This is a genomic window from Polynucleobacter sp. UK-Mo-2m-Kol15 (genome assembly GCF_018881505.1).
GTDB lineage: Bacteria > Pseudomonadota > Gammaproteobacteria > Burkholderiales > Burkholderiaceae > Polynucleobacter.
In genome coordinates this window covers 1-56,606 of the sequence record NZ_JACVQC010000001.1, presented here as the reverse complement: position 1 = coordinate 56,606, position 56,606 = coordinate 1, and the positions used below count along the sequence as shown (strand labels likewise).

General features: G+C 45.5%; 57 protein-coding genes, 1 tRNA gene and 1 other RNA gene (1 of these 59 running past the window's edge). 30 read left to right on the top strand and 29 right to left on the bottom strand.

The window, feature by feature from the left end:
• The 3 genes from ICN43_RS00295 to rnpB all read left to right on the top strand — a co-directional run.
• Positions 1-1,254 carry the 3' portion of a glycerate kinase gene (locus tag ICN43_RS00295; RefSeq protein ID WP_216196695.1) on the top strand. The gene continues 69 nt to the left of window position 1, outside the view, so the window shows 1,254 of its 1,323 coding nt (coding positions 70-1,323); its start codon lies off the left edge, out of view; its stop codon occupies positions 1,252-1,254.
• A complete protein-coding gene (gene pyrC / locus ICN43_RS00290) occupies positions 1,251-2,315 on the top strand; it encodes a dihydroorotase (protein ID WP_216199774.1) in 1,065 nt (354 codons plus the stop codon). Before ICN43_RS00295 ends, pyrC begins: the two co-directional genes overlap by 4 nt.
• Before the next feature lie 66 nt (positions 2,316-2,381).
• Positions 2,382-2,688, top strand: an RNA gene (gene rnpB / locus ICN43_RS00285) — RNase P RNA component class A.
• Positions 2,689-2,699: 11 nt separating this feature from the next.
• Here rnpB and ICN43_RS00280 read toward each other — a convergent pair.
• Positions 2,700-3,125, bottom strand: coding sequence for an OsmC family protein (locus ICN43_RS00280; protein WP_216196694.1), 426 nt, complete (start codon positions 3,123-3,125; stop codon positions 2,700-2,702).
• 415 nt (positions 3,126-3,540) lie between these two features.
• On the opposite strand from ICN43_RS00280, the gene rplM reads away from it, so the two are divergent.
• The 4 genes from rplM (at position 3,541) to erpA (ending at position 6,012) form a co-directional block, all read left to right on the top strand.
• Positions 3,541-3,969, top strand: a complete 429-nt coding sequence (gene rplM, locus ICN43_RS00275; protein ID WP_015422034.1) for a 50S ribosomal protein L13 — start codon at positions 3,541-3,543, stop codon at positions 3,967-3,969.
• Between the two features lie 9 nt (positions 3,970-3,978).
• On the top strand, positions 3,979-4,380 hold the full coding sequence (rpsI, locus tag ICN43_RS00270; protein ID WP_076023685.1) for a 30S ribosomal protein S9: 402 nt from the start codon (positions 3,979-3,981) through the stop codon (positions 4,378-4,380).
• A 112-nt stretch (positions 4,381-4,492) separates the two neighbouring features.
• Positions 4,493-5,551, top strand: coding sequence for an N-acetyl-gamma-glutamyl-phosphate reductase (gene argC, locus ICN43_RS00265; protein WP_216196693.1), 1,059 nt, complete (start codon positions 4,493-4,495; stop codon positions 5,549-5,551).
• A gap of 83 nt (positions 5,552-5,634) precedes the next feature.
• A complete protein-coding gene (gene erpA, locus ICN43_RS00260; RefSeq protein WP_216196692.1) occupies positions 5,635-6,012 on the top strand; it encodes an iron-sulfur cluster insertion protein ErpA in 378 nt (125 codons plus the stop codon).
• Here the strand turns inward: erpA and ICN43_RS00255 are convergent.
• A complete protein-coding gene (locus ICN43_RS00255) occupies positions 6,009-7,139 on the bottom strand; it encodes an anhydro-N-acetylmuramic acid kinase (RefSeq protein WP_216196691.1) in 1,131 nt (376 codons plus the stop codon). The genes erpA and ICN43_RS00255 overlap by 4 nt on opposite strands.
• 89 nt (positions 7,140-7,228) lie before the next feature.
• Here ICN43_RS00255 and tyrS point away from each other — a divergent pair, with 89 nt between their 5' ends.
• The gene (gene tyrS, locus ICN43_RS00250) at positions 7,229-8,461 is read left to right on the top strand and encodes a tyrosine--tRNA ligase (RefSeq protein WP_216196690.1); all 1,233 of its coding nucleotides are present in this window, start codon (positions 7,229-7,231) and stop codon (positions 8,459-8,461) included.
• Between the two features lie 42 nt (positions 8,462-8,503).
• Positions 8,504-8,851, top strand: coding sequence for a DUF1622 domain-containing protein (locus ICN43_RS00245; protein WP_216196689.1), 348 nt, complete (start codon positions 8,504-8,506; stop codon positions 8,849-8,851).
• Positions 8,852-8,875: 24 nt separating this feature from the next.
• On the opposite strand, the gene ruvB is transcribed toward ICN43_RS00245, so the two are convergent.
• The 10 genes from ruvB to ICN43_RS00195 all read right to left on the bottom strand — a co-directional run bounded on the left by ruvB (position 8,876) and on the right by ICN43_RS00195 (position 18,448).
• Positions 8,876-9,952: a Holliday junction branch migration DNA helicase RuvB gene (gene ruvB / locus ICN43_RS00240; RefSeq protein ID WP_216196688.1), complete on the bottom strand. Its 1,077-nt coding sequence runs from the start codon at positions 9,950-9,952 to the stop codon at positions 8,876-8,878.
• Positions 9,953-9,983: 31 nt separating this feature from the next.
• A complete protein-coding gene (gene ruvA / locus ICN43_RS00235; RefSeq protein WP_216196687.1) occupies positions 9,984-10,568 on the bottom strand; it encodes a Holliday junction branch migration protein RuvA in 585 nt (194 codons plus the stop codon).
• Positions 10,569-10,594: 26 nt separating this feature from the next.
• Complete coding sequence (gene ruvC, locus ICN43_RS00230) at positions 10,595-11,116, bottom strand: crossover junction endodeoxyribonuclease RuvC (RefSeq protein WP_216196686.1); 522 nt, start codon at positions 11,114-11,116, stop codon at positions 10,595-10,597.
• A 6-nt stretch (positions 11,117-11,122) separates the two neighbouring features.
• Entirely contained in the window at positions 11,123-12,703 is a 1,581-nt protein-coding gene (purH, locus tag ICN43_RS00225) for a bifunctional phosphoribosylaminoimidazolecarboxamide formyltransferase/IMP cyclohydrolase (RefSeq protein WP_216196685.1), read from the bottom strand.
• Positions 12,704-12,751: 48 nt separating this feature from the next.
• Positions 12,752-12,991, bottom strand: coding sequence for a helix-turn-helix domain-containing protein (locus ICN43_RS00220; RefSeq protein WP_216196684.1), 240 nt, complete (start codon positions 12,989-12,991; stop codon positions 12,752-12,754).
• Between the two features lie 28 nt (positions 12,992-13,019).
• Entirely contained in the window at positions 13,020-14,036 is a 1,017-nt protein-coding gene (dusB, locus tag ICN43_RS00215; protein ID WP_216196683.1) for a tRNA dihydrouridine synthase DusB, read from the bottom strand.
• Positions 14,037-14,186: 150 nt separating this feature from the next.
• Positions 14,187-15,344, bottom strand: a complete 1,158-nt coding sequence (locus tag ICN43_RS00210; protein ID WP_216196682.1) for an FAD-dependent monooxygenase — start codon at positions 15,342-15,344, stop codon at positions 14,187-14,189.
• Between the two features lie 10 nt (positions 15,345-15,354).
• Positions 15,355-16,725 (bottom strand): aminopeptidase P N-terminal domain-containing protein, encoded by a 1,371-nt coding sequence (locus tag ICN43_RS00205; protein WP_370623133.1) that lies wholly within the window; start codon positions 16,723-16,725, stop codon positions 15,355-15,357.
• Entirely contained in the window at positions 16,718-17,434 is a 717-nt protein-coding gene (gene murU / locus ICN43_RS00200; protein WP_216196680.1) for an N-acetylmuramate alpha-1-phosphate uridylyltransferase MurU, read from the bottom strand. Before murU ends, ICN43_RS00205 begins: the two co-directional genes overlap by 8 nt.
• A gap of 12 nt (positions 17,435-17,446) precedes the next feature.
• Entirely contained in the window at positions 17,447-18,448 is a 1,002-nt protein-coding gene (locus ICN43_RS00195; protein ID WP_216196679.1) for an aminoglycoside phosphotransferase family protein, read from the bottom strand.
• A gap of 33 nt (positions 18,449-18,481) precedes the next feature.
• On the opposite strand from ICN43_RS00195, the gene ICN43_RS00190 reads away from it, so the two are divergent.
• From ICN43_RS00190 to rsmA, 4 genes are read left to right on the top strand one after another with little or no spacing between them, the layout of a single operon-like run.
• A complete protein-coding gene (locus ICN43_RS00190) occupies positions 18,482-21,022 on the top strand; it encodes an LPS-assembly protein LptD (protein WP_216196678.1) in 2,541 nt (846 codons plus the stop codon).
• Positions 21,022-22,467: a peptidylprolyl isomerase gene (locus tag ICN43_RS00185; RefSeq protein ID WP_216196677.1), complete on the top strand. Its 1,446-nt coding sequence runs from the start codon at positions 21,022-21,024 to the stop codon at positions 22,465-22,467. The genes ICN43_RS00190 and ICN43_RS00185 overlap by 1 nt, the downstream gene beginning before the upstream one ends.
• On the top strand, positions 22,436-23,470 hold the full coding sequence (gene pdxA / locus ICN43_RS00180; protein WP_255533364.1) for a 4-hydroxythreonine-4-phosphate dehydrogenase PdxA: 1,035 nt from the start codon (positions 22,436-22,438) through the stop codon (positions 23,468-23,470). The genes ICN43_RS00185 and pdxA overlap by 32 nt, the downstream gene beginning before the upstream one ends.
• Positions 23,470-24,246 (top strand): 16S rRNA (adenine(1518)-N(6)/adenine(1519)-N(6))-dimethyltransferase RsmA, encoded by a 777-nt coding sequence (rsmA, locus tag ICN43_RS00175; RefSeq protein WP_216199772.1) that lies wholly within the window; start codon positions 23,470-23,472, stop codon positions 24,244-24,246. Before pdxA ends, rsmA begins: the two co-directional genes overlap by 1 nt.
• Before the next feature lie 10 nt (positions 24,247-24,256).
• Here the strand turns inward: rsmA and ICN43_RS00170 are convergent, their stop codons facing one another.
• Genes ICN43_RS00170 through ICN43_RS00130 form a run of 9 tightly spaced genes read right to left on the bottom strand, consistent with a single transcriptional unit; the run spans position 24,257 to position 34,252 of the window.
• A complete protein-coding gene (locus ICN43_RS00170; protein ID WP_216196676.1) occupies positions 24,257-24,991 on the bottom strand; it encodes a 1-acyl-sn-glycerol-3-phosphate acyltransferase in 735 nt (244 codons plus the stop codon).
• A 7-nt stretch (positions 24,992-24,998) separates the two neighbouring features.
• Positions 24,999-25,571, bottom strand: coding sequence for a D-glycero-beta-D-manno-heptose 1,7-bisphosphate 7-phosphatase (gene gmhB / locus ICN43_RS00165; protein ID WP_216196675.1), 573 nt, complete (start codon positions 25,569-25,571; stop codon positions 24,999-25,001).
• Positions 25,568-27,706, bottom strand: coding sequence for a glycine--tRNA ligase subunit beta (glyS, locus tag ICN43_RS00160; protein WP_216196674.1), 2,139 nt, complete (start codon positions 27,704-27,706; stop codon positions 25,568-25,570). Before glyS ends, gmhB begins: the two co-directional genes overlap by 4 nt.
• A gap of 16 nt (positions 27,707-27,722) precedes the next feature.
• Positions 27,723-28,607 (bottom strand): glycine--tRNA ligase subunit alpha, encoded by an 885-nt coding sequence (gene glyQ / locus ICN43_RS00155; protein WP_216135140.1) that lies wholly within the window; start codon positions 28,605-28,607, stop codon positions 27,723-27,725.
• Between the two features lie 60 nt (positions 28,608-28,667).
• The gene (gene lnt / locus ICN43_RS00150; protein ID WP_216196673.1) at positions 28,668-30,191 is read right to left on the bottom strand and encodes an apolipoprotein N-acyltransferase; all 1,524 of its coding nucleotides are present in this window, start codon (positions 30,189-30,191) and stop codon (positions 28,668-28,670) included.
• An 8-nt stretch (positions 30,192-30,199) separates the two neighbouring features.
• Positions 30,200-31,039, bottom strand: coding sequence for an HlyC/CorC family transporter (locus ICN43_RS00145; protein ID WP_216196672.1), 840 nt, complete (start codon positions 31,037-31,039; stop codon positions 30,200-30,202).
• Between the two features lie 56 nt (positions 31,040-31,095).
• Positions 31,096-31,572: an rRNA maturation RNase YbeY gene (gene ybeY, locus ICN43_RS00140; protein WP_216196671.1), complete on the bottom strand. Its 477-nt coding sequence runs from the start codon at positions 31,570-31,572 to the stop codon at positions 31,096-31,098.
• Position 31,573: 1 nt separating this feature from the next.
• Positions 31,574-32,932 carry a tRNA (N6-isopentenyl adenosine(37)-C2)-methylthiotransferase MiaB gene (gene miaB / locus ICN43_RS00135; protein ID WP_216196670.1) on the bottom strand — a complete coding sequence of 453 codons (1,359 nt, stop codon included), beginning with the start codon at positions 32,930-32,932 and terminating at the stop codon, positions 31,574-31,576.
• 57 nt (positions 32,933-32,989) lie between these two features.
• Entirely contained in the window at positions 32,990-34,252 is a 1,263-nt protein-coding gene (locus ICN43_RS00130; RefSeq protein WP_216196669.1) for a putative Na+/H+ antiporter, read from the bottom strand.
• 81 nt (positions 34,253-34,333) lie between these two features.
• Between ICN43_RS00130 and ICN43_RS00125 the strand changes: the two genes are divergently transcribed.
• Both ICN43_RS00125 and htpG read left to right on the top strand, forming a co-directional pair.
• A complete protein-coding gene (locus ICN43_RS00125; RefSeq protein ID WP_216196668.1) occupies positions 34,334-34,744 on the top strand; it encodes a rhodanese-like domain-containing protein in 411 nt (136 codons plus the stop codon).
• Between the two features lie 83 nt (positions 34,745-34,827).
• Positions 34,828-36,729, top strand: a complete 1,902-nt coding sequence (htpG, locus tag ICN43_RS00120) for a molecular chaperone HtpG (protein ID WP_216196667.1) — start codon at positions 34,828-34,830, stop codon at positions 36,727-36,729.
• 83 nt (positions 36,730-36,812) lie between these two features.
• Here htpG and ICN43_RS00115 read toward each other — a convergent pair whose 3' ends face one another.
• Positions 36,813-37,100 carry a glycine zipper domain-containing protein gene (locus ICN43_RS00115; RefSeq protein WP_216196666.1) on the bottom strand — a complete coding sequence of 96 codons (288 nt, stop codon included), beginning with the start codon at positions 37,098-37,100 and terminating at the stop codon, positions 36,813-36,815.
• Between the two features lie 47 nt (positions 37,101-37,147).
• Positions 37,148-37,510, bottom strand: coding sequence for a Rap1a/Tai family immunity protein (locus ICN43_RS00110; protein WP_216196665.1), 363 nt, complete (start codon positions 37,508-37,510; stop codon positions 37,148-37,150).
• 121 nt (positions 37,511-37,631) lie between these two features.
• On the opposite strand from ICN43_RS00110, the gene ICN43_RS00105 reads away from it, so the two are divergent.
• Genes ICN43_RS00105 through ICN43_RS00095 form a run of 3 tightly spaced genes read left to right on the top strand, consistent with a single transcriptional unit; the run spans position 37,632 to position 40,359 of the window.
• Positions 37,632-38,849, top strand: a complete 1,218-nt coding sequence (locus ICN43_RS00105) for an ammonium transporter (protein WP_216859714.1) — start codon at positions 37,632-37,634, stop codon at positions 38,847-38,849.
• Between the two features lie 35 nt (positions 38,850-38,884).
• Entirely contained in the window at positions 38,885-39,409 is a 525-nt protein-coding gene (locus tag ICN43_RS00100; protein WP_216196663.1) for a gamma carbonic anhydrase family protein, read from the top strand.
• 20 nt (positions 39,410-39,429) lie between these two features.
• Positions 39,430-40,359 carry an AEC family transporter gene (locus tag ICN43_RS00095; RefSeq protein ID WP_216196662.1) on the top strand — a complete coding sequence of 310 codons (930 nt, stop codon included), beginning with the start codon at positions 39,430-39,432 and terminating at the stop codon, positions 40,357-40,359.
• Here the strand turns inward: ICN43_RS00095 and maiA are convergent.
• Complete coding sequence (maiA, locus tag ICN43_RS00090) at positions 40,330-41,010, bottom strand: maleylacetoacetate isomerase (protein ID WP_216196661.1); 681 nt, start codon at positions 41,008-41,010, stop codon at positions 40,330-40,332. The genes ICN43_RS00095 and maiA overlap by 30 nt on opposite strands.
• An 81-nt stretch (positions 41,011-41,091) precedes the next feature.
• Between maiA and ICN43_RS00085 the strand changes: the two genes are divergently transcribed.
• The gene (locus tag ICN43_RS00085; RefSeq protein ID WP_216196660.1) at positions 41,092-41,721 is read left to right on the top strand and encodes a trimeric intracellular cation channel family protein; all 630 of its coding nucleotides are present in this window, start codon (positions 41,092-41,094) and stop codon (positions 41,719-41,721) included.
• On the opposite strand, the gene ggt is transcribed toward ICN43_RS00085, so the two are convergent.
• From ggt to ICN43_RS00065, 4 genes are read right to left on the bottom strand one after another with little or no spacing between them, the layout of a single operon-like run.
• Positions 41,708-43,306 (bottom strand): gamma-glutamyltransferase, encoded by a 1,599-nt coding sequence (gene ggt / locus ICN43_RS00080; protein ID WP_216196659.1) that lies wholly within the window; start codon positions 43,304-43,306, stop codon positions 41,708-41,710. The genes ICN43_RS00085 and ggt overlap by 14 nt on opposite strands.
• A gap of 34 nt (positions 43,307-43,340) precedes the next feature.
• The gene (locus ICN43_RS00075; protein WP_216196658.1) at positions 43,341-44,786 is read right to left on the bottom strand and encodes a TRAP transporter large permease subunit; all 1,446 of its coding nucleotides are present in this window, start codon (positions 44,784-44,786) and stop codon (positions 43,341-43,343) included.
• Entirely contained in the window at positions 44,783-45,325 is a 543-nt protein-coding gene (locus ICN43_RS00070) for a TRAP transporter small permease subunit (protein ID WP_216196657.1), read from the bottom strand. Before ICN43_RS00070 ends, ICN43_RS00075 begins: the two co-directional genes overlap by 4 nt.
• 18 nt (positions 45,326-45,343) lie before the next feature.
• The gene (locus tag ICN43_RS00065) at positions 45,344-46,429 is read right to left on the bottom strand and encodes a TRAP transporter substrate-binding protein (RefSeq protein WP_216196656.1); all 1,086 of its coding nucleotides are present in this window, start codon (positions 46,427-46,429) and stop codon (positions 45,344-45,346) included.
• A 302-nt stretch (positions 46,430-46,731) separates the two neighbouring features.
• Between ICN43_RS00065 and ICN43_RS00060 the strand changes: the two genes are divergently transcribed.
• Complete coding sequence (locus tag ICN43_RS00060; RefSeq protein WP_216196655.1) at positions 46,732-48,402, top strand: MFS transporter; 1,671 nt, start codon at positions 46,732-46,734, stop codon at positions 48,400-48,402.
• 88 nt (positions 48,403-48,490) lie between these two features.
• Here ICN43_RS00060 and ICN43_RS00055 read toward each other — a convergent pair whose 3' ends face one another.
• Positions 48,491-49,102, bottom strand: coding sequence for an MOSC domain-containing protein (locus tag ICN43_RS00055; protein WP_216196654.1), 612 nt, complete (start codon positions 49,100-49,102; stop codon positions 48,491-48,493).
• Between the two features lie 46 nt (positions 49,103-49,148).
• Between ICN43_RS00055 and ICN43_RS00050 the strand changes: the two genes are divergently transcribed.
• The 10 genes from ICN43_RS00050 to ICN43_RS00005 all read left to right on the top strand — a co-directional run bounded on the left by ICN43_RS00050 (position 49,149) and on the right by ICN43_RS00005 (position 56,415).
• On the top strand, positions 49,149-49,559 hold the full coding sequence (locus tag ICN43_RS00050; RefSeq protein ID WP_216196653.1) for a hypothetical protein: 411 nt from the start codon (positions 49,149-49,151) through the stop codon (positions 49,557-49,559).
• Positions 49,560-49,647: 88 nt separating this feature from the next.
• On the top strand, positions 49,648-50,301 hold the full coding sequence (locus tag ICN43_RS00045; RefSeq protein WP_216196652.1) for a VTT domain-containing protein: 654 nt from the start codon (positions 49,648-49,650) through the stop codon (positions 50,299-50,301).
• A gap of 17 nt (positions 50,302-50,318) precedes the next feature.
• Positions 50,319-50,395 (top strand) — tRNA-Met (locus tag ICN43_RS00040).
• Positions 50,396-50,459: 64 nt separating this feature from the next.
• Positions 50,460-50,993, top strand: a complete 534-nt coding sequence (locus ICN43_RS00035) for a DUF2878 domain-containing protein (protein ID WP_216196651.1) — start codon at positions 50,460-50,462, stop codon at positions 50,991-50,993.
• Positions 50,994-51,117: 124 nt separating this feature from the next.
• Complete coding sequence (gene recA / locus ICN43_RS00030; RefSeq protein ID WP_370623183.1) at positions 51,118-52,200, top strand: recombinase RecA; 1,083 nt, start codon at positions 51,118-51,120, stop codon at positions 52,198-52,200.
• Positions 52,201-52,207: 7 nt separating this feature from the next.
• Complete coding sequence (gene recX, locus ICN43_RS00025; protein ID WP_216196649.1) at positions 52,208-52,744, top strand: recombination regulator RecX; 537 nt, start codon at positions 52,208-52,210, stop codon at positions 52,742-52,744.
• A 189-nt stretch (positions 52,745-52,933) separates the two neighbouring features.
• Positions 52,934-54,103, top strand: a complete 1,170-nt coding sequence (gene sucC, locus ICN43_RS00020; RefSeq protein WP_216196648.1) for an ADP-forming succinate--CoA ligase subunit beta — start codon at positions 52,934-52,936, stop codon at positions 54,101-54,103.
• Between the two features lie 15 nt (positions 54,104-54,118).
• Positions 54,119-55,012, top strand: a complete 894-nt coding sequence (sucD, locus tag ICN43_RS00015) for a succinate--CoA ligase subunit alpha (protein ID WP_216196647.1) — start codon at positions 54,119-54,121, stop codon at positions 55,010-55,012.
• Positions 55,013-55,093: 81 nt separating this feature from the next.
• Positions 55,094-55,792 carry a TerC family protein gene (locus ICN43_RS00010; protein WP_216196646.1) on the top strand — a complete coding sequence of 233 codons (699 nt, stop codon included), beginning with the start codon at positions 55,094-55,096 and terminating at the stop codon, positions 55,790-55,792.
• Between the two features lie 125 nt (positions 55,793-55,917).
• Positions 55,918-56,415 carry a pilin gene (locus ICN43_RS00005; RefSeq protein ID WP_304609136.1) on the top strand — a complete coding sequence of 166 codons (498 nt, stop codon included), beginning with the start codon at positions 55,918-55,920 and terminating at the stop codon, positions 56,413-56,415.
• The last annotated feature ends 191 nt before the right edge of the window (positions 56,416-56,606 follow it).

Sequence of the window (56,606 nt, the reverse complement as noted above, 5' to 3'; positions counted from 1 at the left end):
ATTGTCCCTGAATATCTCAGTAAGATTTTCCCTCTAGGCTCAGAGCCCAAGGGGAAGTGTTTAGTAGTGGGTGCTGGCAAGGCTAGTGCCTCAATGGCAACGGCTCTAGAGTCTCATGCAAAGACCCATTGGCCTAATGCAACTCTAGAGGGCTTGGTATTGACTCGCTATGGTCACCACTCCCCAACAAGTGATATTCAAATTATTGAGGCGGGTCATCCTGTGCCCGATCAAGCCGGCATGGATGGAGCGAAAGAAATCCATCGTTTAGTTGGTGAACTGCAGGCTGGGGATATTTTGATTGCCTTAATCTCCGGTGGCGGGTCTAGCTTGCTCACCTTACCCCAAGCTGGCATCAGCATTGAAGATATGCGTAAGACCACCGAGGCGCTATTGCGTTCTGGTGCGCCAATTGAAGAGATGAATGTCGTTCGCAAACATTTGTCGGCGATTCAGGGTGGAAATTTAGCAAGACTAGCAATTGCACGTGGTGCTCGAATTGAAGCTTTATTGATTTCCGATGTAACAGGAGATTCCCCTGCAGATATTGCGAGCGGTCCTTGCGCTCCAGATTATTCGACCTATCAAGATGCTCTAGATATTTTGGCCAAACATCACCTAGGCACTAATTCCATTCCGAAGTCTGTTCTATCGCATTTAGAGCGCGGTGCTGCTGGTGAAATTCCTGAAACATTAAAGGTGGGTGACTTGGATAATACCCAAGTAAAAAATCACGTCATTGCGACAGCCTACAAGAGCCTTGAGGCTGCAGCAGACTATGTCCGCACTCAAGGTTACGAACCAGTGATTTTAGGTGATACCATCACCGGGGAGGCTCAAGATGTTGGTGTTGACCAAGCCGACTTAGCACGTCAGTATTTAATGAAAACGATTGGCGCACCAATTGCTATTATTTCGGGTGGTGAGTGCACTGTAACTATTCCCGATGAGGTGAAAGGTCGTGGTGGTCGCTGCAGCGAATATTTGCTATCACTTTTAGCAGCCTCTACGGACCTCCCCAAGATTGCGGCTTTGGCTGCAGATACCGATGGTATTGATGGTAGTGAAAAGAATGCTGGTGCGTGGTTTACGCCCGCGATTCGCCAGGCTGCCCACGAGCAAAACCTCATTCCTTCAAAGTATTTGTCTGAGCATGATTGCTATGGTTTTTTTGCGCAATTAGATGCTTTGGTGGAAACTGGCCCTACACTGACGAATGTGAATGATTTCCGTATCATTTTGCTTGATAGATAACTATGTCCAATAGCCCAATACAAATCCAGTTAATTCAGCCAGACGACTGGCATTTGCACATTCGTGATGGCAAAGTCATGAAAGACGTGCTGGCCGATACTGCGCGCCAATTTGCGCGTGCCATCATCATGCCAAATTTGAAGCCCCCAGTTACTACAGTTGATTTAGCAAATGCATATCAAGGTCGCATTGAAGTCAATCTTCAATCTTTGGGTGTGACTGGCTTTACGCCATTAATGACTTTATATCTCACGGACAACACTTCCGTGGACGAAGTGCGCAAAGCAAAGGATGCTGGCATTGTTGGATTTAAGCTTTATCCTGCGGGAGCAACTACCAATAGTGATGCGGGTGTGAGTGACATCAAGCGCTGCCATGCTGTACTTGAGGCCATGCAGGCTGTTGGTATGCCCTTGTTAGTGCATGGTGAGGTGACTAGTGCTGAGATTGATATTTTTGATCGTGAGGCGGTGTTTATTGACCAAGTGCTTGAGCCTTTACGTAAAAATTTTCCTGAGCTCAAGATCGTGTTTGAGCACATCACTACCAAACAAGCTGCGCACTATGTACGTGATGCGCATACTGCTACAAAGAACAATATAGCTGCTACGATTACTCCGCAACATTTATTAATGAACCGTAATGCAATTTTTGCTGGCGGTATTCGTCCGCATAACTATTGCTTGCCTGTGCTTAAGCGTGAAGAGCACCGTGTTGCTTTGCTGGAGGCGGCAACGAGTGGTGGCCCCAGGTTTTTCTTGGGTACTGATAGTGCGCCTCACGCCAAAGGTGCCAAAGAGGCGGCTTGTGGTTGCGCTGGTTGCTACAGTGCTTTTAATGCCCTGGGTTTATATGCTGAGGCATTTGACGGTATTGGCAAGTTAGACAAACTTGAGGGTTTTGCTAGTTTCTTCGGACCAGATTTTTATTCATTACCACGCAATACCAAGAAAATTACCTTGGTGAAGCAAGCTCAAAGCATTCCTGCAGAACTTCCTTTGGGCGACGATACGATTGTGCCCCTTCGTGCTGGTGAGGCGATTGCTTGGACCTTGGCTTAGGCTACTTCTCAGCCTGTCAATTCATTTTTAAACTAAATTTCTGCGACTGCGTTAGACTGCAGTCGCAGAGTCAATTGGGCAATCGCCGCCTCTTTATTGAGGGGGAGGAAAGTCCGGACTCCATAGGGAAGGGTGATGGCTAACGGCCATCCACGGTGACGTGAGGAATAGGGCCACAGAGACGAGCGTATTTAGTTACGGTGAAACGCGGTAACCTCCACCTGGAGCAATCCCAAGTAAGCAGGCGATGAGGCGTCCCGCTGAGTCTGCGGGTAGGGAGCTTGAGCCGTCAGGTAACTGCCGGCCTAGAGGAATGATTGCCCCTAGATGTAAATCTAGGCGACAGAATCCGGCTTATCGATTGACTCTGCACTTTCTAAAAGCTTATTCGTCATTCACTACATCAATGGAATAAGTGAGTTCTGCTGTTTTAGCCAGCATGGTTGTGGCAGAGCAGTATTTGTCGTGAGAAAGCTTCACTGCGCGCTCTACTTTGGCTAAATCGAGGTTTTTGCCTTTCACGGTGAAATGCAGGTTAATTTTTGTAAAGACTTTGGGTTCAGTTTCTGCCCTCTCAGCACTTAGCTGGACGTCACAGGCGCTAATCTCCTGCCGAGCCTTTTGTAGGATCAAAACCACATCAAAGGCTGAGCACCCACCAGTTCCCGCTAAAAGGAGTTCCATGGGTCTTGGGGCACTATTTTGCCCCCCTGCATCGGGTGGGCCATCCATCTTGACTTGGTGGCCACTGCCAGTTTCTGCCGAAAAGGCCATGCCGCTATTACCCAACCAACTTACTCGACATTCCATGTTAGTGACCCTTAATTTACTAAATTAATCAATATTATCAATAGTTTACCAATAATTATGGATATTAGCCCCTATCCTTTTTTGGCTAAAAAGCATCAAAAATTGATTTTGGTCAATATTCTTGCATTGCACCATAATTATCGATACAATAACCATATTGGTAGTCAGTCTTATATAAGAGAATGATTTGCCTCCCAGTGTCTCCTCCACTTAAACATAGGTGGATTCCAACCCAGGACTCGTTCCTGGGTTTTTTTTAGGTTACAATTCAAGGCTTTACTGAATTACCGAACCAGTCATCGGTAATTGTTTTACCAAATGAATTAAAGAATCTGCGAGCTTGCAAACATAAGCAGGGCCAAGGTGGACGTAATTTAATTGGAGTAATTTTTTGACTATAACAATTTGAGAAATCATGAAAACTTTTTCTGCAAAATCCCATGAGGTAGTGCATGAATGGTTCGTGATTGACGCTACGGACAAAGTCCTCGGTCGTGTCGCCAGTGAAGTGGCACTCCGTCTACGCGGCAAGCACAAGCCTGAATACACCCCACACGTTGATACTGGCGACTTCATTGTTGTCATCAACTCTTCTAAGCTACGTGTTACAGGCACAAAAGGCTTGAACAAAATTTATTACCGTCACAGCGGATACCCAGGCGGTATTAGCTCGACCAACTTCGACAAGATGCAAGACCGTTTCCCAGGCCGTGCTTTAGAGAAGGCTGTGAAGGGTATGTTGCCAAAAGGCCCACTAGGTTATGCCATGATTAAGAAATTAAAAGTCTATGGCGACGCCAGTCATCCGCATGCGGCTCAACAGCCAAAAGCGTTAGAGATTTAAGGAAACCAAATGGCTATTAATTACGGAAATTGGAATTACGGTACAGGTCGTCGCAAGAGCTCTGTAGCACGTGTATTCATTAAATCTGGCAAAGGTGAGATTACTGTTAACGGTAAACCTATCGATGCTTACTTTGCTCGCGAAACATCACGCATGATTGCTCGTCAGCCTTTGGCTCTCACAGCTCACCTAACAACCTTTGATATCAAAGTAAACGTTAGCGGTGGCGGTGAAACTGGCCAAGCTGGTGCAGTACGTCACGGCGTTACTCGCGCATTGATTGACTACGACAACGCATTGAAACCAGCCCTCTCTAAAGCAGGTTTGGTAACTCGCGATGCTCGTGAAGTTGAGCGTAAAAAAGTTGGTCTGCATGGCGCACGTCGTCGTAAGCAGTTCAGCAAGCGCTAATTTTTTTCAGTCGCTAAGTTTTATCGAAAGGGTCGCGCAAGCGGCCCTTTTTGTTTCTACAATTGAGTTACTGAAGGAATAAAATTCATCTATCAGCATTTTGGAGAATGGCATGATCAAAGTTGGAATCGTAGGTGGTACTGGATATACCGGAGTGGAGTTGTTGCGTTTGTTGTCGCAACACCCTGAAGTGAATATTCAAGCAATTACTTCTCGCACGGAAGCTGGTATGCCAGTGGCTGAGATGTTCCCCTCTTTACGTGGTCGCATTGATCTCAAATTCACGACACCAGATGAGGCCAAGTTAAATGAGTGCGACGTAGTGTTCTTTGCTACGCCCCACGGCGTAGCAATGGCTCAAGCAAAAGAATTACTTGCTAACAACGTGAAGATTTTGGATCTGGCTGCAGATTTCCGTTTAAAGGACGTCAAAGAATTTGCGAAATGGTATGGCATGGAGCACGGCTGCCCAGAAATTTTGGCTGAAGCAGTTTATGGTTTGGCAGAAATCAATCGTGAAGCAATTAAAAAAGCACGTGTAGTTGGTTTGGCTGGCTGTTACCCAACTTCTGTGCAGCTCGGACTGGCTCCATTACTCTCGCCACAGTCTACCGGCGGCAAGCAACTGATTGATGGTACCCATATTATTTCTGATTCGAAGTCGGGAACTTCTGGTGCTGGGCGGAAAGCAGAGATCGGAACTTTATTATCGGAGTCTAGTGATAACTTCAAAGCCTATGGCGTTAAAGGTCATCGCCACCTTCCTGAAATCGTTCAAGGCTTAAAGGCGATCGCTGGCCACGATCAGATAGGCCTAACATTTGTACCGCATTTGACGCCAATGATTAGAGGTATCCATTCAACCTTATATGTGCGTTTAACAGAGGTTGGCATGAAGGTAGATTTCCAAAAGCTATACGAAGATTTCTTCCAAGATGAGCCTTTTGTTGATGTCATGCCTGCAGGCAGTCATCCAGAAACACGCTCTGTACGGGGTAGCAATGGCTTGCGTATTGCTATTCACCGTCCTGGCGATGGCGATACTTTAGTCATTTTGGTGGTTGAAGATAACCTAGTAAAGGGCGCTTCAGGTCAAGGCGTTCAATGCATGAACCTCATGTTTGGACTGCCTGAGACCACTGGATTGACACAAATTGCTATTTCACCATAATAGAGCGAGTAGGAAAGACCCTTCAGCAAGCTTGGCATTAAAAGCCTAAAATAAACCATTGCCCTTTGAATTAGGAGTAAACCATGAACCAATTAGCTACACAAGAAACTGCACAAGATTTAGCCGAGCCACCAACCCCGTTGGTGTTCACGGATAGCGCTGCTGCAAAAGTGGCTGACTTGATTGCTGAAGAAGGCAATCCTGAATTAAAACTACGCGTGTTTGTTCAGGGCGGCGGTTGCTCAGGATTTCAGTATGGCTTCACATTTGATGATGCTGTAAATGAGGATGACACACTCTTTGAGAAGAATGGTGTAACTTTATTGGTCGATTCAATGAGCTTCCAATATTTAGTTGGTGCTGAGATTGATTACAAAGAGGACATTAATGGTTCACAGTTTGTAATTAAGAATCCAAATGCACAAACCACTTGTGGTTGCGGCTCTTCTTTCTCTGCTTAAGCAGGATAGCAAGCACCTAGAATTCTAGGCCCCCTTGCTCCTGTAACGGCTGGCAAATTTGCTGGCCGTTTTTCTTTATGGGCCCATGCAAGCCATGCGAACGCGAGGCCTTCTACGAGTTGTGGATCAATGCCAAGCGCATCACTGGTCACAATCTCCAGTGAGTTTTTAAATAAGACCTCAGCCCTTGTTTTCAATAAATTCAATAAGGCGGTATTGCGTGCACCACCACCACAGATAACCAGTATTTGGGTTTGCGGCGCATAGCACTCTAAAGCTTGCAAGGCTGAGTCCACAGTCAGCTGTAATAGTGTGGCTTGAACATCTTCAGCATTGATGTTATCTAAACCAATTTGCTTTTGTAGCCACTCCAGATGAAAGTCATCACGACCTGTGCTCTTTGGAGGAGCTTTTGCAAAAAATGAATCCGTCATCATGCTGGACAGCAGCACTTGATTAACTTTGCCTTGTGATGCCCAAGTACCGTTCTCATCAAAGGCATGACCTTGCTGTTCTGCAATCCAGGCATCCATCAACATATTGCCAGGGCCGCAATCAAAGCCCCTCACTTCACTATCTTTGGTTAATAGCGTTAGGTTGGCAATACCGCCAAGATTGAGTACGGCGATATTATTATCTGAAGCAAACTGCTGCGCATGAAAGGCTGGCACTAGAGGGGCGCCATGACCACCAGCAGCAAGGTCACGACTTCTAAAATCCGCAATGACATCAATTCCGGTCAACTCTGTAAGAAGTGCAGGATTGAGGGTTTGATGTGTATAGGCCAAGTGATGAGCAAGATCGGCTTGGTGACGAATAGTCTGACCATGGGCGCCGATCGCGCTGATATCTGCAGCGGAAAGCTTAGCCTGAGTAAGTAATTGCTTGACTGCATCCGCATAGGCTACTGCCAAGGCATTGGCCGCCTGTTTTTCGCGGTGGAGCTCATTTGGGCCAGGGGTTTGGAGATCTAGCAGGGCTTTGCGTAATTCAGGGCTAAAGGGAAGGCTGCAGGAGTCCATAAGACATGTCTCCCCTGAAGCTTCAATCTTTGCCAGCACGGCGTCTATCCCATCTAGGCTGGTGCCAGACATCAGGCCAATATAGAGGGATGGAGACTTATTCATGCAGTATCAGGTCTTTGTTCTCAGGAATGCGACAATTATGCTTTAGCAATGTAAATACTAATTTAACCGAATCAGTTACCCAATTTCGCATGACGGCTAAACCAGAACAAAAATACCCACTTACCCCCGAAGTTTTTGCAGCCCTTGAAGTAACCAAAAGGGGCTGTGATGAGTTATTAGTCGAGGCGGACTGGACTCAAAAGTTGGCCAAGAGCCAAGCCACCTGCACTCCCTTGCGTATTAAGCTGGGTTTAGACCCAACAGCGCCCGATATTCATTTGGGCCATACAGTTGTTCTGAACAAATTACGTCAACTACAAGATTTAGGTCACACCGTGATTTTCTTGATTGGTGACTTCACCAGCATGATCGGTGATCCCTCTGGACGTAATGCAACCCGACCACCGCTGACCGCTGAAGAAATCGCCGTTAATGCGCAGACTTACTATCGTCAAGCTAGTATGGTCCTTGATCCAGCTAAAACTGAAGTCCGCTATAACAGCGAGTGGTGTGATCCACTGGGTGCACGTGGCATGATTCAGTTGGCAGCGCGATATACCGTTGCCCAAATGTTAGAGCGGGATGACTTTACCAAGCGCTACCGTAGTGGCGTACCCATCTCTGTACATGAGTTCTTGTACCCATTGATGCAGGGCTACGACTCTGTTGCCCTGAAGAGTGATTTAGAGCTCGGTGGTACTGATCAGAAATTTAATCTCTTGGTAGGGCGCGAACTCCAGCGTGAGTATGGCCAAGAGCCCCAATGTATTTTGACAATGCCACTGCTGGTTGGTTTAGATGGCGTGGATAAGATGAGTAAGTCCAAAGGTAATTACATTGGCATCAGCGAACCTGCTGGCGAGATGTTCGGTAAGCTCTTGAGCATCTCCGATGAGTTAATGTGGGACTACTTCACATTGTTGTCATTTCGTCCTATGGCTGAAATTGATTTAATGAAGCAAGAAGTTGCTGCTGGGAGAAACCCTAAAGATTGCAAAGTGCTACTCGCACAAGAAATTGTTGCGCGCTTTCATTCTCAAGCGGCAGCAGAAAAAGCATTAGAAGACTTTAATCACCGCGCTAAAGGTGGCGTGCCTGACGATATTCCAGAGGTAAATCTTTCTGGTGCCCCAATGCAGATTGCCAATCTTTTGAAGGCTGCTGGCTTAGCCCCATCTACATCGGAAGCGAATCGCAACATTGAACAAAACGGTGTGAAGATTGATGGCGCAACTGTTACTGACAAACAATTGAAAGTTGAAGCCGGTACTTATGTGGTGCAGGTGGGTAAGCGTAAATTTGCTAAAGTTATTTTGGTATAAATTTTTAATGACCTACTTACTTTTTTCATATAACAATTCTTTATGAATCTGATCGAAACTATTCGAGGTGTAAGTGATGTGATGGATGCCTTAGGGGTGGCAGTTGTTTCTCTAGGGGTACTTTGGGGTTTATGTACCTTTGCTAAAGAGTTGATTACTCAAACAGCGGACATTGCTTACAAAGGTTTTCGCATTCAAATTGTGCGTTCATTGATTTTGGGCCTTGAAGTACTAGTTGCTGGTGATGTAATTCGTACCGTTGCAATTAGCCCGACCTTGACTAGTGTTGCAGTGCTCGGAGCCATTGTGCTCATTCGATGCTTCTTAAGCTGGTCCTTAACATTAGAAATTGATGGCCGCTGGCCATGGCAATCCCCAAGAAAAGATTGATGCCTGCGCTTGAGTGGGTCTAAGCTATTCGAGTAGGTCTGAGTTCGATAAACTACTTGGCGCTTTTAAGCCAAAATGCTCGTAAGCCTGCCTAGTGGCAATCCTTCCACGCGAGGTTCTTTGTAGATAACCCTGCTGAATTAGGTAAGGCTCTAGAACGTCCTCAATGGTGTCGCGTTCTTCACCAATAGCCGCAGCCAAGTTATCAATCCCTACGGGGCCACCATCAAATTTATGTAAGATGGCTTCTAGTAATTTTCTATCCATTACATCAAAGCCACTTGGATCAACATCGAGCATCCTCAATGCGGCATCAGCCATTTCTTTAGTGATGGTTCCAGTACCCTTGACTTCGGCATAGTCACGCACCCGACGCAATAGACGATTAGCAATACGTGGAGTACCTCTAGCACGCTTAGCTATCTCAATGGATCCCTCGGGGTCAATATCGGCTTGAAGTAAGCTAGCGGAGCGCGTAATAATTTTAGTGAGCTCTTCAGTGGTGTAGAACTCCAGTCTTGCCACAATGCCAAAGCGATCACGCAAAGGATTGGTGAGCATTCCGGCACGAGTGGTCGCGCCGATCAAAGTAAATGGTTTGAGATCAATCTTGACACTTCGGGCAGCAGGACCTTCACCAATCATGATGTCTAAGCTGTAATCCTCTAGGGCTGGGTAGAGAATTTCTTCAACAACAGGAGAGAGGCGATGAATCTCATCAATAAAGAGCACATCGTTTTCTTCTAAATTTGTCAGTAAAGCAGCAAGATCACCAGGTCGATCTAGGACGGGACCGCTAGTTTGGCGCAAATTGACACCAAGCTCTCTGGCGATGATATGAGCCAAAGTAGTTTTGCCAAGACCAGGAGGTCCAAATAAAAGAACGTGATCTAAGGCTTCTTGACGGGCGCGAGTTGCCGTAATAAAAATTTCTAGCTGTTCACGAGCTTTAGTTTGACCTACATACTCATCAAGCTGCTTTGGACGCAGAGCTCTTTCAAAGACGGCTTCCGAGTTTCCAGCTGCGCCGCTAACGATGCGGTCATTGCCTTCCGGCAAGTCTTCGGGAATTGAGTTAAGGTCTTCTGTGTGGATTGCCATACTGCAAGTGTAGTGGTGTTTAGGAGACTAATTATGAAGACTTCGACAGGTACTTTAGGCCCATACGAATGCCATCAGATACTGTGGCATCTGGCGGGATTTGTTTGAGGGCCAAATGAGCCTCTTTTTCTGAATAACCTAGTGCCAAAAGGGCTTGTAAAACTTCGCTATTCGCTTCAATAGCGTGAGGTTTGTCACCAAAAATTCCTAAATCTGGAGCCAGCTTGCCTTTGAGTTCGAGGCAAAGGCGCTCAGCAGTCTTTTTGCCAATGCCGGGTACCTGGGTCAGGCGTCCCGCTTCTTGCATAGCAATTGCCTGCGCCAGTTCATTGACGCTCATGCCGGAAAGGACGGCAAGGGCAGTGCGTGAGCCAACACCGCTAATCTTAATCAGCTGTCTAAATGCTTCACGCTCGGTTTCAGTGGCAAATCCAAAGAGTTGTTGTGCATCTTCACGGACCTGGAAGTGTGTGAGAAGTGTAATTTTTTGATTAGTCTCTGGTAGTTGATACAGCGTACTCATGGGCACATCAATCTCATAGCCAACGCCTTGGCAATCTACCAAGAGACGGGGTGGATGAACTGAAACGAGAATTCCTTGAATACGACCAATCATGTGAAGATCTTAACCTGTTTGTATTGTTATTTCTTACTACTCTTTTTGGGTGTAAGGGTGGCGGTAATTGCTTTCGGTATTTGATCGTGATGTGCCGCACAAATAGCCACCCCCAAGGCATCTGCCGCGTCTGCGCCGGGCGTTCTACTTAAGCGCAGTAGACGTTTCACCATTTCTTGAACTTGGGGCTTACTTGCCCGACCGGTCCCAACAATGGACTGCTTCACTCGGAGTGCGCTGTATTCAGCAACAGGGAGTTGGTCGGAGACTAAAGCCGCAATCACTGCTCCTCGAGCCTGCCCTAGCATCAGAGTAGAGCGAGGATTGACGTTGAGGAATACTTCTTCGATAGCCGCTTGCTGTGGGTGATAGGTCTCCAAAACCTCTTTAATTCCGGCATATAAGATGCCCAATCTCGTAGGTAGACCTTGGTCTGGATCACCACTTTCAATCGTCCCAGACGCTACGTAGCTGAGCCTTTGACCATCAACGTCAATGACACCAAAACCTGTTGTTCGTAGACCAGGGTCTATTCCTATCCAGCGCATGGATGTTTAGTGACGGAAGTGACGTGTGCCGGTAAAGATCATGGCAATGCCATGTTCATCAGCTGCCGCAATGATTTCATCATCACGCATGCTGCCACCAGGTTGAATAGCGCAGCTTGCACCACCATTCACTACAACATCTAAACCATCACGGAATGGGAAGAAGGCATCACTTGCAACTGCAGAGCCTTGAAGGCTGAGGCCTGCGTTTTCAGCTTTGATACTGGCCATGCGAGCAGAGTCTACACGGCTCATTTGTCCAGCACCGATACCGAGAGTCATGCCGTTAGCGCAATACACAATCGCATTGGATTTGACAAACTTTGCAACACGCCATGCAAACATCATGTCGCGCATTTCGCTTGGGGTTGGAAGGCGCTTGCTGACAACACGCATTTCGTTCTCAAGGACGTTCTTGGCATCAGGCGATTGAACTAGCAGGCCACCACCAACGCGTTTGAAGTCAAAAGCATTAAATACAGCCCCCAAAGGAATCTCTAATAAGCGAACATTTTGTTTGGCAGCAAAGATGGCCTTAGCTTCATCGCTAAAACTTGGGGCAATCAATACTTCCACAAACTGCTTAGAAATCGCTTCAGCTGCGGCACCATCACATGACACGTTTAAGGCAATGATTCCGCCAAACGCTGAGCTTGGGTCAGTTTTGAATGCTTTTTGATAAGCCTCAAGTGCATTAGCGCCGACAGCTACACCACAAGGATTGGCATGCTTGATGATCACGCAAGCGGCAGACCCACCAGCATTGCCCGTAAAGCTTTTTACGCATTCCCATGCAGAATCAGCGTCGGCGATGTTGTTATAAGAAAGTTCTTTACCCTGCAATTGTTTATAGTTGGCAAGCGCACCATCGATTGGATGGATGTCTTTATAGAAGGCAGCCGATTGGTGCGGGTTCTCACCGTATCGCATCTCCTGTACCTTTTCGAAGGCAAGGTGCAAGGTTTCTGGATAAGCAGAACGTTTTTGATGATCGAGATCATCGCCTAATGCGGATAAGTAATTCGCAATTGCACCGTCATATTGCGCAGTATGAGCAAATACTTTTTTAGCTAGACCTAAATTGGTCTTATAAGAAACTACATTCTTATTGGCCTTCATTTCTTCGAGTACTGACGTGTAATCTTCTGGGGCAATAAGTACGGTCACATCTTGGTGATTCTTGGCAGCAGCACGTAACATTGCTGGGCCACCAATATCAATATTCTCAACCGCATCTTCAAATGAACAATCTGCTTTAGCAACGGTCTCATTGAATGGATAGAGGTTGATGACCAGCATGTCGATTGTATCGATGCCATGCGTTTTCAAGGCGGCCATATGCTCAGGAAAATCTCTGCGAGCCAATAAGCCGCCATGTACCATCGGGTGTAAGGTTTTTACACGACCATCCAGCATCTCTGGAAACTTGGTGAGGGAAGATACTTCTAATACCGGTAGGTTATTTTCAGCCAAGAGTTTTGCAGTGCCGCCAGTAGAGATCAGCTTGATGCCTTGCTCATGAAGGGCTTTAGCAAAAGGCACAATACCATTTTTATCGGAAACAGAGAGAAGGGCTGTACGAATCATATTTTTCAGAATTTTTAATTTATTAATAATTTGTGAGTACGGCCTGGCTTATTTCAGGAGTTGGTGCTCAACCAATTTCTTATGTAGCGTATTGCGGTTGATGCCTAGGTACTGCGCGGCCAAAGACTGATTCTGCTTTGTATACTGCATCACTAATTCCAGCATTGGCTTTTCAACTATAGCTAGAACCATTTGGTACAGGTCAGATGGAGGTGTTCCTTTGAGATCATCCAAATAACGCTGGAGCTGTGTCTCAATACATTCGGTGATGGGGTGCTTATTGGTCATGGATAAATTAAATAATTAAAAACTAAATTTAGGCTGCTTCTAAAAATAACAAATGATCAGAGTGTGATTTCATTTCATTGAAAAAATCATTCACCATTTGTAATTGGGTTTTGCAATCATCGGCAGTATTCATTCTTTGGCGGAAGGCATGGGAGTCACGTAAGCCTTTGCAGTACCAGCCGATATGCTTGCGCGCTGTGCGCAAGCCAACGTATTCGCCATAGAAATCGTAGTGATCAATGAGATGGGCATTCATAATCTCTTGAATCTCATTAATTTGCGGTGTTGGTAATTTATCGCCCGTTTCCAGAAAATGATTGATCTCCCGAAAAATCCAAGGACGTCCTTGAGCGGCTCGACCAATCATGATGGCATCAGCCCCAGTTTCTTTTAAAACAAATTTTGCTTTTTCTGGGGTGGTGATGTCACCGTTAGCAACTACCGGAATGGCAACCCGATTCTTTACTGCAGTAATAGTTTCATACTCCGCCTCACCATGATAAAGATCGGCGCGCGTCCGACCATGAACAGTCAGCATGGAGATACCAGATTTCTCGGCGAGACGTGCAACATCTGTTGCATTTTTATGCTCCCGATCCCATCCTGTCCGAATCTTTAAAGTTACAGGAACAGCATCAGGGCCAATGCCTACAGCCTGAACTACAGCTTCCAAAATTTGCTGCACTAAAGGCTCATCTCTCAGTAGAGCCGAGCCGGCTGCAACATTACATACTTTTTTAGCTGGGCAACCCATATTGATATCAATGATCTGGGCGCCATGATCAACATTGAGCTTTGCGGCTGCTGCCATCATCTTTGGGTCTGCGCCGGCTATTTGGACTGCGATCGGCTTAAATTCTCCTTGGTGATTAGCTCGACGTTGGGTTTTTTCGCTCTTCCACAGCAAGGCATTAGACGCGATCATTTCAGATACGGCATAGCCAGCACCCAGCTTTTTGCATAGCTGACGAAATGGACGATCAGTTACCCCAGCCATTGGGGCAACGAATAACCTATTTGCTAGAAGGTGTGAGCCAATCTTCATTAAGTTTGAGTGGATTTTTAGAGAACTTCGGCTACTGAGGAAAGGGTCTTACTTTAGCACAAGTCGACTTAAATCTGCCTAAAAAATAGGCATATTGCATGAATCCTATCAAACCAAGTGTGCTTATATTTTGGGGGCTATTTCAGCCCCTTAGCGCCTTCCAAACATCATCTGCCGGGCTAAGGCTGTTTTGACTGGTGGGAGCCATTGGAGGGCTGATAAAGCTAGTCCACGAGCGATCACAATGGGAAGTAGATTTGAGGTGAAGATTCTGGCCATGAAGTCGGTTAAGCCAATCGTGGCAGATCGATCTGCCTTGCGGCTTTGGGCATAGTCCTGCAAAGCCATTTCAATAGCTAAAGGGGTTTTTTGATCTTGAGGCCTAGAAAATAGGCCGCTTAATTTTTCTGCTAATAAATAGGCATCCCTCAATCCCAGGTTAAGGCCTTGTCCTGCAACGGGATGCAATGTTTGTGCAGCATTGCCAATCCAAACAGCATTGCCCTGGGTAATTTCTTTTCGGTAATTGAGCCCGAGCTCGTAAAGGCGGCGATCTTGGATTTTGAGAAACTGCCCGATGCGCGATCCAAACTCTGCCTGTAGCCTCTTTAGAAAATCAGCATCACTTAAGACTAGGCGTGCTTGTGAAGAACTGGGAGTTCCACACCAAATTAGATTCAGAATATGAGGTCCGTAGTGACTTGGCAAAACTGCTAGAGGACCTTCAGAGGTGAAGCGCTCCCATGCTTGATGAGGTGCTGCATGCTCAACCTCGACTAAGCCTACTAAAGCCGATTGTTCATAGTCTCGGCCAGATTCCACCCAATCCTGGGTTTTAAATAAACCGCCTTCTGCATGAACTACACACTTGGCTTGCATATTTTCAACTTCAGCGCTGGGATCGGTATGTTTCCAAACGAAGTGAGGACTGTTTGCTTGAATGACCCTTAAGGCTTTACGAAGTGTGAGATGAATATCGCGATAGCGAATGATATGGCCTAAGGCATCTTGACCAAGCTCCTCACGAGTCATGAGGGCGCGACCAAAACGACCTGCTTGTGAGACATGGACTCGATGAATATCTGCACATTCAGTAGGCCATGCATTAATAGTGTCGAGCAATAGCTTACTGCCATGGGATAAGGCAATACCTCTGCTATCAGCTGCAGCTAGGTCGGCATCATCTACAGGGTTACGATCTAGTAATGCAATCTTGGCTTCTGGAAATTTTTGTAGGCACCATGCTGCACAGGCAAGACCGACAGGTCCGCCACCCTGAATCAAAATATCGAAGTTAGTTGCTGACATATTTGGTAATTTAATTATTCTTCATCAGCGCTTCAATCTCATCGGGTTTGACTGGCACGCCGCGAGAAATCAATTCACATCCAGAGGTGTTCACTACAGCATCATCTTCAATACGAATGCCAATATTCCAAAAGCGCTCGTCTACATCATCGGCCGGACGAACATATAAGCCGGGCTCGATAGTGAGTACCATGCCAGGCTTGAGAAGGCGCCATGGTTTTTCAGAAGAATCTACTGCTGTACTAAGTGGTTCGCGGTATGAGCCAACGTCATGTACGTCCATGCCTAACCAGTGTGAGGTACGGTGCATATAGAAGCGACGATAAGCGCCAGACTCGATCGCGTTATCCAATGAACCTAGTTCCGCAATCTTGAGAAGTTTTTCATCGAGCAAGCCTTGGGTAAGTACCTTGAGTGCTGCCTCATGTGGCTGCATAAAGGTATTGCCTGGCTTAGTTGCTGCAATCGCAGCTTCCTGAGAGGCAAGCGTAATGTCATAGAGTGCACGTTGCGGCCCGCTAAATTTTCCATTCACTGGAAAAGTACGAGTGATATCTGACGCGTAGCCATCAAGCTCACATCCAGCATCTATTAAACATAGTTCGCCGTTACGCAATTCAGTATCACTAGCACGGTAATGGAGAATGCAGGAGTTGGCGCCACTGGCAACAATACTGTTATATGCAACACTTTGAGAGCCGCTGTAGCGGAACTCATGAAGTAGCTCTGCTTCAAGATGGTATTCACGCATACCAGGTTTGCAGGCTTGCATAGCGCGAATATGAGCACGAGCAGAAATTTGGGCAGCATGACGCATGATGTCAATTTCATATGCATCTTTAAATAGACGCATTTCATGAATCAAACTCTCTACATCATGAAACTCTGATGGTGGGTTTACACCAGCACGCGCTTGAGCCCGCACTTTTTTCATCCAATGGCGTAAACGCCGATCTGTCTCAGCACTTTCTGAGAGACGAATATAGGCAGCCTCTTGATCTGCTAATAACTCACCCAGTTTTTTATCTAGCTCATGATTGCTATGGGCATATTCCACCCCTAAGACTTCAGGTGCTGCGTCTGGCCCCAAACGAATACCATCCCAAATTTCACGCTCTGCATCTTTGGGTCTGCAAAAGAGATGTGATTCGAGTTGAGGCTCTGATACTGCCCCGGTAATTTTTAATACCAAGGTTGCCCCAGGCTCTTCAAAACCTGTGAGATAGAAAAAATCACTATCGTGACGATAAGGATACTCACTATCTCGATTACGAGCAGTCTCAGGCGCTGTGGTGAGGATGGCAATGCCACCACCAGTTTTGGCGCAGATCAGTTTTGCAAGTTCAACTCGACGTTGTTGGTATATGGCCGATTTATTCATTTGCCGCATTAAGTTCTTGTAATCGTTGGGGTGTACCTACATCGTGCCACGGACCGGCATATTTTTCACCGGATACTCTATTTTTAGCCATCGCCTCTCTGAGTAGTGGAGCTAGCTTGGAGGCTACATCTAGCTCTAAATCTTTGAAAAGATCTCGGTGATACAGACCAATACCGGAAAAGGTTAACTTTTCAGCGCCGTCTAGGGACTCATTAAATACTTGGGAGTCCTTCAGATAAAAGTCTCCCTCAGGATGCTGGGCTGGATTTGGAACCATCAAAAGATGTGCCAAAGGTTGGTCTGGCATGCCGCGCATGCAAGTAGCCCGCTCTAAAAGCTGATCAATTGGTAGATTTGGGCTAAAAACATCCCCATTAATGACTAGGAAATAATCGCTGGGATTCAGTAAGGAGAGTGCCTTACGAATGCCTCCCGCTGTTTCTAGGGCGCTAACTTCTGGGGAGTAGCTAATGTTTAAGTCAAATTGACTGCCATCCCCCAAAGCCTCCTCAATCTTGTTACCAAGCCAGGCATGATTAATGACAAGCTCTTTGATACCTGCAGCACTCAATGCCTCCAAATGCCAAGCCAGTAAAGATTTTTTTCTGATGGTGAGGAGTGGCTTAGGGAGCTCATCCGTTAACGGACGCATGCGCTCACCTCGACCTGCGGCCAGTAAAAAGCACGGAATGAGGTTGGGCTTATTCATGATGGATTGCAATCAATCACCAGTTGGGCGCGTTGATTCCAGAATACGTGCCAAAGGCTTTAATTCGATATAGCGATTTGCTGTTGTAATCGCATATTCCAAGACCAATGGAATGTCTTTGAGATAACCATCTTTGCCATCGCGATGAAATAGCCTTGCAAAAATTCCCAAAATTTTGAGATGCCGCTGTAAGCCCATCCATTCAAAGTCACGATAGAACTGACCAAAATCATTTGGCATAGGCAGTCCGACTTTACGACCTTCTTCCCAAAATTTAATAACCCAATCAATCACGCGTTCCTCAGGCCATGCAATGTAAGCATCGCGCCAAAGCGAAGATGCATCGTAAGTGATGGGGCCGTAGACTGCATCTTGAAAGTCGATCACGCCAGGATTATTTCTTGAAGTTACCATGAGGTTGCGTGAATGGTAGTCACGATGCACGTAGACTTTTTCCTGAGCTAAGTTATTTTCAATGATGAGTTCAAACGCTTGCTTAAGTTGAAAATTTTGTAGTTCTGTTAATTCGATGTGTAAGTGTTTTTGCAAGTACCACTCTGGAAATAAGTCTAATTCACGTTGTAAGAGTGCCTCATCATACTTTGGCAATATATTTGGTTTGCTTGCTAATTGCATTTGCACCAAAGCATGAGTTGCATCCCGATAGAGATGATCGGCACTGCCATCATTGAGTTCAGCCAGATACGTTTTATTGCCCAAATCATTAAGCAAAAGAAAGCCTTCTTCAATGCTCGTTTCTAAAATTTTAGGAACATTTAAACCGGCATCTTGGAGTAATAAATCTACCTTGATGAAGCTATCCAGGGGCTCATGTTGGGGTGGGGCATCCATGACGATTAAAGTCGGAAAATCCGGGTTTTTGGATTCAATCCTAAAATACCGGCGAAAGCTGGCATCTGCCGAGGCGGGGGCCAAAGTGGGGAGATCTAATTGCCAGCTAGGGTTAAGGCCTTTTAGCCAGGTGCGGAGGGTATCTAAGCGAGCGTCAGTCATGGTCGATTCGTATAATAAGGCGGGTCTGGATCTATGAGTCATTATCGCCCTCGCGCCGGCCTTTGCGCCCCTCTTTTTTTAGCTGCCGCCCTACGAATAATGACTGGGGTTGGATTGTTGCAATTTGCCCTCTTAGCTACCGCCCAAGCACCTGCGCCTTTGCCCCCAATTAGTGACCCTAATAGAGCGCAGAATACGGTTTTAATTCCCGATCGTGGTGATGTCACGGTGCTGAAGCTCGATGATCAGCTACGTGTTGGAAAACCCATTAATGATGGTCAAGCCTTAACTTTTACCTCTAGTGATTCAATTGATGGAATCGTCGATCGAGAGATGGGCTTAAAAGGGCGCGCACAAATTCGTCGAAATGGCGCAGTGATTAAGGCGGATGAAATTAAATACGATCCTGATTCAGATGTGGCGAATTTATTGGGCAATACTGAATTTTCAAAAGGCAACGCATCTTTCAAGGGGCCAAAGGCACGTTTTAGAGTGGATGCCCGTGAAGGGGAGATGGAGACTCCTCGATACGAGTTACGTGATAACCGTGCAAGCGGTAATGCTAAAAAACTGACGATTGAAACTGCCGATATTTTTGTCTTTGATAAGGCAACTTATACAACCTGTACCCCTGAAAATTTAGATTGGTATTTCACGGCTAGTACCCTAGAGATTGATAATGAGCAAAAAGAAATGGTTGGTACGCATGGCGTCATGCGGTTCTTTGATATTCCAATTGCGTACGTGCCCTACTTCACTGCACCGACTTCTAATCAACGTCGCTCTGGAATATTAGCCCCTGTAGTAGGCTACAACTCCAATAATGGTATTGATGTAACCCAACCGTATTACGTCAATATCGCACCTAATCGTGATTTGTTGCTGGTGCCGCGCGTGATGGGGCAACGTGGAGTGCAGTTGGGCGCAAAATACCAATTCTTAGATCCTTTATATGCCGGCACCCTTGGAGGTGACTACCTGCCGTATGACCGCAAGACCGGTACGGATCGCTGGAGATATGACTGGCAACAGCGCCAAGCTTTTACTGGCGGCCTTGGACCGGGCGGTATTCCTTTGCCCGGGTCGTGGACTGGTTACGCAAACGTTGCCCGTGTTTCAGATAGTTTGTACCCCACGGACTTTTCTCAAAGTATTGCGGGAGCGGTGACGAGTCAGTTTCGTCAGGAGGTCGGTACTGTCAAGAATTTGACGGGGAGCTTGAGCAATTGGAACGTGGCAACGAAGGCGGTTACTTTTCAGACTTTACAGCCCGACCCAACAGTAACAGTGCAGTCCCCATACAATATTTTGCCTAATGTTTCGGCTACATACAACAGTCGCCTGAGTCCCACGGTCGCTGATGCCAGTGGAAAATATTTAACTATTCCTACTGGGCCGGTAACGACATTTTCTACTGATTTCACACGCTTTGCCTACAACGTGAATAGTAATTTGGCAGCAGCACCAGCTGGCTACCTATATAGCCAGGCAGATAGAACTGTGATTAAGGGTGCGATGTCTTTACCGCAGATTACCCCAGCTTATTACATTACCCCCAAGGTAAGCTTTCAGTCTAATACCTATGCTGCAACTGCTGCAGTTACAAGCAATAGCCTACAGGGTGCTGCGCCACCAGCGCAAGGCTTTACGATTCCAACATTTAGCTTAGACTCGGGTTTAGCGTTTGAGAGGGAGGCGGCAGAATTGAAGGGCTTCTTTGGGCGCGACATGCTGCTCACCATGGAGCCAAGGGCTTTTTATGTATACACCCCATATCAAAGTCAGGCTTTAACCCCGTTATTTGATACAACAGATGCTGGTTTTGGTGTTACTCAGATTTTTAGTGAAAATACTTTTATTGGCAATGACCGTATTGCAGATAACAATAAGTTAACTGGCGGTATTACTAGTCGCATGATTGAGGCAAGTACTGGTGCAGAGCGAGCAAATCTTACTCTTGCTCAAAGACAGGATTTTACTGGTCAACGGGTGGGGTTAAATGGCAATATCGCCAATCCCACAACCTACTCAGATACTTTAGGTTCTGCCTCGGTTCGCTTCCTTGGAAACTTAAGTGCAGATATGTTTGGTCAATACAACACGCAGTTAAATAAATTTGTGCAGACCACAGTTGGTGGAAGTTGGCGTCCCACAACAGGAAGAAGTGTAAATTTCGGGTATCGGAACGTTTGGACCCCGCCAACGCAGGCGTTTGGACCTACCCCTGCTACGCTGGCACAGACTACCACTGACCAATACAATATTTCAGGTCAGTGGCCAATAAGTCGTGAAGTTTCTGTATTGGGGCGTTGGGGCTATGACGCCTTAACAACTAAAACACTCAATACACTTGTGGCTTTAGAGTGGATGCGCGATTGCTGGACTCTGCGCGGAGCTTATTCTCAGTTAGTTAATACCTCTCAAATTACTACTACTCAGGTTTTATTCCAAATAGAATTTAGGGGCTTTGGCAGTGCGGGTAGCAATCCAGTTGATATCATGAGACTTAACGTTCCTGGATATATGCCTACTTCCAAGCCCATACCACCTTCAATATATGAGAACTATCAATAATGCGTAGGAATCGAATTAACCAAGTGCTTGAAGCCGCGATTTTGGCTTGCGCTGCTTTGTTTGCTCAAGTCTCATTTGCGCAGGATGGCTCTAAGACTTCGGCTGATAGCAAAATTCGCAATATTGATGGTGTCGCTGCAGTGGTCAATACAGGATATGTGACCCGTAAAGAGATTGATGAGCGGCTTGCTGCCCTTCAGAAGCAGGGCGGCAAGCTTCCTGACGGGGCCACCTTGCGCATGACAGTGCTTGAGCGCCTCATCATGGAAAAAATACAATTGCAAAATGCCGAGCAAGAAGGGGTGGGTGTTACCAGCAAGGAGCTCGATAAAATTATTGGCGATATTGCAGCTAAAAATAAATTAACAGTGGCAGAGCTGAAGACAAAAATTATTGACTCAGGAAGTACTTATGAGCGCTATCGTCAAATGTTGCGTGATGATGTGGTTATTAGTCGCTATCGTGAGCGCGAGGTAGAGGGTAAGCTAAAGATTTCTGATGCTGAAGTTGATAATTTTATTACCGAGCGAAATCGCGCTAGTGCGATTGGTGGGGCTACACGCTCTACTCCAGCTGCAAAAGGTGCCCCAGAAGAGATTGATGTAGCCCAAATTTTTATTCCGGTCGATGCTAATGCCGGTGCTGGTACCCAAGCTGAGGCTAAGAAAAAGGCGGAGTCTTTATTGCGTGAAGCGCGCGGAGAGGTTGATTTCTTGCAATTGGGTGCAATGGCCGCAAAAGATAACCCTAAAATTAAATTTCAGGACTTGGGTTATCGCACTCCAGATCGTTTGCCCCAGCTGTTTTATGAAGCTGTAAGAAATACTGGTAGCGGCCAAGTTGCTAGTGCAGTTGTTAAGAGTCCAGCTGGATATCACGTCCTCAAAGTTTTAGATCGTCGCGCGCTAGCGGTTGGCGGTCCTGAGCAGCAACAGGCTGCGCCTCAGGAAAGTGCATCATCAACCCCGCAAAATATTACGGTTACTCAGACTTTGTCTCGCCATATCTTGCTGCGTAGTCGTGCGGGCTTGACAGATCAAGATGCTGAAAGACGTCTAACGGGTTTTCGTGATCAGGTTCGCGCAAAGACGGCTGATTTTGGTGAGTTGGCAAAAAAATATTCTGAAGATGGATCAGCTGCCAACGGTGGCAATCTAGGTTGGATGGGTCCTGGTGATTTAGTCCCTGAATTTGATCAGGCAATGAATCGTCTGCAAATTGGCGAGGTCAGTGATCCAGTAAAGACCGAGTTTGGTTGGCACTTAATTCAGGTGCTCGAACGTCGTGAAGCGCAATTAACCCTAGAGAAGCAACGTCAATTTGCTCGCGCAGCAATTCGTGAGCGTAAGTTTGAGCAGGCCTATCAAGATTGGTTGCGTGAATTACGTGACACTGCTACGGTTAAGATCATTAATGCAGATGATCCAGCAGCCAGCCCTCGTTAATTTAGTTATTAGCTCTGGAGAGCCGGCAGGGGTTGGCCCAGAGATCTCTATTGCTGCTGCAATAGCCTTCTTGCAAGAGCAGCCTGCCAGCACGATCACCATACTTGGCGATTACAGTTTATTTACAGCAATCGATATTCCTCAGAAGTTGTCGAATCGTTTGCAGATTGAATCTGTCGCACTAAGTTCCCCGGTAGTAGTAGGTCAACTAAATCCTGCCAATGCCCAGTATGTTCTTAATATCTTGGATGAGGCAGTCCAGGCATGTCTTGGAGGAAGATTTGATGCCATGGTGACGGCACCAATACAAAAGAGCGTGATTAATCAGGGGATTGCTTCAAGTGATAGCGTATTTACTGGACATACTGAATATTTAGCTAAGCTTTGTCATCAAGAGCATGTTGTCATGATGTTATGTGCAACGTTGCCCACAGGCTTTTTGGATCTCCAGACAAGTCGAGATTTACGAGTGGCCTTGGTAACAACCCATTTGCCATTAAAAGAGGTTGCTAATACTCTCTCTCAAAAGCATATTCTGGAAACTATTCAGATCGTTGATCAGGATTTACGGAAAAAATTTGGTATTGCAAAGCCTGTAATTCGGGTGTCAGGCGTTAATCCTCATGCGGGCGAATCAGGTTATCTGGGGCGCGAAGAAATTGAAATGATTGCTCCAGCTATACAAGTTGCTAAAGATCTAGGCATTCAAGTAAGTGGACCTTATCCAGGTGACACCATGTTTGATGCTAAAGCCTTAGGTGGTATAGATGCATTCATTGCGATGTATCACGATCAAGGTTTAGCACCATTTAAGTTTGTTAGTTTTGGTGGTGGCGTGAATGTGACATTAGGTTTACCAATTATTCGTACCTCCGTGGATCATGGTACTGCCATAGATATTGCTGGCAAAGGTCTCGCAGATTCAGGTAGCATGTTAGAGGCTTTACGCCTAGCCTATCAGTTGGCAGTAAATGTAAAGAACGCAAAGAATCTAAAGACATGATGCATCGAGCCCGTAAGCGATTTGGTCAAAACTTTTTACAGGACTCCGGGGTAATTTATTCCATTATTGCTGTCATCAATCCCAGTGAAAATATGCACGTGATTGAGATTGGTCCAGGTCTTGGCGCGCTAACAAGACCCTTATTAAGCAATCTGGATCACTTAGACCTTTTGGAGATTGATCGAGATTTGGTGGCTTATTGGAACCAAGAGAATCTTGCTGGCTTGAACGTGATTGAGGGAGATGCTCTCAAGTTTGATTTCTTGAGGTGGGCCAATACACGGCCGTCAAATGGCGGTCTGTGCAAGGTAGTTGGTAACTTGCCTTACAACATTTCTTCCCCGCTACTCTTTCATCTTGTTTCTGCTGCGCATGCAATTGATGAGCAGGTATTTATGCTGCAGGCTGAAGTTGTAGAGCGTATGGTTTCTGAGGCAGGGGGTTCTGAATTCAGTAGGCTTTCTGTCATGCTGCAGGCTCGCTACGATATGGAGCAGGTTTTAGATGTTCCGCCTGAAGCCTTTGATCCGCAACCCAAAGTGAATTCAGCTGTAGTGCGAATGATTCCACGCAGGGATTTCAGTTTAAGTAGTGCGCAGTGGCATGCTTTGGAAAAAGTGGTGGCAGCTGCATTTTCTCAAAGAAGAAAAATGCTACGAACTAACTTATCAGCTTTTGCTGATCGACTATCTTTGTCTGAGTCTGAATTAAAAGCGCGTGCGCAAGACATCCCAGTAGCGCGCTATATTGAGTGGGCTAAAACTTTAGCGCACTAACTCTCTGGTTTTACTGATAAGCCTGAGGATCAATTACCCGCATTTCAGCTTCAATCCATTTCTCTACTTCTTGATGAAGCTGCCCACCTGTTTTCCCACTAGAGCTAATTGCGGGGCCAATAGAGAATATGACGGTGCCTGGTTGCTTTAGAAAACTGTTCTTCGGCCAGCAATGACCCGCATTATGAGCAATCGGAATAACCAATGCTTCAGTGGCGCTCGCCAACCTAGCGCCACCTTTGCTATAAGGTTTGTGAGATCCAGTAGGCGTTCGAGTCCCTTCGGGAAACAGCAAAATCCATTTACCTTCACTTAAACGCTTTTTCCCTTGGCTTACTACCGAGAGAGCAGCAGTTTCTTTGCTATTGCGATTGATATGAATCATCTTGAGCAAAGCCAAGGCCCAGCCAAAGAAGGGAATCCAAAGCAGCTCTCTTTTGAAAACAAAGCAGACTTGCTTTGGGAGTAAGGCGATATAAAAAATAGTTTCGTAAGCGGATTGATGTTTACTCAGGACGACAACAGGCTTATCCAAAACTGCCATCATGTTTTCCATGCCGCGAATTTCATAGCGAATGCCGCAAAGTGGTTGCAGAATCCAGATAACCACCTTGTTCCAAAGACCAATAAAGCGATAGCGATTCTCAGGATTGAGAAAAGGGAAGACTAGGATACAAAGCACCGACCAGATCGGGGTGAATATCAGCAAAAAGAGGGCAAACAGAACTGAGCGAATAAAAGTCATGTTTGCATTAAACCTTATCTTTTAAAAATGCATGAGCGAATGCCAGCAAATCTGCATGAATCTGCGTACCTTCGGGGAGAATGCCTTTTTCTAAGGTTTTGCTGCCTTTACCAGTTAAGACTAGATGTGGGCTAGCGCCGAGGGAAACGCCCGCTTGAAGATCGCGCAAAGAATCACCAACAATCGGTACGCCCAATAAAGGTGTAACAGATTGATTTTTTTTATAGCGAAGGGCAATTTCTTTCATCATCCCTGGTAGTGGCTTGCGGCATTCGCATGCATTGGCATCGGTATGTGGGCAAAAGAAAATGCTATCGATATGACCACCCAAGGGCTTGAGGAGTTTATCCATCTTGCCATGCATTGCATGGAGATCGTTGATATTGAAATAACCGCGTGCTAAACCTGATTGGTTAGTTGCCACAGTAATTTGGTAGCCCGCTTGATTAAGCAGTGCAATGGCCTCAAGACTGCCTGGTAGCGGAATCCACTCATCGATCGACTTTACGTAATCATCTCGATCTTCATTGATTACGCCATCGCGATCAAGAATGATCAGTTTGGAGGAGCTGATGCTCATGCTAATTTGCCGAGATCGGCAATGAGATTCATTTTCTGGTGCAGTTGTTGCAAGAGAGCTAGGCGATTATCACGTAACTCTGGATTGGGATCCATCACCATCACATCGGCAAAGAATTGATCGATTGGAGCACTTAAGGCTACTAGCGCTTGTAAAAAATTCACGAACTGACGTTGTTCATAAGCCGCAGTCAGAGTTGGAGTGAGTTTCTCAAGCGACTCATGTAGTGCAATTTCAGCAGGAACTTGTAAGAGCTTTTTTGAGCAAGTCACTGGAATAGTAGTAGCATTCTTTTTCAGAATATTGCTAATTCGCTTGTTGGCAGCGGCTAATTGTGCAGCCTCTTGCAAAGCATTAAATTCACGCAATGCGCTTAAGCGATCAATTAAATCATTTAGTTGTGGGGGTGACTGGCTTAGTACGGCTTCAATCTCTTCGGTAGTGAATGGCTTGCCGGATACAGCTTGGTCACGCAAGTAGGCGCGGAGACGATCAATGATGAAGGCATAAATATCTTCAGTCTTAGCTTTTTCTTGTACCTCTTTTAGCGGAAATTGTTTTCGCCCCAGCTCAATCAAGTCAGGCAGGCACAGGCTGAGATTTTTCTCAAGCAAGAGTCGGCAAATTCCGAGAGCATGGCGACGTAAGGCATAAGGGTCTTTGTCGCCAGTAGGGGCAAGACCAACACCCCAAATACCTACAAGTGTTTCTAGTTTGTCGGCAATTGCTAGGATAGTGCCGGTTTGTGTCTTAGGTAGTGCATCACCAGCAAAACGGGGCATGTAATGTTCACTACAGGCGGTGGCTACATCAGCGTTTTCGCCATCATGTGTAGCATAGTAGCGACCCATGATGCCTTGGAGTTCTGGAAACTCTCCAACCATATCAGTCAATAAATCAGTTTTAGCAATCTCAGCGGCACGACTAGCTAGAGTCTCATCGGCTGACAAAGCTTTTGCAATGCCTACAGCGATTCCTTGAACGCGCTTGGTGCGATCCAACTGGTTGCCGAGCTGATTGTGATAAACCACTTTTCCAAGATCTGCTACGCGAGATGCTAATGGACGCTTTTGATCTTGCTCAAAGAAGAAGCGTGCATCGGAAAGTCGTGGACGCACTACGCGCTCGTTGCCGGAAATAATTGCTTCTGGTTTATCAGTCTCAATATTAGAAACAATTAAAAAACGATTACGCAACTTACCTTGCTTATCAGTGAGGGCAAAATATTTCTGATTAGTCTGCATAGTTAGAATCAAACATTCTTGTGGAACTTCCAAGAACTCTTGATCAAAATGACACTCATAAATTGCTGGCCACTCAACTAGGGCAGTCACTTCATCGAGCAAGGTCTCAGGCATCAAGACTAAATCAGTTCCAGCCGCTCTGAGTAATGCAGATTCGATAAATTCACGACGCTTTTTAAAGCTTGGTAATACCTTTGCTTTAGCAGTGAGGTCAGATTCATATTGATCTGCAGAGGCAATCGTAATGATACCTGGAGCCAGAAAGCGATGGCCTTCTGTTTGATTTGCAGCGTCAATACCCAGTGCACTGATATGCAGCGATTGTTTTCCATGTAATGCAATGATGCGGTGCGCCGGACGTGCAAATTCAACATCTGCCAATGCGCCATTTTGCTGTAGTACTTGATAGTGCATCATTTTAGCAATTGGTAGTTTGTTCAGTGTTTGCTCGAGTGCCTGTTGAGCGGTTTGTTCTAGTGCTGCACCTTTGGCGATGACATTAAGGTACAGTGCCTCATTTTTTCCTTCACCCGCTTTTTCTAAAGTAGAGAGGTCGATTTCCGCATAACCTAGAGAAGCCAATTTCTTTTGTAGTGGTGCAGTAGGCTTGCCATCAGCATCAAAGGCAATGCTAGTTGGCAGTAATTTTTCACGAACTGGATAGTCTGGCGCTTGGCTCAAGACATTCGTAATTTGAACAGCCAGACGACGGGGTGTAGCGAAGCCAGTAGTAATGGAATTTTCACTTAAGAGGCCAGCGACCTTCAGGGCTGAATAAATACCATCACTAAAAGCATCGCCTAAGCGGCGCAATGATTTTGGTGGGAGCTCTTCGGTAAATACTTCAATCAGAAGCGTATCTGATTGAGGGGGGGAATTCGGTGTACTCATAATTAGATCGAGCTATTTAGGCTTTGGGTTGACGTTGGCACATCGGGAAACCCAACTTCTCGCGAGACTCAAAGTAAGCTTGCGCTACTGCACGAGAAAGATTGCGGATGCGTCCGATATAAGCTGCGCGCTCCGTAACAGAGATAGCCCCACGGGCATCCAGTAAGTTGAAGGTATGTCCAGCCTTGAGTACCATTTCATATGCAGGTAAGGCTAATGGCACTTCCATCAAACGCTTGGCTTCACTTTCATAGTTGGTGAAGTTTGCAAACAATAGGTCGGTGTTGGAGTGCTCAAAGTTGTAGCAAGACTGCTCCACTTCATTCTGGTGATAGACATCGCCATAAGAGATGCCATCTGCCCAAACGAGGTCGTAAACGTTAGAGCAATTTTGGATATACATTGCCAAGCGCTCGATGCCGTAGGTGATTTCACCTAAAACAGGCTTGCAGTCAATGCCACCAACTTGCTGGAAATAAGTGAACTGCGTCACTTCCATACCGTTAAGCCAGACTTCCCAGCCTAGACCCCAGGCGCCTAAGGTTGGATTTTCCCAGTCGTCTTCAACAAAGCGCACATCGTTCTTTTGGAGATCAAGACCTAAAGCGGCAAGCGAACCTAAGTAGAGTTCAAGAATATTTTCTGGCGCAGGTTTTAGTACTACTTGGTACTGGTAGTAGTGCTGTAAGCGGTTTGGGTTTTCTCCATAGCGACCATCTTTTGGTCTGCGCGAGGGTTGGACGTAAGCCGCTTTCCATGGTTCGGGACCAATGGCCCTCAAGAAAGTGGCTGTATGAGATGTGCCGGCACCGACCTCAAGGTCAATAGGTTGCAAGAGGGCGCAACCTTGTTGGTCCCAGTAATCTTGGAGTTTGAGAATGATTTGCTGAAAAGTAAGCATGATTAACCTAGCTAAGCCTTTGATTTTACATGGCTAAGCTTGTCACCTATGAAATAGCGATTAGATTCGTCTTTGGCGAATGAGGCCTAGGACGAGTAAGAGGCAAGAAAGACTCAAAATAGGTGCATTTCCCCAAATTACATAGGGGGTTGTACCTGAGTAAGCCTGAATCTTCAGACTGAGCACTCCCTGCTTAAATTCTGCTAGTTGCGACAATACTTTGCCATTCGGTCCAAGCGCTGCAGTAATCCCCGTATTTGTGGCGCGTAGTGCTGGTAGACCCGTTTCCAGGGAGCGTAACTGCGATAGTCTCAATTGCTGAGCTGGTGCTTGAGAATCTCCAAACCAGGCCAAATTAGTCATATTAATCAATAAGTTAACCGGTTTACTACTGTGATGAATGCGGGATGCTAATTCGCCACCAAAGACATCTTCATAGCAAATAGTAATAGCAGCATGAATATCATCTTTACCCGCACGAACAATGCTGAAAGGAGCTTGATCAAGCTTGCCGCGTGCAAAGTCACTCATGGGTACATGGAAGGCATTTACAAACCAATGAAAGCCAGGTGGAATAAATTCTCCAAAGGGCACCAAGTGAGATTTATCGTATTGATAAGCTGGTAAATGAGGAGAAAGTCCAAGTGCGCGATTAGTGTATTTGATCTCGTCAGATTTCCCCGCCTCTCCAATTACGCCAAGCAAGATATTGCTAGAGGTCTTGTTCGAGAATTGCTGTAGGGAGTTTATTAGGCCACTAGGCAAGTTGCTTTGCGGCCAAGGATATGCAGTTTCAGGAGTAATGATGAGATCGGCTGGCTCATGTTCAATTGCGCTCGTATAAAAATTAAACTGATCTTCAATTGCCTTCGGATTGAGTTTGAGGCTTTGCTCAAAATTGCCCTGAATTAAGCGAACGCTGATTGGCTCGCCAATCGGTTTTGTAAAAGTCCAAAAGCTAGCTAGTTGCATTAGGGCGATAGTAAAAATAATGCAGGTGCCACTAAAGCGGATATCTTTCTTTAACCGAGTAATTTCCCACGAAATCCACACCACTAAAAATGTGCAAGCTAGACCGCCAAATAATGGTGCGACCGGTGCAAAGGGACCATTGAGTTGTGTTTCAGCAAATCCCATCCAAGGAAATCCAGTAAATATCTCACCACGAAAATATTCAAAGCCGACCCAGCTTGCCGCAAGCAATAAACCAGTCAGGCGTGAAGTTTTAAAAAATACAAGCGATAGGCTGGCCAAGGAAAAATACGCAGCTACGTAAGCAGATAGCAAGAAGACCGCAGTGCCAGCAAGCACTGGGTTCATGCCCCCTACGTCATGCAGGCTAATATAAATCCACCATAAACCCAGAATGAAATAGCCAAGGGCAAATGACATTCCAGAAATAAATTGATTTTTAATTGAGGGAATTGATTGCTGACTCATTCGCCACCAAATCAAGCTCAAGATAGGTAGTTGTATCCACCCACCATAAGGCAGTTCTGCCGCAGCAGCTAATATGGCACCTAGGAATAATAGCAACAATATATTGACGCTATTACTCAGTCTTACCGATTGCCGATCACTCAAAGTAATTCTCAGGAAGGCTTTTTAGGAAGATGGCGCGCGAGCAAAATATGAATTTGTCTTGGGTCTGCACGCTGCACTTCAAACTCAATTTTATCAATCTCAATCAGCTCGCCCATCTTGGGTACTCGACCTAGGTGCTGAATGACTAGACCTGCAACTGTTTCGATATCTTCATCATGAAATTGGGTGCCCAGCATTGTATTAAATTGATCTAACTCAGTAATGCCTTTAACGCGAATATCACCATTGTCTAGGGAGATCAGATTGTCAGCTTCTTCATCAATATCGTGCTCATCTTCAATGTCGCCAACAATTTGCTCAAGTACATCTTCAATAGTGATGAGCCCAGCAACGCCACTGTATTCGTCTACCACCATAGCTAGGTGATTGCGATTGTCCTTGAAGTCACGTAGCAATACGCTGAGGCGCTTTGATTCAGGAATGAATACAGCTGGGCGTAGCCAGTCACGCACTTGAAAATCTTTTTCAGTGGAGTGGCGTAATAAATCTTTAGCAAGCAGTGTGCCGATGACGTTATCGCGGGTGCCTTCAAATACCGGAAAGCGTGAGTGAGCTGCCGTAATAACGCTCTTGATAATTTCAGATAAAGGTAAGTTAATGTCAATCCAGTCAATCTGAGCCCGAGGAATCAAAATATCGCGAGCACATAACTGCCCCACCTGGAATACACCTTCAATCATGGAGAGGGCATCTGCATCGATTAAGCCCTCGGTCTGAGCCTCCCTGAGGGTATCGATGAGCTCTTGACGACGTTCTACCGGGCTAGTTGGCTGTGGCGTTAAAAAATCAGCCAAGCGCTCTAAAAGAGATTTATTGGGGTCAGGCATACGGTAAGAATATCGCAGAAATAAGTAAATTCAGTGAAGAAAGCATTAAAGATGATTTAAATGGGTGCGTATGGATTGTCAAAACCCAAGGATTTCATGAGGGCGATTTCCTTGCCCTCCATTTTCTTCGCCTCTTTCTCACCCTCGTGGTCAAGGCCCTGGGCATGTAAACAGCCATGAATAATCAGATGTGCTAAGTGAGCCTTAACTGTCTTGCCTTGTCCTAATGACTCTTTATGAATCACGGGGAGACAAAAAATAATATCGGCAGTTAATGTCTTTTTAGTCAACTCATAGGGAAAAGTAAGCACATTAGTCGCATAGTCTTTATTACGAAAGGCAAAATTTAACTTCTTACCTTCAGCTGAATTTACAAAGCGTAAGGTAATAAGACCACTCAATTGAATTGTCTCTTTCACCCACCTCTTCATTGTTATTTTGGAGGCAATTGCAAGAACCTTTTCTTCTATAGAAGTGTTTGCAAATTGAATATCAATCTCCAATTTAGAGGGGAGTGCTTCCTTGGCCGTCATCTTAATGGGTATGGGCTGAAATCATTTTGCTCATGAGATCACCTCGGAGAGTGTAGTTGAGCACTTCGGTAATGCGGATATCTACCATTTGTCCAATCAGTGGTTCAATATCCTTATCTGGGGCGTCAAAGTGAATCACACGATTGTTGGCTGCGCGGCCCTGCAAGTTCACACCATCCTTTGCTAGACCTTCGACAAGTACTCTTTCCGTATTGCCCAACATATTTTTGCTGATCTGATTTGCTTGTGACTCAACTAGAGCAAGTAATGTTTGTAGTCGCTTCAGTTTGATCTCATATGGAGTGTCATCGATTAAGTTGGCTGCCGGCGTTCCGGGTCGTGCGCTGAAGATGAAGCAAAAGCTATTATCAAAATTAAGTTCCTCAACCATCTTGAGCAGTTTTACAAAGTCTTCATCCGTCTCGCCAGGAAAGCCCACAATAAAGTCGCTAGATAGCGTAAGGTCAGGCCGTACAGCACGCATCTTACGAATAATGCTTTTGTATTCCAGTGCCGTATAGCCACGTTTCATAGCAGATAAAACAGAATCTGATGCATGTTGTACTGGTAGATGCAAATGACTTACTAACTTGGGAACTTTTGCATAGACATCAATTAAGCGCTGTGTAAATTCTTTAGGGTGGCTAGTGGTAAAGCGAATTCTTTCCACCCCTGGAATTTCTGCAATGTATTCAATCAGTAGTGCAAAGTCTGCAATCTCTTCGGTATTTCCCATCTTGCCAAGATAAGCGTTTACATTTTGACCGAGCAAGACAATTTCTTTTACGCCTTGAGTTGCAAGACCAGCCACTTCAGTCAATACATCATCAAAAGGGCGCGATACCTCTTCGCCACGAGTGTAGGGAACTACGCAGTAGCTACAATACTTCGAGCAGCCTTCCATGATAGATACGTAAGCTGAGCCTCGAGTTTGACGGGAGGCAGGAAGGTGATCAAACTTTTCTATTTCTGGAAATGAAATGTCCACCTGGGGTCTGCCGGTTTGGCGACGTTGCGTAATCAGATCAGATAGGCGATGTAAGGTTTGCGGACCGAAGACCACATCGACATATGGTGCCCTGCTAATAATTTGTTGACCTTCTTGGCTGGCAACGCAACCGCCAACACCAATCAATAAATTGGGCTTAGTTTTCTTGAGCTCGCGCAGGCGCCCTAAGTCTGAAAATACCTTGTCTTCTGCTTTTTCGCGGATTGAACAGGTGTTCAATAGAACGACATCTGCATCTTCAGGTGTATCGGTCATGACCATGCCTTCATTGGCATGTAAGAGGTCGGCCATCTTGCCCGAGTCGTACTCGTTCATTTGACAGCCAAAGGTTTTGATATAGAGCTTTTTCATATGCCGTTCTCAGGTTTATAGCTGGGGGCGAAGCTCAGATTTTACGGGATAAGTCGTTTAGAGCAGACGAAGGGCTAGAATCGCAACAATGGTTGGTGGAATGGCGGCCACAAACAGTAATCCAGCTGAAACTGCTGCATTGGGGAAGTAACTACGCAAAATAGCCAGCCCAGCAGGGTTGGGGGCATTAGCAATTACGGTTAAGCCGCCACCAGCAACCGCACCGCCAACTAAAGCTAACTTGAATTCTGGAGAAGTGCCTTGTACTAGAGAGCCTAAATAAGTGAGCGCAGCATTATCCGTAATTGCTGTTAATGCAACACTGCCATAGAACACGGCGGTGGGACTCATGGTTTCTAGTAAGGGCTGCAACCACCAGCCTTGAAGTGCGCCTAGTACAACCAATCCACCTAAAAAGAACGCTACCAGCAAAGCTTCACGCAAGATCAGCGGGCTTTGATGTTTTGGATAAGCAGTTGTGTAGCCAATAAAAAAGAGTAGTAGCCAAATGAAGATGACTGGATCATGCGCGAAGCCGACAATACCTAACAAAAACAGCAGATGAATTGCTGTAATGGCTAGCGGAATCCGAGCTTGGTTAGTTTTGCTTGTGGGTTCAACGAGTTGCTTATGAAAGAGTAGGGTTACGATTCCTGCATTAATAAAAATAGCAATCATTGCCTCAAAGCCAAAGTTTGAGAACATGAAGGCGGTACTCCAACCCCAAGTTGCAGCCACCATAAGTACTGGTGGGGCAGCAAAATTAGTTAATGTTCCGCCGATCGAAATATTGACAAATAGCACGCCGAGGGTGCCAAACAAAACTGGGGTGGAGCATTTATGGCGGTATACCAGGTCTCGTAATAAGAAGGCCGCAAGTGTCATTGCTGCAGGCTCGGTAATCAGGGAGCCTAGTAAAGGCGTGATGCTGAGTGTCAAGAAATAGAGCGTGGGAACTTGCTTGGTATGCAAGACCAATTGAATTACGTTGCCAAGCCTATAGAGCAGTTGAGTAGCAAAATGCAGAATTGGCTTGCTGCCAGCGACAACCATAATGGCAAAAACAAATAGTGGCTCTGTAAAGTTACGTTTGTTGATGTATGCTTTTGCTGTGGCTAGATCGTTAGCAAGCCACATGAAAATCATCAGAATTGCCGCCCAAAATCCAAAGACAACTTCCACCTCGCCAAGGAGGTGCCATAGGCCAGCATGTCTTGGGGATTTTTTAGCAAGCTTTTCAAAATACGAAGTACAAAACGTATGTAGCACCGCAATTGCAAAAATAATGCTTGCACCAAGCTCTGTAGGAGTGAAGTTCATGGAGATATATTATCAGGATGAGATTGTAAAAATACCTTTAAGATCAATTATGTGAAAGTATTAGTACTTTAGGAGGTTGTAATGAAATTGACATTAGGCTATCAAGAGTTAATTGCAAATGCGATGGCGCAAATAGAGACTGTTTCTTTAGAGCAGGCTCAACAATTCCTTGGCGATGAAAATACCGTTTTTGTGGATATACGCGATGTTAGGGAGTTAGAGCGTGACGGCATGATTCCCAATGCAATTCATGCACCTCGCGGCATGCTGGAATTTTGGGTTGATCCAGACAGCCCTTATTACAAGCCGATCTTTGGTGAGGGTAAACGTTTGGTGCTGTATTGCGCTTCTGCATGGCGCTCTGCTTTGGCAACAGAAACCCTCCAGAGAATGGGAGTTCCTAGGGTTTGCCATCTAGAGGGCGGCTTTAGTGCCTGGAAAAAGGCTGAATTACCTGTGGCGGAGAAGCATTCAAAGCCGCACTCAGGCTAAATTTCTGTTTTTATAGATCTTGAAATATATTAAATAACCCCCATTTAGTGAGGATCATATTCATTGATTAAGAGGGTATTCGCATGACTGTAGCTAGTAAAGAAACCTTAGGTTTTCAGGCCGAGGTAAAGCAACTTTTACAACTGATGATCCATTCCTTGTATTCCAATAAGGAAATTTTTCTCCGTGAATTGATCTCGAATGCGTCTGACGCTTCAGACAAACTCCGTTTTGAGGGGATTGAGCATCCTGATTGGTATGGCGATGATCCCGACCTAAGGATCAAGGTCAGTTTTGATAAAGCCACCAGAACTGTCACCATTGCGGATAACGGAATTGGTATGAGTCGCGATGAAGTCATTTCCAATTTAGGAACTATCGCTCGCTCTGGCACAAAAGAATTTTTCTCTAAGCTTTCTGGCGATCAACAAAAGGATGCTGCTTTGATTGGCCAGTTTGGTGTGGGTTTCTACTCAGCCTTTATTGTGGCGGATCGAATTACTGTTGAGACTCGTCGAGCTGGACTGCCAGCAACGGATGGTGTTCGTTGGGAGTCTGATGGTTCGGGTGAATTTACGGTAGAAAATATTGATCGCCCACAGCGTGGTACATCGATCACAATGCACCTACGCGAAGGCGAGGACGACTTCCTTTCTACTCAAAAACTCAAGTCAATTATTCGTAAGTATTCTGACCACATCTCTTTGCCCATTCAGATGAATAAAGAGGAGTGGGATGCAGATAAAAAAGAGCAGGTAATCAAGGATGAGCTCGAGAGTATTAATCAGTCCAGTGCTTTGTGGGCTCGCTCAAAGTCTGAGATTAGCGAAGAGCAGTATGACGAGTTCTATAAACATTTGTCACATGATTATGAAAATCCTTTGTGCTATTCCTTGAATAGAGTTGAAGGCCGCAGTGAATTTACGCAGTTACTGTATGTACCTGCACGTGCACCATTTGATTTATGGGATCGTAATAAGCGGGGTGGCATCAAGTTGTACGTGAAGCGGGTATTCATCATGGATGATGCCGAGCAATTAATGCCGATGTACCTGCGCTTTGTCACTGGGGTGATTGATTCAACAGACCTACCTTTAAACGTCTCTCGCGAAATTCTGCAGGAATCACGCGATGTCAAAATTATTCGCGAAAGCTCCACTAAGCGTGTGCTGAGTATGTTGGAGGATCTAGCAAATAGCGATGATGAGGCTAAGAAAGAAAAATATCGTACTTTCTGGACTCAGTTTGGACAAGTCCTTAAGGAGGGCGTAGGTGAGGATCAGATAAATCAAGAGCGCATCTTAAAACTCTTGCGTTTTGCAAGTACCCATAACGACTCTGCAGATCAAGGTGTCTCTCTAGCCGAGTACATCTCTCGTATGAAAGAGGGTCAGGACAAGATTTATTACGTTACTGGCGATACTTTTAACGCCGCTAAAAATAGCCCGCATTTAGAAATCTTCCGCAAGAAGGGTGTTGAGGTGTTATTACTATCTGATCGAGTGGATGAGTGGATGCTGTCTTTCTTTGCTGAGTTTGATGGTAAGCAAATGACCTCAGTTGCAAAAGGTGGGCTTGATCTTGGTAATTTAAGTGACGAGAAAGAAAAGAAGGAGCACGAAGAAACTGAGAAGAATTTCAAGGACTTGCTCGATCGTATGAAAGCGGTCTTGGCAGACAAGGTGAAGGATGTGCGTGTGACCTTTCGCTTGACTGATTCCCCAGCATGCTTAGTCTCCGATGAGAATGAGCTCTCTGGAAATTTATTGCGAATGCTCAAAGCAGCAGGCCAGCAAGCGCCCGATACCAAACCAATCTTGGAGATTAATCCTGAGCATCCTTTGCTCCTGAAGTTGAAGTCAGATGATCAGCACTTTGATCAGTGGGCCCAGGTCTTGTTTGATCAAGCTCTATTGGCAGAGGGCGGCCAATTGAATGATCCTGCCGCTTATGTAAAGCGTATTAATGAGCTGCTACTTTCTTAAGTTGCTCAAGCCCTAAAGAAAAACCCGACGTGCATTACGCAGGTCGGGTTTTTGATTTGCAGCGAATGCCGCTTAACTCAGAATTATTGAGGAGCTTTAGCGGGTTGATTATTTTTGCCTGCGTTGTATCCAGAGTTGTACTCAGAAGCCTGCTCTTTTTTGTAAGCATCGTATACATAGCCAGATGCTGCACCAACTGCTGCACCACCAACTGCCCCCCAGATTGGATTACCGTGGAAGATGGCTGTGCCAACTGCACCAGCAGCTGCACCGATACTGGCACCAGACAAAGTGCGTTGTTCTGTATTACTCATGTTGGAGCAACCTGCAATTGCTAAGGTTGCAGCAGCAATAGCGATCATTTTTTTCATATCAACTGTTCCTTAAGTCTATAAATTGAGTGGGCTAAATGCCTAAATTATTTTCTGGCGCAAGGAAAGCGTGCTGCCAAGAAGCCCAAGAAAACACCTGCTGCGGGTTTGTCAGAAACTTGTTGGTCAGTTTGGCCAAATTTTACAAATTCACCAATAACTTCGTCACGTGATGGTGCTGGTTGCTTGACGCAGATGGATGGCGCAGTGCGTTGCGGATGACGTGTCGCTAAATAAGTGTCATAGATTGCGGTTGTATAACCTACGCAAAAGCTGCGGGACTCTGGACTTGCAGGCAATTTGCAGACATTTACGAGCTCTTGGGTGCTCAATACTGGAATTTTTTCTTGAGCTTGGGATAAGCCAGAAAATGCGCCTAAAGTGGCCAATAGAACTAAAACTTTTTTCATGGGTTCTCCCTTGGGTGTATGTAATTTCATAATAAACCATTATTAGGGTAATAAATTGCACTAAATGAGTGCATTAATACTAAGAGGCTAGCTTTAAATTCCCCATAATGATGCAAAAAATATGGGGGGTTATTCAGTGGAAACTTTGAAATCAGGCAGTGATGCCTTATTTATTTTGCTCGGCGCCATCATGGTTTTGGCGATGCATGCGGGATTTGCATTTCTTGAACTTGGTACTGTTCGTAAAAAGAATCAAGTAAATGCTTTGGTCAAAATCTTGGTCGACTTCGCAGTGTCAACTATTGCCTATTTCTTTATTGGCTACAGCATTGCCTATGGCGTTAACTTTTTCTCTGGCGCTGAGCTCTTGGCGGAAAAAAATGGCTATGAATTAGTCAAATTCTTTTTCTTACTGACCTTCGCCGCAGCTATCCCGGCCATTATCTCTGGCGGCATTGCTGAGCGTGCGAAGTTCAATCCCCAGTTAATTGCTACTTTTATTCTGGTAGGTTTTATCTATCCCTTCTTCGAGGGCATTGCCTGGAATCAGCATTACGGTATCCAAGCTTGGATTAAGTCTTTTACGGGCGAAGAGTTTCATGATTTCGCAGGATCAGTCGTAGTGCATGCGGTTGGTGGCTGGATTGCTCTACCGGCGATCATTCTTTTGGGCGCACGTCGCGGCCGCTATACCAAGGATGGCAATGTAGCAGCTCATCCACCATCCAGCATTCCATTTTTGGCTTTGGGTGCTTGGATTTTGGCGGTAGGTTGGTTTGGATTTAATGTGATGAGTGCGCAGACCATTGATAAGATCAGCGGTTTAGTAGCTATGAATTCCTTGATGGCGATGGTTGGGGGTACTTTGGCGGCATGGGTTATTGGTCGCAACGACCCTGGATTTACTTATAACGGACCTTTAGCTGGCTTAGTAGCTGTTTGTGCTGGTTCAGATTTAATGCATCCCATGGGTGCATTGGTGGTTGGTCTAATCGCTGGCGCTCTATTTGTCTATATGTTTACCTTAGTGCAAAACCGCTGGAAGATTGATGATGTTCTGGGGGTTTGGCCTTTGCATGGCTTGTGTGGCCTATGGGGTGGATTGGCTGCAGGGATCTTTGGGACAAAAGCACTAGGCGGTCTTGGTGGCGTTACTTTCTTGGGGCAGTTAATTGGGACTACCTTGGGAGTTGTTATTGCTCTCGTAAGTGGTTTTGTAGTCTATGGATTGCTGAAAGCTATTTTAGGAATTCGGATGTCTCAAGAGGAAGAGTTTGAAGGCGCTGATTTGAGTATTCACCGTATTTCTTCAACTCCTGATCGTGAGCCTAATTGGTAGGCTTTCTTTAATCTAGCCATTATCTATAATAGGTTATGGCTATATTTGAACTAGACGGAAATGCTCCCCACTTAGGTGAGGGAGCTTGGGTTGCGGAAAGCGCGGAAGTAATCGGCAGGGTTGAGTTACATCAAAATGCGAGTGTGTGGCCCAAGGTAGTTGTCCGCGGTGACAACGATCTCATTCAAATCGGCGAGGGTAGTAATGTGCAAGATGCTTCAATTTTGCACACTGACCCTGGTTACCCTCTCATTATTGGCAAGCAAGTGACTATCGGACATCAAGTGATGCTCCACGGTTGTCAAATTGGTGATGGCAGTTTGATTGGTATTGGCGCAGTCATTCTGAATGGCGCCAAAATTGGCAAAAACTGTTTAGTAGGCGCTGGCGCATTGGTGACTGAGGGTAAAGAATTTCCGGATGGCTCTATGATTTTGGGCTCACCTGCTAAAGTTGCAAAGACGCTGACCCCAGAGCAGATGGCTGGCATCGAAGCTATCGCGGGACGTTATATTAAAAATGCACAGCGATATCGGCAGACTCTGAAGAAAATTGCTTGAGCTAAAAAAGCACACGTAAATTGTTCTACGTCTTTAATGTCGTCTTCCCAGTATTTACGCTAATTCTGATTGGTTATCTTTGTGGCAGAACTGGGAAGTTGGGTGATAGTGCAGCTATTGAGTTAAATCGTTTTGTTGTCTGGCTTGCACTTCCTGCCCAATTGTTTAATTTCGCATCCAGTAGTAGCTGGCAAACACTTTGGCAGCCAGGCTTTATCGCTGCTTTTTTTCTGAGCTGCTTAGCCGTATTTATTCTTGTACTTGTAACAAGTTGGATGCGTAACAGAGACTTAGCGGCAGCTAGTTTCTCAGGTCTCAGTGCCTCTTACTCGAATACGGGCTATATGGGTATTCCGCTTTGTGTTTTGGCGCTTGGTCAGGATGGTTTGGCACCAGCAATCATCTCTACTTTTATTGTTTTTGTGATGTTTGCCATAGCGACTGTCCTCATTGAGGTTGGCATACAGTCCCACAAAAAATCGCATGAAATTGCTTTCAGTGTAATCAGGTCTCTATGCACGAATCCACTCTTGATTGCACCAGTTGCTGGTTTGGTGTGGTCATCTACAGATTTGGTTTTGTATGACCCATTGGCGCAAGTCATTTCTTTTCTCGCTGCAGCTGCAACACCTTGCGCATTAGTTTCAATCGGCCTATTTTTGATGCAAAAAGAAAGTGCAGTACCGCAACAGGCATGGAGTATTAGTTTTGCAAAACTGATTATTCAGCCGCTAATCGCTTGGTTGATAGCGGGACCACTATTAGGTTTGCCTGATCTGTGGGTAAGCTCCGTTGTCATACTAGCTGCTCTACCTACTGGTACTGGCCCATTCATGTTGGCTCAATACTACAAGGTAGATGGCAGAATGATTTCCCGAGTGGTGCTCCTCAGTACGCTGGGATCTTTGCTCACACTGTCTTTATTCCTGTGGTGGAGTAAGGGGGTTTGATCCCTCTGCATCAATTTGCTTTTCCCAAGAGGCGTCAATAAATGTTGGTAGCTTCATACATTCATTAAATATCTTGATGAGTGTCGGGTAAGCTTTCATATCCAGCTTTGCGCTAAGTGCATTAAATATTTGTGGAACCAAGCAGATATCAATTAAACCAGGCTGATCACCATAAGCAAAGCGACCCACTCTCGGATCTGCGCTTAATTGCTTTTCTAGACTAGTTAAACCCAAATTCATCCAATGATGATTCCAGATATCTTTTGCCTCTGCACTCACGCCTAAGGTTTTGATGAGATAGCGCAATACTCTTAAATTATTCATCGGGTGAATCTCAATCGCAATGTCCATCGCGACTGCCCGCACCCATGCCCTATCAATTGCAGTGTGCGGTAGTAAGGGTGGAGTGGCTTGAATCTCTTCAAGATATTCGATGATTGCAAGCGATTGGTGAATAGTATGAGCGCCATTGGTAAAAAGGGGCACTAAGCGATTAGAATTTTTCTCTGCATATTCAGTCGTTCGTTGTTCGCCACCATCTCTAAGGAGGTGAACTGGAATCACCTCGTAATCCATACCTTTTAAGTTCAAGGCAATGCGCACCCGAAAGGCTGCTGAGCTACGCCAAAAACTATAAAGCTGAGTATTCATGAAAGATTCCTTAATCGCATTACCCTCAGTATATTAAGGACTTCATTGAGTAACTGCTGTCGCTGATTTAGACTAGTCAGTATGGAACAAATTAATTTTTGGATTGGCATCGTTGCCACAGTCGCTTTTGCAGTGACTGGTGTGCTGGCTATTGCCGATCGTGGAGTCGATCTTTTTGGGGTCTTGGTACTGGGTGTTATTACAGCAATTGGTGGTGGAACACTGCGCGACATTATTTTAGAGGTACCTGCTTTTTGGTCGATTACGCAAATTTATATTTGGGTTGCATTGGGCGCATGCATCGTGACTTTTGTCGCCGAATCTTTTTTTACACAGCCCCAGATTTATCGCTGGATGCTCTATATCGATGGACTGGGCGCTGCTTTGTTTGGGATTCAGGGGGCAGATAAGGCCTGGAACTTGGGGTTTGGCTTGCCAGTTGCCCCAGTGATTCTCGGGGTGGTAACTGCAATTGGCGGCGGTCTCTTGCGTGATGTGTTGGCTGGCAGAAAAACACTGCTCATGTCACATGAGCTTTATGCAATCCCGGTTACTTTGGGCTGCCTCTTATACATTCTTATTCTGAATTTCTTGCCACAGTACACGCTTGAGGGGTCAGTGATCTGTATGTTGGCCATTTTTGGATTACGCGCAGCTGCCATTTACTGGGATCTGCGCGTACCCAAGTTATTTATTACTAAAACGCGCTAACAGCGCCATCACTACGAGGATCCCAGCCACCATGAAGTGTGCCAGAGGGGTCGCGAATAATGCAGCCTGCATGACCTACGGTTTCATCAAAGTCATCAAGCATTTCAATTTCGTGTCCTAAGGCATGAAGCTCTTTCGCAACCCATGGGCTAAAGCGCGACTCTAATTTCAAGCTGTCGCTAGTTTGACCCCAGGTTCTACCGAGCAGCCAACGAGGGCGACTGATGGCATCTTGCGGATCAAGGCCGTATGTTGCTGTACGAGTAAAGACGGCACACTGCGTTTGGGGTTGGCCATCACCGCCCATCGTGCCGTACACCATCGACCGACCATCCTTAAATAAAGCCATCGCAGGATTCAGTGTATGAAATGGTTTGCGATAAGGCTCAAGATGATTGAGTGTTTTTGGATCCAGCGAGAAGCTACAGCCACGGTTCTGCCAGTTCACTCCAGACTGAGGAAGTACGATGCCGGCGCCAAACTCGTGATAAATACTTTGAATAAAGGAAACGCAATTTCCATCCCCATCAATCACGCCCATCCAAATCGTATCTGCTGGCCCTTTGCCTTGACCCCAAGGCAAAGCTTTTTCAGGGTCAATATTTTTCGCCAACTTCTTCAAGAACGCTGGAGATAAAAAAGACTGCGCATTTTTTGTCATATACGCTGGATCAGTGACAAATTGGTCTCTGACTTTAAATGCCTGTTTGGTAGCCTCAACACAGTGATGAACATATTCGGCACTATCCACCTTAAAGCGCTTGAGATTGAGTTGATCCAATATGCCGATGATCATTAAGGACACGACGCCTTGAGTTGGTGGCGTCATGTTGTAGACGCTGCCCATGCTATGCTTGAGCTCAAGTGGGTCAATCAGTTTGGCTTGATGGCGATGAAGGTCGCTGAGTCTAAGTGGGCTACCAATTTCTGTCAGTTCTTTTGCGAGTAGCTCGGCTAAATCGCCGCGGTAGTAATCCTCTGTACCTTTACGAGAAATTTGCCGTAATGTTTTTGCAAGCCGCTCTTGCTTGAAAATGCTGCCTACTTCAGGCGCTTTGCCGTTAACTAAAAATGTTTCAGAAAATCCAGGAATATGACTCAGTTCACCACGTTTCTTGGAGGTAAGACTGGACTGACTATGGGTAACTGGTACACCTGCTTCAGCATAGTGAATGGCATCAGCCAATAAGCGAGAGAGCGGAAGCTTTCCACCTAAACCTTGTTTTGAAAGTTGTTGTGCTGCACCCCAGCCAGAAATCGTGCCCGCAACTGTATTGGCTGCAACAGCACCCCTAAAGGGAATAGCGGTGGTGATGCCGCGATCTGCATACCACTGTTTAGTCGCCAGGCCGGCGGCTGCACCGCAAGCATCAATTCCGCCCATCGCCTTACCAGGAGAGTGAATCACCCAGAAAGAGTCTCCGCCAATCGAGTTCATGTGGGGGTAAACGACAGCAATTGTGGCTGCTGCAGCCACCATTGCTTCAAGAGCGTTACCGCCTTCTCTGAGTACTGCTAGTGCAGATTCAGAAGCGAGGGAGTGCGGTGCTACCGCCATCCCCCGAATACCCCATTTTGCTTGCATTACTAAACCCCTTTTTTTATTCCCGATCAATCGCCTATTTATTCTCGCGCAATTGACGTTCGATCTCAGAGCTAGAGTCTACTGTGATTTCGTTTTGCTCTACACCAGCTAAAGGATCAATGGAGGGTCCGTTGGCGTCAATCGCGACAGTGGGTTTATCAACAAAGTAAGTCACAGTTTCTGGAATGAAGATGATGATCGCCACCAGAATCAATTGCAAACCAACCCACGGAAGGGCCCCATAGTAAATATCGGAGCTTTTAACAGTTTTATCTGCTACCCCTCGTAAATAAAACAGGGCAAATCCAAATGGCGGATGCATGAATGAGGTTTGCATGTTGGCGCCCAGTAATACACCAAACCAAATCAAATCAATTCCGAGCTTTTCAGCAACAGGGGCTAACAATGGAATGATGATGAACGCAATTTCAAAATAGTCTAAGAAGAAGGCTAAGAAGAAGACAAATAAGTTCACCACAATCAAGAAGCCGATTTGCCCACCGGGCAGACCTGTTAAGAGCTCCTCAATCCAAAGGTCCCCATCTACACCGCGGAATGTCAAACCAAATACAGTAGAGCCAATCAGAATGAAGATCACCATGGCATTGATGCGCATAGTAGAGGTCATTGCTTCCCAGACTAAGGTTTTTTGTAGGCGCTTGTTCATTGCTGCGAGAATTAATGCTCCTACAGAACCCATAGCACCACCTTCAGTTGGTGTCGCTAGACCCATCAAAATAGTTCCGAGCACTAAGAAGATAAGTGCGATTGAAGGAACAATACCCCATAGGATTTTCTTGAATAACTTCCAATCAATTTTAGGGCGCGCTTCTGGTGGCAATGCCGGAACATCCTGTGGTCTAAAAATTGACAGAAAGAAGATGAACAAGCAGAACAGCGCCACTTGAATAATGGATGGTCCAATGGCACCTGCATACATATCACCAACAGACTTACCTAACTGGTCAGCCAATACGATTAATACGAGCGATGGTGGAATCAACTGAGTAATCGTGCCGGACGCCGCAATCACACCAGTGGCAACGCGTGGGTTATAGCCATAACGCAACATGATTGGCAGGGAAATTAATCCCATGGCAATCACGGAGGCTGCCACTGTGCCGGTAATGGCACCCAAAATTGCGCCAACAATAATGACGGCATAAGCTAGGCCGCCGCGGACTGGGCCAAACAACTGCCCCAATCCTTCGAGCATATCTTCTGCTAATCCACACTTCTCCAGAATCGCACCCATAAAGGTGAAAAAGGGAATGGAGAGTAGCAAGTCATTTGACAGAATGCCAAATACTCGGTCTGGAAGTGCTTGTAAGAAAGTGGGTTGAAACATACCCATTTCGATACCGATAAAAGCAAAGAATAAGCCAACAGCGCCAAGAGAAAAAGCGGCTGGATATCCAAGCAACAAAAATATAATTAGACCCCCAAACATGATGGGGGCCATCAATTCATGGCTAATCATTGGAGTGGTCTTTCGTACTTGGGATCGATTTGAATCATGCCAATAATGGCTGCGTAGCGTTTGATGATTTCAGAAATGCCCTGAAGAGTGAGCAAGAAGAATCCTAGGGTAATAACACCGCGTACTGGCCAACGTATCAGACCACCTGGATTGCTCGAAGTTTCATTTTGAATCACGGAAGTGATAAAAAATTCCCAAGAGTAATAACCAATAATGGTTGTCATTGGCAAGAAGAAAATAATGCCGCCCCAAAAATCTAACCACAGACGTGCTTTATTGGGATATAGCGCATAGAGTACGTCAACTCGCACATGTTCATTTAGGCGAAAGGTAGTTGCGGCACCAAACATCACCATGCCTGCAAACAAATACCATTGCGCTTCAAGCCAGCCATTGGAACTGATGTTGAAGCCATACCGAATCAGCGCATTTGCTGTGCTGACCAGTACGGCAATCAAAACCATCCAACTCGCTAATACGCCAAAACGGTCATTTAAACGATCGACGAAACTTGCAAAAACTAAAAATTGTTTTGGCATATCAGATTCTCACTTTGTTTATTTGACTGGGTTAGTCAACATAAAACTCATGAGGGTTTGTTCAGCAACTTTGTTCCATAGCATTTGATCGTTGCGGAACTTCTTCCACGGCTCGTAAATTTTCTTGAAGGATGGATTCTTGGCGGCCTCTTCCTCATAAATTGCGAATGCGGTAGTGGAAGCTGCTTTCATGATTTCTGTTGAATAGGATTGAAGCTTTACGCCATTCTTAATCAGACTTTGTAAGGCGATCGGATTTTTGTAGTCATACTCGGCCATCATGTCGATGTTGCATTCCGCGCAGGCTGCAGTGAAGGCTTCCTGGTATTGCTTCGGTAGCTTTTCCCATTCCTTGATATTCACGTACATGGAATACATGGAGCATGCCTCCCACCAACCTGGGTAGTAGTAGTAGGGCGCAATCTTGTAAAAGCCAAGTTTTTCATCGTCGTAAGGGCCAACCCACTCAGCAGCATCAATCACGCCCTTTTCCAGAGCGGGATAAATATCGCCACCAGCGATTTGCTGAGGGATCGCGCCTAGGCGAGACATTACTTCACCCCCTAAGCCTGCAATACGCATTTTGAGACCTTTGAGGTCAGCAACGGTTTTGACGGGTTTTTTAAACCAGCCACCCATTTGGGTGCCTGTATTGCCGGCTGGGAAAGAAATGATGTTGTAGTCGCGTAGAAATTCTCGTTGGAGCTTCAAGCCTCCACCCCAATACATCCAGGCATTTTGTTGGCGTTGGTTCATACCGAAAGGCACGGTGGTATCAAACGCAAAGGTTTTATTTTTGCCAACAAAGTAATAGCCGGCTGTATGAGTGCACTCAACAGTTCCTTGTTGAACTGCATCTACAGTACCGAATGCTGGAACAATCTCACCGGCGCCAAAAATTCGGATTTGAAATTTGCCGTCTGTCAGAGCTGCCACACGCTTTGAAATGTACTCGCCACCACCGTAAATCGTATCTAAGCTCTTTGGAAAGCTGGAGGCACAACGCCACTTAATTTCTGGCATGGATTGGGCAATAGCTGGGGCTGCAAGTACACCAGCAGCTGCGCCTAATGCGGTTTTGCTTAAAAAATCACGTCTTTTCATTTGTATTGCTCCTTAATCAGTTATTTGTTGGTGTACTGCTGAGTACCGACTTCAGGACTTATTTAATAGGGGTGTAGATTTGCGCTACATCACATTTGCACCAGTATTGGGCTATTAGCAACATCTTGGTGCACGTTTGATTAATAAGCATGCAGCGGATGGTTTGCAATAAATCGACATTTATGGGGGAAAACCCCGATCCAATTTGATGGGGAATTACCCTAAGTAGTGGATTTCTTTGAATTTTTTCAAAGCATAATCGCCTAGTTGTTTTTTATTTAATAAATAGTTAGGAGCTACTGATGTCAACATCAACTAAAGCAGCCCCAATGACCGCTGAAGAACGCAAAGTTATTTTTGCTTCCTCTTTAGGTACGGTTTTTGAGTGGTACGACTTTTATCTTTACGGTTCATTGGCTGCCATTATGGCCAAGCAGTTTTTCTCAGGCCTAGATGCTGGCTCAGCCTTCATTTTTGCTCTATTAGCATTTGCTGCCGGCTTTATCGTGCGTCCATTCGGCGCTTTGGTATTCGGTCGCTTAGGTGATTTGATTGGTCGTAAGTACACCTTCTTGGTAACCATCCTATTAATGGGTGGCGCAACCTTCGTAGTAGGTTGCTTACCAAACTATGCAACTATCGGTGTTGCTGCTCCAGTGATCTTGATTGCATTGCGTATGCTTCAAGGTTTGGCTTTGGGTGGTGAGTACGGTGGTGCTGCTACTTACGTTGCGGAGCACGCTCCTCATGGTAAGCGTGGTGCATACACAGCTTGGATTCAGACAACAGCGACTCTAGGCTTGTTCTTGTCCTTGTTGGTGATTTTGTTCACACGTGAATTCACTGGTCCAGACTTTGATGTTTGGGGTTGGCGTGTTCCATTCCTTCTCTCAATCGTTTTGTTGGGCGTTTCTGTTTACATCCGTTTATCGATGAACGAATCCCCAGCCTTCAAAAAGATGAAGGAAGAAGGCAAGCTTTCTAAAGCACCTTTGACAGAGTCATTTGGTCAATGGAAGAACTTGAAGATTGTTATCTTGGCATTGTTTGGTCTGGTTGCAGGTCAAGCAGTGGTTTGGTACACAGGTCAGTTCTACGCTTTGTTCTACCTCACTCAAGTGTTGAAGGTGGATCCTAAGACTGCGAACTTGTTGATTGCTGCTTCATTGGTAATCGGTACACCATTCTTCGTTATCTTTGGTTCATTGTCAGATAGGATTGGCCGTAAGGTCATCATCATGGGCGGTTTGTTGCTTGCCATCATTCTGTACATCCCGAACACACCAGTTTCATTGTTCAACGGTTTAACCCACTTTGCTAACCCAGCGTTAGAAAAGGCAATGGCTACTGCACCAGCAAGTATTACTGCTGATGTGAACGAATGTACTTTCCAGTTCAACCCAACTGGTACAGCAAAGTTCACAAGTTCTTGCGACATTGCAAAGCAGGTGATGGCTTCTAACTCTGCAAGCTACACAACTATCCCTGGCCCAGCCGGTGGTACCGCTGTTGTGAAGATTGGTGATACAGAGATTCAGGGCTACTCTGCTAAGGGTATGGCTCCAGCTGATCTGAAAGTAAAAGATGCTGAGTTCAAGAAAGCAATTCGTGATGCATTGAATGCTGCTGGTTATCCTGTAAAGGCTGATCCTGCTGCTATCAATCATGCTGCGATTCTTGGTATTTTGGTAATTTTGGTGATTTTGGTAACCATGGTTTATGGCCCAATTGCAGCGATGTTGGTTGAGTTGTTCCCAACCCGTATTCGCTACACCTCTATGTCCTTGCCATACCATATTGGTAACGGTTGGTTCGGTGGCTTGATGCCAACAATCGCCTTTGCCTTGGTGGCGCAAAACGGTAATATTTATTACGGTCTCTGGTACCCAATCATCATCGCTGCGGTGACATTGGTAATCGGCACACTGTTTATTAAAGAAACTAAAGACGTAGATATCTACGCTAAAGACTAAGCTTTATTAGTCTGTTGCAAAACTAAACCCGACCACGATGTGGTCGGGTTTTTTATTGCCTAAGTTGTTTACTAATTTAGGTTCTAAGTTAATCCCATAGATCTTTTTGATTGCCGCGATTAAACAAGGCTAGATTCTGATCTGCGATGGACGTCAATCTTTGACCTGGTAGCACGTGGATGTCAGCACCCGCTGCGACTACACCAGTTTGATTTACTCGTAGATACCATCCACTAAAACCTGATTGCAGCATTGCCTTGGCTGCGCCTTTATATTTCATCTTGGCATTGAACTTAAAGCAGGGTTCACGTAATTTGACGACGGTAAATTGAAGCTCACCAATCTGCATTTGGTCTCCAACAAATATTTCAGTCTCAAGTAAGCCTTCGATGGTGAAGTTTTCACCAAATGCACCTAGAGGAAGGTTGACAGATTGTTTTGTTTCGCGAAAAAGTAATTCATTCCAAAAAGCGTAGTGCTCGATTGGATAGACATAAATAGCTTTCTCAATACCGCCATGTACTGATAGATCAGCTTGCTCATCGCCCGCAACTCCAAGTCGAGTAATTTCAATCGGAGTGGGGGAGTCAAGATTACTGATGGACTGTTTATTGATCGCTGAGGCTACTGTTGAATAGTTCGAGTGATGAGAACCAAAGAGTGGCATTACTTTGCCGGAACATACAGAGAGAAGTCGCATAAGTGCAGATGACTGATAAGATGAATTGATTAAGCCAAGAAAGTAAATGATGCATCTGTATAGATTATTAATGGTAGCAATTCTTTTGGCGCTTGGCAGTCAGCCAGCATTTGCTAAGTGGGACGAGGAGCGGGATGTCACCACCAATGGTAAAGATGAGTTGGTCTATTACTTTAAGACCAATGACCTAGGGCAAAAGCTGGTTTTAGATAAATATCTCAAGCGCCTGATTTTTATTCAGCCTGACCGCCTTTACAAACGCACTATTCGCTTAATCAAAGTGGATGAGCAGTCCATTGAGGTCATGAGCGATCCTTTTGCACGTTTCCCAGAGCAAACGGCGATCACTTTTGAAAACAAAGATGAGGTCTTGAAGAAACTTTTTTTAGCCAAGAAAATTGAAGTTTTCGTACGCTATAACCGTGATGAGAGCATGAACACTTTCCAAATTCGGTAATTTAATGTTTTTTGCTAGTACCTTAGGTAATATACCGATGCTGCAATAGTTAAACTAGTGTTTATTGCTCTCATCAATCGGGACCCCTTTGGACTTCTCTTATTTCTTAGATTTATTTCTTCATCTCGATAAAAACTTAGCTCTAGTGGCTAATGAGTGGGGTGTCTGGATATATGCCCTGCTTTTTGCCATTATTTTTGTAGAAACAGGTTTTGTCGTGATGCCATTTTTACCGGGGGATTCTCTATTATTTGTGGCGGGTGCTATTGCCGCAGTGGGCGGTTTAGATTTATGGATGCTGATGGCTTTGTTGACATTTGCGGCTGTCACTGGCGATGCCCTGAACTATTCAATTGGGCGCTATATCGGCAACCGGGTCTTTTCTTGGGAAAACTCGCGTTGGTTTAATCGCAATGCATTTGATAAAGCGCATGCTTTTTATGAAAAGTATGGTCCGGTGACGATTGTTTTAGGACGTTTTATGCCCTTCATTCGAACCTTTGCCCCATTTGTGGCTGGGGTTGCTCATATGCGCTACCCCGTTTTCGCTTTTTATAATATTGCCGGTGGCATTCTGTGGGTCTGTAGTTTGACAAGCCTGGGTTTCCTCATTGGCGACAATGCCTGGGTAAAAAGCAATTTTTCCTTAGTTGCCTTAGCCATGATCATCATTCCAGGCCTGCCTGCCCTGTGGATCTTGCTTAAAGAAGTTCTAAAAAAACTTCAGGCTCACGCTAAATAAGATAAAATCTCCCCTTCGGCGAATTAGCTCAGCTGGTTAGAGCGACGGAATCATAATCCGCAGGTCCGGGGTTCAAATCCCTGATTCGCCACCATTCAAAAGGCTATTGCCCACCGGCAGTGGCCTTTTTCTTAGGTAAAGTTGCTTGGGTTAGGTCAATGGCTAAATTTTGGAATTTCGTATTTTTCCAGGCTGGTTGGTTTGCTTGCATTATTGGCGCGGCCAATCAGCAGGTCTTTTGGCCTGTGGTGGCTACCCTACTCTATCTAGCAATTCATGTTTGGTTTTCACCGCGGCCCATCTTGGAACTCAAGCTACTTTTGAAGGCTGCCTTATTTGGGGTAGTAGTTGACACTCTGATTTCGTATTGCGGGTTTTTAAGCTTTAAGAACAGCTGGCCTAGTTCCTATTTGTCTCCGGCGTGGATGTGGACTCTTTGGGCCTTGGTCGCCAGTACTATTAATAGCTCATTGGCCTGGTTGCGCAGCAGACCCATCTTGGGGGTGGTTTTGGGTGCTATTGCTGGCCCCATGTCCTACGAAGCTGGAGTCAGAATGGGTGCAGGGGCATGGGGGCTGAATGGTCAAATCAGCGGCCTGATCTTGCTTGGTTTGGCCTGGGGTGTCGCTATCCCCCTCTTTTTCTACTGGGATCGCACCACAATAAAGGGTGACCTAGTAAAAAATCCGTAAATTCCTTGAAAAAGCTGCTTGCAAATAATACTGTTTTTATATACAGTAACTTCTGAGTTGTTAAAAAACACGAAAACTTCGGGAAATAGCCCAATACATAGCGAAAAGGAATTAAAAAATGGCCTTGGATGATAAGAAAAAATCAGCCTCATCAGAATTTGACGGCATGAGTGGAGACAAGCAAAAGGCATTGACTGCAGCCTTAGCGCAAATTGAGAAGCAATTTGGTAAGGGCTCAATCATGAGATTGGGCGATGCAGAGATTCATCAAGATATTCAGGTAGTTTCTAGTGGTTCATTGGGTTTAGATATTGCGCTTGGAGTTGGTGGTTTGGCGCGTGGGCGCGTGATTGAGATTTACGGCCCAGAATCTTCGGGTAAAACTACATTAACTTTGCATGCGATTGCAGAGATGCAAAAGATTGGCGGAACTTGTGCCTTTATCGATGCTGAGCATGCTTTAGATGTTCAGTACGCGTCACGCTTAGGTGTAGACGTGAATAATTTATTGATCTCCCAGCCAGATACTGGTGAGCAGGCTCTAGAAATTGCTGATGCTTTAGTGCGTTCAGGTTCCATCGATTTGATTGTGATTGATTCTGTTGCGGCTTTGGTCCCAAGAGCAGAGATCGAGGGTGATATGGGTGATTCATTACCAGGTCTTCAGGCACGTCTGATGAGCCAGGCCTTGCGTAAGCTGACTGGCGCAATCAAGCGCACTAATACAACAGTCATCTTTATTAACCAAATTCGTATGAAGATTGGCGTGATGTTTGGTTCGCCTGAAACAACTACAGGGGGTAATGCGCTGAAGTTCTATGCTTCTATGCGTTTAGATATCCGACGTATCGGTAGCATTAAGAAGGGCGACGAAGTGGTTGGTAATGAGACCCGTGTGAAGGTCGTGAAGAATAAGGTATCCCCGCCATTCCGCGAAGCAATTTTTGACATCATGTATGGCGCTGGAATCTCTCGAGAAGGTGAAATTATCGATATGGGTGTTGAAGCCGATATCGTTGAAAAGTCAGGATCTTGGTATGCCTACAACGGCGATCGTATTGGTCAAGGAAAAGATAATGTACGTGAGTTTTTGAAAGAAAATCCAACCATTGCTCAAGACATCGAAGCAAAGATTCGTGAGAAATTAGGAGTAAAGGCTGGCACAGCTATTGTTAGCGATGTCGTGGGCGAGGAAGAGGAGGCGTAATCCTGCGATGTCGGAGTTCAGTGGTGCCGTGAAAAAAAGAAATCAACAAAGCCCGAGTCTCAAAGCTCGGGCTTTGCGCCTTCTATCCATGCGAGAGTACAGCCGCAAGGGCCTCTCAGCGAAGCTCGAAGAGTCCGTAGCAAGGTCGCTCAAGCTAAAGCCTGCCGAGGAGAGTTCTGAAGGGCTTACTCAGGGCGTTCCCCTAACCGTTCAGATTCAGGCTATTTTGGATGATTTTGAGGCTCGTGGCTGGCTGTCTGATCAACGCTTTGCAGAGGCCCTGGTTCGGCGCCGTAGCGAGCGTTTTGGTACTCGAAAAATACAGGATGAGCTAGCTCAGGCTGGGGTGGATAGCTCAAAGACAACAGAACTTCTGAGAAATCTCAAAGAAACTGAGTACCAGCGTGCTCATGAGCTCTGGCTACGCAAGTTTGGCGTGTTGGCGACGGAGCAAAAGGAGCGTGCTCGCCAATACCGTTTTCTGGCCTCCAAGGGCTTCAGTTCGGCTGTGGTGTCTAAGGTGGTAGCCGGGCGCCCTGACTAGGGCAATTACGGAGCAAATAGGCCATGTTGCGGCATTGCAGCATGATAGACTTACGGAGTCGGCCAAACCGGTCCCATTTATTCATATGCATACCATTAGCTTGTCCATAGAGTAAATAGGCGATTAAGGTAAAGCTGGTTTTGCTAATCCTCATCGCTTGCTAAAAAAGATACTGTTTCGGGAGTAATAATGAAAATTCACGAGTACCAAGGCAAAGAATTACTACGCCAATTTAATGTGCCAGTTCCAAATGGCATCCCTGCATTTAGTGTTGATGAGGCAATTAAAGCTGCCGAAAAGCTAGGTGGTCCAGTATGGGTTGTTAAGGCACAAATTCATGCCGGTGGTCGGGGTAAGGGCGGCGGCGTGAAATTAGCCCGCAGCATGGATGAAGTGAAAAAGTACGCTTCTGAAATTTTGGGTATGCAGCTGAAGACTCACCAAACCGGCCCAGAAGGCCAAAAAGTAAATCGCCTTTTAATTGAAGATGGCGCGGACATTAAAAAAGAGTACTACTTCAGTATTGTTACTGACCGCGGTACACAAAAGAATGTGATCATGGCATCTAGCGAAGGTGGCATGGATATTGAAGAGGTGGCTGAATCTCACCCAGAAAAAATTATTAAAGTATTTGTTGATCCAATGGTGGGTTTGACAGATGCTGATTGTCAGATCATTGCAAAAGGCATTGGAGTTCCAGATGCTTCTATTCCAATGGCAAGCGATGTGTTTAAGAGTTTGTACAAGACCTATTGGGAAACCGATGCTTCATTGGTAGAAATTAATCCATTGATTCTTGAAGGCAACGGCAAGATCAAGGCGCTGGATGCTAAATTCAATTTTGATCCAAATGCTCTATATCGTCATCCAGAAATCGTGGCTTATCGTGATATCGATGAAGAAGATGCAGCTGAGATCGAGGCCTCTAAGTTTGACTTGGCTTACATCTCACTCGACGGCAACATTGGTTGCTTGGTAAATGGTGCTGGCTTAGCAATGGCTACTATGGACACAATTAAGTTGTTTGGCGGTGAGCCGGCAAACTTTCTAGACGTGGGTGGTGGCGCAACTGCAGAGAAGGTAACTGAAGCGTTCAAGATCATGCTGAAGAACAAGAGTGTTGAAGCGATTTTGGTCAATATTTTCGGCGGTATTATGCGTTGCGATGTGATCGCTGATGGCGTAGTTACAGCATGTAAAGCGGTGAACTTAACTGTCCCTTTGGTTGTGCGTATGAAGGGTACCAACGAGGATTTAGGTAAGAAGATTCTTGCGGACTCTGGTTTACCAATCATTAGCGCCGATTCAATGGCAGAAGCTGCTACTAAGGTAGTTGCTGCTGTTGCGAAAAACAAATAATCAAGGAACTTCAATATGTCTATTTTGGTAAATAAAAATACTAAAGTAATTACTCAGGGTATTACTGGTAAGACGGGCCAATTCCACACTGAGAAGTGCCAGGAATATGCAAACGGTAAAAACTGTTTTGTAGCTGGTGTAAATCCCAAAAAAGCAGGCGAGTCTATTTTTAATATTCCAATTTATGGAACTGTAAAAGAAGCTGCCCAGCAAACAGGTGCAACTACTTCTGTAATTTATGTTCCGCCTCCTGGTGCCGCTGCTGCAATTTGGGAGGCAGTGGAAGCCGACCTTGATTTTGTTATCTGTATTACTGAGGGCATTCCAGTCAAGGATATGTTGGAAGTGCGTAACAAGATGAAGGCAAAAGAGGCTGCCGGTGGCAAGAAGACTTTATTGCTTGGTCCAAATTGCCCTGGAATCATTACTCCAGATGAAATTAAAATCGGCATCATGCCTGGCCACATTCACAAAAAGGGTCGCATTGGTGTTGTTAGCCGTTCTGGTACTTTGACCTATGAGGCAGTTGGTCAATTAACATCAATTGGTTTAGGTCAGTCCACGGCAGTTGGTATTGGTGGTGACCCAATCAATGGTTTGAAGCATATTGATGTGATGCGTATGTTTAATGATGACCCCGATACTGATGCGGTCATTATGATTGGAGAAATTGGTGGTCCAGATGAAGCTGAAGCAGCTCGCTGGTGTAAAACCAATATGAAGAAGCCAGTAGTTGGCTTTATTGCTGGTGTTACAGCGCCTCCTGGAAAACGTATGGGTCATGCTGGCGCATTAATTTCTGGTGGTGCTGATACAGCTGATGCCAAACTTGCCGTTATGGAAGAATGTGGCTTTAAAGTAACAAAAAATCCATCAGAAATGGCTACTTTGCTCAAAGCCATGTTGTAATTGCGTTCAAGAAAAAGGATGTTGAAGAGCATCCTTTTTCGTAGTGCCTGTGGTTAAAACATAAAAATATAAGAGGATGACATGGAGTTTTTAACAATGCTAGATTGGTCTGTCGTTGCGCAGATCATCTTGATCGATATTCTGTTGGGTGGCGATAACGCTGTAGTAATTGCCTTGGCTTGTAGGAATCTACATCCTAATCAGCGCCGTAAAGGCATTTTATGGGGAACGGCTGGCGCGATTATTTTGCGTATTGTGCTGGTTGCCTTCGCAGTAACTTTGCTGCAAATTCCCTTCTTGAAATTTGTTGGAGCCATTGCACTGCTGTGGATTGGTTACAAGTTAATGGTCGACACAGGTGGTGAAGAGGGCCATGATATGCAGGCACCAGACAAATTATTTGCAGCGATTAAAACAATCATCGTGGCAGATATTGTGATGAGTCTCGATAACGTATTGGCGATTGCTGGTGCGGCTGGTCAGGTTGATGATCAAGCCCATCAACTTGGCTATATCGTTTTTGGCTTACTGGTATCTGTACCACTCATCATCGGTGGTAGCCGTATCGTTTTGTATCTAATCGATCGCTTCCCAATTATTGTTACGGCTGGCGCCGGCTTACTAGGTTGGATCGCTGGCGGGATGATGCTCTCCGATCCTGGCGTGATTAAGTTCATAGGAGTTGGAGCCGAGTCCTATGGCTTGCTAGCAGGTGCTGTAGGTGCTATTGGTGTCATGGGTCTTGGGGAGATTGCCAAGCGGAGCGGCAAAAAAGCGTAATTATTTTCCTTAGCTCTAACCAGAAAAGCCGGCCCTGAAAGCCGGCTTTTCTTATATTTAGACATCTTGAGTGTGTTGCGTATAGAGTGGATGATGAGAGATTTAACCCTCAGGAGCCAATGAATATGTCTACACAAGATCAGCAGCAAGAATCTGGATTTACCTTGATTGAGGTTATGGTGGTAGTTGCCATCATCGGTATTCTGGTGGCAGTAGCGGTTCCTCAATATCAAGATTACATTGCTCGCAGCCGTATCGTAGAGGGTATGAATCTTTCATCTAGTGCTAAGCTGGCAGTGACAGAGGCTTTTGCAAGTAGGGGCACCGTACCAATGGATGAGGCTACCCATGGTTCTTTTACATTTGTGCCTACACGAAGTGTGAAGTTGATTGAAATTACACCTTCTGGTGCTATTGCTATTGATTTTCAGAACAATGTCGCGCCAGAAAATAAAAACACATTGCACCTCATCCCGACGAATGACCCAGATGCCAATGTTCCGAAAGTAATTGATTTATCCAAGCCTGGGGGATCAACTTGGGCTGGTGGATGGTCATGTCGTTCCACCGAAACAAATCTGCCGCCTCAGCTGCTGCCTTCGGAGTGTCGTATTACTAAATAGAAACAGCTAAAGAATTTACAGATAATTAATAAGCCACTTCATGTTGGCTTATTAATTGATAACCCCCCCTCAAAATAGACCTCATCTACCTTTCTTTTGCACACGGTTTTGTTTTGCTGATTAGATATTTTTTAAGATAATGTCTATCGAACTCTCTCTTAAAGTAAGCATTGTGGCTATAAAATACTGCT

What these genes read in the sequence shown, in the direction of transcription:
- ICN43_RS00050 (WP_216196653.1), top strand. Translation starts at nt 49,149, where the DNA reads ATGATGCATCTGTATAGATTATTAATGGTAGCAATTCTTTTGGCGCTT.
- argC (WP_216196693.1), top strand. Translation starts at nt 4,493, where the DNA reads ATGATCAAAGTTGGAATCGTAGGTGGTACTGGATATACCGGAGTGGAG.
- rplM (WP_015422034.1), top strand. Translation starts at nt 3,541, where the DNA reads ATGAAAACTTTTTCTGCAAAATCCCATGAGGTAGTGCATGAATGGTTC.
- ICN43_RS00110 (WP_216196665.1), bottom strand. Translation starts at nt 37,510, where the DNA reads ATGAAAAAAGTTTTAGTTCTATTGGCCACTTTAGGCGCATTTTCTGGC.
- ICN43_RS00070 (WP_216196657.1), bottom strand. Translation starts at nt 45,325, where the DNA reads ATGCCAAAACAATTTTTAGTTTTTGCAAGTTTCGTCGATCGTTTAAAT.
- ybeY (WP_216196671.1), bottom strand. Translation starts at nt 31,572, where the DNA reads ATGACGGCCAAGGAAGCACTCCCCTCTAAATTGGAGATTGATATTCAA.
- ruvA (WP_216196687.1), bottom strand. Translation starts at nt 10,568, where the DNA reads ATGATTGGTCGTATTCAAGGAATTCTCGTTTCAGTTCATCCACCCCGT.
- ICN43_RS00255 (WP_216196691.1), bottom strand. Translation starts at nt 7,139, where the DNA reads ATGAATAAGTCTCCATCCCTCTATATTGGCCTGATGTCTGGCACCAGC.
- ICN43_RS00065 (WP_216196656.1), bottom strand. Translation starts at nt 46,429, where the DNA reads ATGAAAAGACGTGATTTTTTAAGCAAAACCGCATTAGGCGCAGCTGCT.
- ICN43_RS00115 (WP_216196666.1), bottom strand. Translation starts at nt 37,100, where the DNA reads ATGAAAAAAATGATCGCTATTGCTGCTGCAACCTTAGCAATTGCAGGT.
- ruvC (WP_216196686.1), bottom strand. Translation starts at nt 11,116, where the DNA reads ATGCGCTGGATAGGAATAGACCCTGGTCTACGAACAACAGGTTTTGGT.
- rsmA (WP_216199772.1), top strand. Translation starts at nt 23,470, where the DNA reads ATGCATCGAGCCCGTAAGCGATTTGGTCAAAACTTTTTACAGGACTCC.
- ICN43_RS00105 (WP_216859714.1), top strand. Translation starts at nt 37,632, where the DNA reads ATGGGGGGTTATTCAGTGGAAACTTTGAAATCAGGCAGTGATGCCTTA.
- ICN43_RS00055 (WP_216196654.1), bottom strand. Translation starts at nt 49,102, where the DNA reads ATGCGACTTCTCTCTGTATGTTCCGGCAAAGTAATGCCACTCTTTGGT.
- murU (WP_216196680.1), bottom strand. Translation starts at nt 17,434, where the DNA reads ATGAATAAGCCCAACCTCATTCCGTGCTTTTTACTGGCCGCAGGTCGA.
- ggt (WP_216196659.1), bottom strand. Translation starts at nt 43,306, where the DNA reads ATGCAAGCAAAATGGGGTATTCGGGGGATGGCGGTAGCACCGCACTCC.
- ICN43_RS00220 (WP_216196684.1), bottom strand. Translation starts at nt 12,991, where the DNA reads ATGACCAATAAGCACCCCATCACCGAATGTATTGAGACACAGCTCCAG.
- rpsI (WP_076023685.1), top strand. Translation starts at nt 3,979, where the DNA reads ATGGCTATTAATTACGGAAATTGGAATTACGGTACAGGTCGTCGCAAG.
- ICN43_RS00170 (WP_216196676.1), bottom strand. Translation starts at nt 24,991, where the DNA reads ATGACTTTTATTCGCTCAGTTCTGTTTGCCCTCTTTTTGCTGATATTC.
- ICN43_RS00130 (WP_216196669.1), bottom strand. Translation starts at nt 34,252, where the DNA reads ATGAACTTCACTCCTACAGAGCTTGGTGCAAGCATTATTTTTGCAATT.
- recX (WP_216196649.1), top strand. Translation starts at nt 52,208, where the DNA reads ATGTCGGAGTTCAGTGGTGCCGTGAAAAAAAGAAATCAACAAAGCCCG.
- ICN43_RS00210 (WP_216196682.1), bottom strand. Translation starts at nt 15,344, where the DNA reads ATGTCAGCAACTAACTTCGATATTTTGATTCAGGGTGGCGGACCTGTC.
- ICN43_RS00205 (WP_370623133.1), bottom strand. Translation starts at nt 16,725, where the DNA reads ATGAATAAATCGGCCATATACCAACAACGTCGAGTTGAACTTGCAAAA.
- ICN43_RS00010 (WP_216196646.1), top strand. Translation starts at nt 55,094, where the DNA reads ATGGAGTTTTTAACAATGCTAGATTGGTCTGTCGTTGCGCAGATCATC.
- ICN43_RS00190 (WP_216196678.1), top strand. Translation starts at nt 18,482, where the DNA reads ATGAGTCATTATCGCCCTCGCGCCGGCCTTTGCGCCCCTCTTTTTTTA.
- glyQ (WP_216135140.1), bottom strand. Translation starts at nt 28,607, where the DNA reads ATGCTTACTTTTCAGCAAATCATTCTCAAACTCCAAGATTACTGGGAC.
- maiA (WP_216196661.1), bottom strand. Translation starts at nt 41,010, where the DNA reads ATGAATACTCAGCTTTATAGTTTTTGGCGTAGCTCAGCAGCCTTTCGG.
- pdxA (WP_255533364.1), top strand. Translation starts at nt 22,436, where the DNA reads ATGCAGATGATCCAGCAGCCAGCCCTCGTTAATTTAGTTATTAGCTCT.
- ICN43_RS00100 (WP_216196663.1), top strand. Translation starts at nt 38,885, where the DNA reads ATGGCTATATTTGAACTAGACGGAAATGCTCCCCACTTAGGTGAGGGA.
- ICN43_RS00195 (WP_216196679.1), bottom strand. Translation starts at nt 18,448, where the DNA reads ATGACTGACGCTCGCTTAGATACCCTCCGCACCTGGCTAAAAGGCCTT.
- htpG (WP_216196667.1), top strand. Translation starts at nt 34,828, where the DNA reads ATGACTGTAGCTAGTAAAGAAACCTTAGGTTTTCAGGCCGAGGTAAAG.
- ICN43_RS00145 (WP_216196672.1), bottom strand. Translation starts at nt 31,039, where the DNA reads ATGCCTGACCCCAATAAATCTCTTTTAGAGCGCTTGGCTGATTTTTTA.
- ICN43_RS00085 (WP_216196660.1), top strand. Translation starts at nt 41,092, where the DNA reads ATGGAACAAATTAATTTTTGGATTGGCATCGTTGCCACAGTCGCTTTT.
- dusB (WP_216196683.1), bottom strand. Translation starts at nt 14,036, where the DNA reads ATGAAGATTGGCTCACACCTTCTAGCAAATAGGTTATTCGTTGCCCCA.
- ICN43_RS00035 (WP_216196651.1), top strand. Translation starts at nt 50,460, where the DNA reads ATGGCTAAATTTTGGAATTTCGTATTTTTCCAGGCTGGTTGGTTTGCT.
- erpA (WP_216196692.1), top strand. Translation starts at nt 5,635, where the DNA reads ATGAACCAATTAGCTACACAAGAAACTGCACAAGATTTAGCCGAGCCA.
- ruvB (WP_216196688.1), bottom strand. Translation starts at nt 9,952, where the DNA reads ATGGCAATCCACACAGAAGACCTTAACTCAATTCCCGAAGACTTGCCG.
- ICN43_RS00280 (WP_216196694.1), bottom strand. Translation starts at nt 3,125, where the DNA reads ATGGAATGTCGAGTAAGTTGGTTGGGTAATAGCGGCATGGCCTTTTCG.
- gmhB (WP_216196675.1), bottom strand. Translation starts at nt 25,571, where the DNA reads ATGAGCATCAGCTCCTCCAAACTGATCATTCTTGATCGCGATGGCGTA.
- ICN43_RS00125 (WP_216196668.1), top strand. Translation starts at nt 34,334, where the DNA reads ATGAAATTGACATTAGGCTATCAAGAGTTAATTGCAAATGCGATGGCG.
- glyS (WP_216196674.1), bottom strand. Translation starts at nt 27,706, where the DNA reads ATGAGTACACCGAATTCCCCCCCTCAATCAGATACGCTTCTGATTGAA.
- ICN43_RS00185 (WP_216196677.1), top strand. Translation starts at nt 21,022, where the DNA reads ATGCGTAGGAATCGAATTAACCAAGTGCTTGAAGCCGCGATTTTGGCT.
- tyrS (WP_216196690.1), top strand. Translation starts at nt 7,229, where the DNA reads ATGACGGCTAAACCAGAACAAAAATACCCACTTACCCCCGAAGTTTTT.
- sucC (WP_216196648.1), top strand. Translation starts at nt 52,934, where the DNA reads ATGAAAATTCACGAGTACCAAGGCAAAGAATTACTACGCCAATTTAAT.
- ICN43_RS00075 (WP_216196658.1), bottom strand. Translation starts at nt 44,786, where the DNA reads ATGATTAGCCATGAATTGATGGCCCCCATCATGTTTGGGGGTCTAATT.
- ICN43_RS00060 (WP_216196655.1), top strand. Translation starts at nt 46,732, where the DNA reads ATGTCAACATCAACTAAAGCAGCCCCAATGACCGCTGAAGAACGCAAA.
- miaB (WP_216196670.1), bottom strand. Translation starts at nt 32,932, where the DNA reads ATGAAAAAGCTCTATATCAAAACCTTTGGCTGTCAAATGAACGAGTAC.
- ICN43_RS00005 (WP_304609136.1), top strand. Translation starts at nt 55,918, where the DNA reads ATGTCTACACAAGATCAGCAGCAAGAATCTGGATTTACCTTGATTGAG.
- purH (WP_216196685.1), bottom strand. Translation starts at nt 12,703, where the DNA reads ATGATTCGTACAGCCCTTCTCTCTGTTTCCGATAAAAATGGTATTGTG.
- ICN43_RS00245 (WP_216196689.1), top strand. Translation starts at nt 8,504, where the DNA reads ATGAATCTGATCGAAACTATTCGAGGTGTAAGTGATGTGATGGATGCC.
- sucD (WP_216196647.1), top strand. Translation starts at nt 54,119, where the DNA reads ATGTCTATTTTGGTAAATAAAAATACTAAAGTAATTACTCAGGGTATT.